The sequence below is a fragment of the Streptomyces sp. NPDC056347 genome, assembly GCF_042262625.1.
GTDB lineage: Bacteria > Actinomycetota > Actinomycetes > Streptomycetales > Streptomycetaceae > Streptomyces.
In genome coordinates, this window is sequence record NZ_JBHJQP010000041.1 from 1 (window position 1) to 48,772 (window position 48,772).

The following is a 48,772-nucleotide window of genomic DNA, read 5'->3' on the forward strand; positions in this document are numbered from 1 at the left end:
CCGCCGGTCCGGGCGCCCGTGGCCCGGCCGGTGCCCGGCGGCGCGTTTGCGGGCCCGGTGCTCGGTACGGCCGAGGCCGGGGTGGAGCAGCGCGCCGAGCACCGTGCCGCCCGCCCCGCCGATGATCTCCCGGATGCGCTCCAGGTCGCTGCGGTGCACCTCGCGCGGGTCGCAGACCACGACGACGCCCTCCACCCGGTCGAGCAGTGCGACGGCGTCGGCGTACGCCAGTACGGGCGGGGCCAGCACGATGACCGCGGCGCCGGGCCGGTCGCCCTCGGCGAGGATGCGGCCGACCAGTGCCGAGGTCAGGGCGCGCGGCACATTGTCGGTGCGGCGGCCCGCGATCAGGGTGAAGGCGCCCGAGCCCGGCACGTCCACGTTCATCCGGCTCTCGGCCGGCCAGGACCACTCGCCCCGGTTGATCCGGTGCGGCGGGAAGCCCTGGACCGCGGGGCCGAGGCCGGCGGCCAGGGCGGGGGTGCGCAGGTCGGCCTCGACCAGGATGACGTCGCGGCCCATCTCGGCGAAGGCGGCGGCGAGGTTGGCCGCGGCGGCGGACGCCGCGGCACCGTCCCCGCGCGGGGCGGTGACCAGGAGCCTGCGGCCGCGGTCGAAGGACGGATCGTAGGCGAGCCGGAAGGCCACCGCCCGGTACTCCTCGGCGAGCCGGCTGCCGACGCGGCCGATGGCCAGCGGCGATCCGGTCGTGGGACGCTCCCTGGGCAGGGTGCCGAGCAGGGGCGCGCCGAGCGAGCGGACCAGCTCCCGCGTCGAGCGCACGGCCGGGTCGAAGACCAGGCGTACCCAGGACAGCAGCAGTCCGGACGCGATGCCGACGAGGCCGCCGAGCCCGAGCAGCAGCGGCAGGGAGGCGCCGCTCGGTCCGGTCGGTGCGGCGGGCTTCTTCGTCAGGTAGCCCGGCGTGGTGTCCAGGGCGCGCAACTCGGAGATCTTCCTGGAGAGTTCGGAGATCGAGACCACCAGGTTGGCCCGTGCGCTGGTCACGTCGTCGCTTCCGGCCGCCTGTTGTGCCAGCTGGTCGCGCTGGGCGGTGAGCGGGGCGAGCTGGGCGCGGTAGCCCTGGACCATGTTGGCGATGCTGTTCTCGGTGCGCTGCTGCCGGATCTCCAGATAGGCGGCGGCCAGGGCCTGGGCGCGCTGCTGGGCGAGCGCGGGGGTACGGCCGGTGTAGGCGAAGCGCAGGGCCAGGGTGTTGGGCGGGTTGGTGACCTGGAGGCCGGACAGCAGCGGCCCCACTTCCACCTGGTCGCCCTGCCGGGCGAGGTTGGCGGCGGCCAGTGTGCCCACGGTGTCGCTGACGGCGGTCTGCCGTTCGGAGCCGATGTTGATGCCTTTGTCGGCGGAGGCACCGGCGGCGAACGGGTCCGAGGCGGCGGAGCGAACGACGACCTCGCCGGTCGAGGTGTAGGCGTCCTCCCCGCTGAGGGCGAGCCAGCCGCCGCCGAGGAGCCCGGCGACCACTCCGGAGACGAGCAGGGTCCGGTAGCGCAGCAGCTGACGGAACTGGTCCCGCAGCAGCGCCGGTTCGTCCTGGTCCTCCAGGGTGGCGTTCGGCTGGTTCATCGACGTGGTCTCCCTTGTGTGTCCGCGAGGACCTCGGTGAGCAGGGCGTCGAAGCGGGCCAGGCCCGCCTCCCGGCCCAGATGGCGTGCGACGTACTGCGGTCCGTTGGCGCCGAGGGCGTCCGCCCGGGCCGGGGCCTCGACGAGATGGCGTACCGCCGACAGCAGGGCCGCCGGATCCTCGGGGTCGACCAGGAGACCGGCTCCGGAGTTCTGGACCTCCTGGGCGGTGCCGCCACCCTGCGCGACCGAGGCCACCACGGGGCGGCCCGAGACGAAGTACGAGGTGAGTTTGGAGGGCACGCTCATGTCGAGGACGGAGGCCCGCTGGGTCACCACGAGTACGTCGGCGGCGGCGAGGACGTCGGTGAACTCGTCCTCGTCGGCCGGGGGCAGGAAGTCGAGGTTGCGCAGGCCCGCCGCGCGAGCGCGCAGCACCTCGCGCTGGTTGCCGTCGCCCATCAGCACCACGCGTATCCGGGGGGCGAGGCGGGCGGCGTCGACCAGCACCTCCAGCCCCTGTTTGAGTCCCATGTTGCCGGCGTGCAGGACCACCGGGGTGCCCTCGCTCCAGCCCAGGCGCGCCCTGGTTCCGGCCCGGCCTGCCGAAGGCGCCCGCACATGGGACCAGTTGGGCACGGTGCGGATGCGTCCCGGGTCCACGCCGTACGCGGCGACGCGGGGCACGAAGCTCTCGTGGATGACGCCGACCAGCGCGGCGGAGCGCAGCGCGCGGCGTTCGGCGGCCGAGGCGAGGGCCGCCGCCCTGCCCCCGCCCCGGATGCCGCTCTGCGCGGCGGCGGCGCCCATCAGGTCCTGCACCACGGGGATGTACGGGGCCCGGTGCCGGGCGGCCAGCCGGGCGCCGATCACCCCTCCGGCGAGGCTGGGGATCTGGGAGACCACCGCGTCCGGCCGGCGCGTGCGCGGCGGCGCCAGCAGCCCGTGGCCGAGCAGCGTCGCTTCGAACAGTGCCCTGCGCAGGGCGCTCTGGCGGGGCGGCACGTAGTGCCTGCGCCGGTGCACGGTGACCCCGGCCCGCTCCTCGGTGACCCGCCACGCCCCCCGGTAGCCGGGGTCGGTGCGCCAGGACGGGTAGTGCGGCATTCCGGCCAGTACGTGGGTGTCGGCCCCGGCGGCGGCCCAGTGCTCGGCGAGCTGGGTGGCGTACGGGCCGATTCCGGTCAGCTCCGGCGCGTAGTTCGTCGAGACGACCAGCAGGGTGCGGCCGTCGAACGGTCGGTGAAGCTCGGCATCGGTCATGGCGCTCGCCTTCCCCCCGGGACCTTCTGTGTTCCCCGCAGGCAGCGGCCCCAAAAGCGAGCTTATCCGTTCACGAGATGCGCAACTGGTCGTCACAGTAAGGTCGTTGGACCATCAGCACCGATGCCCAAATCGCACCGCACCGGACGGCATGTCCGGACAACGGCCGTGCGGGACGCGGGTATCGCACCCACCTCGGGGGGAGAGAACGGATGGCGCACAGGGTCGGCTACGCGCCGGGGGTCTACGACCTGTTCCATGTGGGGCACCTCAACATCCTGCGGCATGCCCGCAGCCAGTGCGACTACCTCGTGGCCGGAGTCGTCTCCGACGAGATGGCGGAGCGCGCGAAGGGGCACCGGCCGGTGGTCCCCCTGACCGAGCGCCTGGAGATCGTGCGCAGCGTGCGCTACGTGGACGCGGCGTTCGTGGAGACCGTGCCCGACAAGGTGGAGACCTGGCAGCAGGTGCGCTTCGACGTCCTCTTCAAGGGGGACGACTGGCGGGGCACCGAGCGCGGGAAACGGCTGGAACGCGACTTCGCCGCGGTCGGCGTGGAGGTCGTCTACTTCCCGTACACCGTGCACACCTCCAGCACCCAGCTGCGCCGGGCGCTGGAGCTGATCGTCAGCCGTCAGTCCGGAGCGCTCTGAGTTCCCGGAACCACTTGACGAGGAACAGCGCCAGGAACAACGCGTGCACGGCGGCGAGGGCCGCGTAGCCGACGCGGAACGCGTCGCGGTCCCCGAGCAGCAGGAACACCAGGCAGAACACCCCGTAGTCGGCGGGCAGCAGCGCGAGCGCCCGCAGCCGGGAAGCCGGGGCGGCGGCGCCGGGGCCCGCGCCGGGCCGTGCGGCCGCCCTGCCCAGCTGCTCGCGCAGCAGCCCGGCGCAGAAGGTCAGCACGGCGGTGAACAGGAAACCCAGCGGCAGCAGCAGCCAGCCACCGCCGGGCGGTCCGCCGTACCGCTGGAAGGCGATCAGTACGGCGGTGTGCACCAGGATCATCTTGGCGCAGTCCACCACGTGGTCCAGCCACTCGCCGTCCGGGCCGCCGCACCCGGTGAGCCGGGCCAGCTGCCCGTCCGCGGAATCGAGGGCGAAGCCGACGGCGAGACCGGCGTAGACAGCGAGCGCGAGCCCGGGCGAGGGCCGGAACAGGGCCACCGCCGCGATCGCGGAGAAGGTGAATGCCGCACTGACCAGGGTGACCTGATTGGGCGTCAGGCCGATGCGGTACGCGGCCGCGGCGAACAGCCGGCCGGCCGGGCGGTTCACGTACCGCGAGTAGAGCGACACCCCCCTGGCCGTCTTCTGGGCGCCGCGCAGCTCTCGCAGAACCGTGCCCGTGCTTCGCATCCGTCCCCCCGGCGTGCCGCTCACGAAGCCGCATCATGGCACGCGGGCCCGGTCCGGCGCCGCCCCGCCGGCCGGATCAGACGGAGGCGGTACGGCACTCCGGGTGGCCCCAGCCGTCGGGGTTCTTGGCGATCATTTCCTGGGCCGCGTAGGGGCGCCCGCACCGGCAGCGGCCCGCGAACTTGGCCCGGATGGTGCCGGTGCGGGCCGGACGGGAGGCGCCCGGCCGCTTCCCGCTCCCGGACGACGCGCCGCCGCGACGGCTCTCGGTGGCACGGGCGGGGGCGGGCACCGGGGGCGCGGTGTCACCGTGTGCGGTGCCGGCCGGGCGCTGTGCCACGGCGGCCTCGCTGGCCGCCTGGTCGGCGACGGCGTTCAGCGGGTCGCCGTCGACCTGGTGGGCGGGCACGTAGGTGAACCGTACGGTGCGGCCGGTCAGCCGCTCGTCGATGCCGGTCACGAGCTCCTGGTTGGCCACCGGCTTGCCCGCCGAGGTCTTCCAGCCGTTGCGCTTCCAGCCCGGCAGCCACTTGGTCACCGCGTTCATCGCGTACTGCGAGTCCATCCGTACCTCCAGCGGCACGGCGGGGTCCGTGGCGGCCAGCAGCTCGTACAGTGCGGTGAGCTCGGCGACGTTGTTGGTGGCGGTGCCCAGCGGTCCGGCTTCCCAGCGCTCGGGCCGGCCCTGCGCGTCGGCCACCACCCAGGCCCAGGCCGCGGGTCCCGGATTTCCCTTGGACGCGCCGTCGCACGCGGCGATGATGCTCTCGTTCATGCCCCCGATCATGCCAGCGCACGGGGTGGGTGCGTGTCGCCGCGGTCCCGCCCCTTACTCTCTTCCCATGACCGCTGGGGGGCCTGAGCGCCGTGTGATCGACGACCGGTTCGAGCTGGTGAACAGGCTCGGCAGTGGTGGCATGGGCATGGTGTGGCGGGCCCACGACCTGGCCCTGCACCGTGATGTGGCGCTCAAGGAGGTCCGGCCCCCGGACCCGGCGCTCATGGAGAACGACCCGGAGTCGGCGCGGCTGCTGCGCGAGCGGGTGCTGCGCGAGGCACGGGCACTGGCCCGGCTGGACCACCCCGGGGTGGTCACGGTCCACCACATCGTGGACGGCGGCCCCGGCACGTATCCGTGGATCGTGATGGAGCTGGTGCCCGGCGCCTCCCTGGCGGAGCGCCTGGCCGAGGGCACCCTCGCCCCGGCCGAGGCCGCCCGGCTCGGACGCGGCGTGCTGTCCGCGCTGCGGGCCGCCCACGCCGCCGGAATCCTGCACCGCGACGTGAAGCCCGCCAACGTGCTGCTGCGGGCCGACGGGAGCCCGGTCCTCACCGACTTCGGCATCGCGGCGATCCGCGAGTCCACGAGCCTGACGGCGACCGGCTCCATCATCGGCTCCCCCGACTACATGGCGCCCGAGCGCATCCGCGGCGACGAGGGCGACCCGTCCTCGGACCTGTGGTCGCTCGGCATGATGCTGTACGTCGCCGTCGAGGGCCGCCACCCGCTGCGCAAGGCCACCACGCTGGCGACGCTGGCGGCGGTGCTGGACGAGGCGGTGCCACCGCCCCGGCAGGCCGGTCCGCTGGCCCCGGTGCTGACCGCACTGCTGGTCCGGGACACGGCCGCCCGGCCCGGCCCCGCAGAGCTGGACCGGTTGCTGGCCGCGGTGGCCGACGGCTCCGGGCCCCGGACCGCTCCCCCGCAGGACGCCGTACCGCCCCGGCGGGCCACGCCCGCCCCGCAGGACGCGGTGCCGCCGGGCCCCGGCTTCGGCCCCGCCCCGACCACCGTCCTGCCCACCGCCCCCGCTCCCCGGCCGGCCGATCCGTTCGCCCCGCCCGCCTTCCCGAACGCCGCGCCCTCGACGCTGGGGACCCGGGAGATCAACCGGCGGGTCCGGCGGGGCCGGGTCGTGGCGGTGTCCACCGCGCTCGCCGGGACGGCCCTGACCGGCGTCCTGGTGTGGTCGCTGCTGCCCGAGACGGACACGGGATCGTCCGGCGCCGGCACCGCCTCCGCCGCGGACCGGCCGCAGTCGGAACGTACGGCCGCGGGCCGTTCCGCCGGCAAGGGCACCACCTCGGACGACACCGGCCCGGACAGCACGGAGAAGACCCCGGCGGCGCCCAGGAACCTGCTGACGCCCGCCGGCGCCCGGTCCGTCATCGCCTCGCTCGAGCCGGTGATGGGCGGCACCGAGATCACCTCGTTCACGCTGTACGACGTGCACGCGAGCGCCGAGGCCCCGCTCGCGAAGAACAAGGCCCTGTACGACGTCTTCTCCTACCGGGACGGCAAGGCCGTCCGGGACCGCGCGGGCGGCACGCTCATGTCGGGTGCCAAGTCGGTGGACCTGCTGAAGTTCAACTGGGACGCCCTGCCCGGACTGATCCGCCGGGCGGACAAGGAACTGGGGGTCGCGGAGCCCACCACGCACTACGTGGACATCGACCCGGCGTCCCCGTTCGACGACTACCGGCCGACGCTCAGCGTCTACGTCTCGGACGAGTACGGCGGCGCCTATCTGCGGGCCGACATCCACGGCAAGGTGCTCAAGAAGTACCCGCGCGACAGCTGAGCCGCCGAACGGCCCGGCAGGCCCCGGGCTCAGCCCAGAACCGCCACCGCCACCAGCAGCACGGCGGCGACCGCCGCGCCCGCCACCAGGGCCCGCAGACCGGCCGGGCCGCCGCGACCGGCCCGCTCCACCTCGCCCCGGGGCGGGGTGAGCATCTCCGCCCTGGCCAGCCAGGCGCGCGGCGGGTTCTGCGGGACGACGACCCGCCAGGGCTGCTCGGGGTCGTACTCGACGACCGCCCTGGAGCGGTGCAGCAGCCCTTGGAGGTCGAGCGGGTGGCGGACCTCGACGCGGTACGGGGGCAGTCCGTCGGCCACCACGGTCAGGTCGAAGGCGAAGGCGGAGTTCACCGACCGCCCGTCGGCGACGGTCCGGCCACTGGCCCTGTCCACCGCCCGCACCTTGTTGACGACGGCGGGCGCGAAGGCGCGCGGGCCGTCGGAGCGCAGTGGGGCGGCGGCCGCGTTCTCGCCCATGTCCTCGGCGATCCTGCCGTACGCGGCCAGGGTGAGGGCCGACAGGGGGAGCCCGAGGAACAGCAGCCAGCGTGGTCCGTGCACGGCGCCCTGGACCGTGACCGCCAGGACGAGTCCGGTACCGAGCGCGCAGAGGACGGCGAGCGACCGGAAGACGCCGCGCAGCCGGGCGACGGGGGAAGGGGTCGGGATGCTCATACGAGGCGCAGCGCCTTCCTGCGGGGGATGACGACCCGGGTGCGGTCCGGGTCGTCGGGGCGGTCGGGGTCGTACAGCGCGAGGACGTCGCGGCGCAGTGCGAGACGTTCCACGACGGCCGGGACCTCGTGGTGGACCCCGGCGGCGTCGTCGAAGACGACGGTGACCTCGCCGTACTTTCCGCCGCCCGCGGAGCGCCAGCCCGTGAGCCGCGCGTCGGCCGTGGTGTAGCGGCGTGAGAACCTCCGCAGTCCGCCGCCCCGGCGCAGGCTGACCGCCGCTCCCCACCAGGCGGCCAGGCAGCCCGCGCCCGCGACGGACCAGAGGAAGGTGAGCCAGCTGGAGACGGCGAACTCGCCGAACGGGAAGATGATGTGGAAGGAGGTGGTGGTCCCCCGCTCGACCAGTCCCTCGTCCAGCGCGTCGTACCAGCCGGCGAGCGCGGCCGCGGCGGACAGCGAGACCATCGCACCGGGCACGGCCCGGTGCAGGTACCGGGCCGTGAGCAGTCCGAGGAGGACGGCCATGCCGATGCCCAGGAACGGGGCCACCGAGGCGAACTGGTCGCTGCCGCAGCTGCCGGTGCCGTCGCAGGTCCACCGCACGCCGACGGCTTCGTGGGCGGCGGTGTACCACATCAGCCAGACCTGCCACACCATCAGCGCGCAGGCGATGATGCGCATCGTCTGCGCGTAGATTCTCTGCCGCACGGTCCGCCCTTGCTCTTGATCACCGGCACGGGGTATTGACGCGCCCCGAAGGACCCTATACGGGGCGTCCGCGCCTTGTCCGTGACCCCGACCACGCTTGGCCGGACCGTCGGCCCGGTCCGGATCAGCCCGCGTCGTTCAGCGCCTCGCGCACCCAGCGGAGCTGGACGGCCTCGTGGAACATGTCGCCGCCCTCGTGCCCGTTGAACGAGTAGACCTCCATGCCCTTGCGGCCCGCGTACGCGTTGTACGCGGCGAAGACCGTGGAGGGCGGGCAGACCTGGTCCATCAGTCCGGCGGAGAAGAGGGCGGGGGCACTGCCCCGGGCCGCGAAGGAGACTCCGTCGAAGTAGGACAGGGTGCGCCGGACGACGTGCTCCTTGCCCCGGTGCATCTTGAGGTAGCGGGCGATCTCGGCGTACGGGTTGGAGTCGGTGAGCGTGACGGCCCGCTCGAAGTGGCAGAGGAAGGGGACGTCGGGGGCTATGGCCACCAGGTCGGGGAGGAGCCCGCCGACCGCGAGGGTGATGCCGCCGCCCTGACTGCCGCCGAGCACGACGGTGCGGGAGGGGTCGGCGAGCGGGTGGGTCCGGGCGGCTTCGACGGCGCGCACGGCGTCGGCGTAGACCCGGCGGTAGTAGTAGCTCCGGGGGTCCTCGATGCCCCGGGTCATGAAGCCAGCGACGGAGGGGCCCGAACCGGCCGGGTCGGGGGTGTCACCGACGTTGCCGCCGCTGCCCTGGCCCCGTACGTCCATGATGAAGTGGGCGTATCCGGCCAGCGGCCACAGGCCCCGGGTGTGCGGCAGGCCGCGTCCACCGTTGTAGCCGTGGAACTGGACGATGAGCGGGAGCGGGCCCTCGGCGCCCGCCGGTGCGCTGAACCAGCCCTTGATCGGGTGGCCGCCGAATCCGGCGAAGGTGGCGTCCCAGGTGCGCATGCCGGTCAGCCCGGTCTCGACGGGCTCGAAGGAGGCCGCGAGGTCGTGGGAGCGGGTGTCGTCGAGGGTCTTCACCCAGAATGCGTCGAAGTCATCCGGTTCATCCAACTGCGGTCGGTAGGTGCGCAGTTCGGGCAGCGGCAGGTCGAACAGGGCCATGAATACGGTCTCCTCGCGGTGGAATTTCCGAACGGCGTGCCGCACTGCGATGCGTCGTCGGACAGGGGCCCGATGGAAGGCACGGCACCGGCCCGCGCGACACCCGGGAATGCCATTCATTATGCGCAAACACATTGCACAGAGCGGCGTTACATCTCAATTAATCGCGCATTGCCGAGGGATCGTCAACATCCGTTGCCAACAAGCCGCAAACTCCCCGCACTCAAGGGTTGACGTTTCCGTAATGAATGGACGACGATTCCGCATGTTGCACGCCGGGTTCGCCGGCATGTGTGCGGCATTCGATCGAGGGAACGACCAGAGCGTGGGGCGGGCCATGTCCGTGCTGAGCGGCTTACTCAGCAGCCGGCCCGAGCCACGGGCCATCGACCCGGCCGGGGCGCATCGGCCCGGCACGCCCGCCACCCCCCATCCGCCGGCAGCCGGGCATCCGCTCGGCCCGGTGGCACGCGGTCCCCTCGGCCGCCCCTTCCCCCCAGGTACCCCGCCCGGCGCACCGGGCATCCGCGCGATCGACCACCGCACCGCGGAGCCCTTCCGCCGCCTCCCCTCGCCGGGAGTACGGTCCGCCGCCTCCGGGCCGCGCCCCACGGGCGCCTTCGCGGCCCCGCCCGCCGGTCACGCCGCACACGGCGCCCCCGGCGTCCGCCGCTGACCGCCGCCCGCGGCGGCGACCGCGGCACCCTTCCCCACCTCCAACTCCAGACCTTCGTACGGAGAGACCCTCATGACCAGGTTCGACCTCAGCAGACGCAACGCGCTTCGGATGTTCTCCCTCGGCGCCCTCGGAGTCGCGGGCTCCGGAGCACTGAGCGCCTGCGCGCCGTCCGGCACCGGATCGAACTCCAACGGCGGCGACACCAAGGCCAAGGACTTCCGGTTCACTTCCTGGTCGATGAACGAGAAGGCCAACAGGCCCGCCGTCGAGAAGATCGTCGCCGACTGGGAAAAGCTCAAGTCCACCAGCATCAAGACGACTTCGTACCCCTTCAACGAGTACCTGAGCCAGCTCACCGTCAAGCTGGGCGGCGGCGAGATCACCGGCGCGGTCCAGCTCGACATCGCCTGGCTCGGCACCATCGCCCAGACCGGCAAGCTCGCCAACCTGGGCACGACGGCCCCGAACGGCGGCTACACGGACGTGGCGCTGGAGAGCGGCACGTACAACGGGAAGCAGCTCGGGCTGCCGTGGACCACGGGGTCGATCGGCCTCGTCGCCAACGGAAAGCTCCTGGACAAGGCGGGGATCACCGAACACCCCACCACGACCGAGGAGTTCGAGTCGGTCCTGCGTGAACTGAAGGCGCTGGGCGGCGGTGTGGTGCCGTACGCCGCGGCGACGAAGGCGGCGCAGCTCAAGGACATCTTCCCGTGGATGCAGACCTTCGGCTGCACGCTCCTCGAAGGCGACCGGGTGACGATCGGCGACGACGCCTCGGTCGACGCCGTCACCTGGTACAAGCGGCTCTACGACGAGCGGCTGATCGCCCCCGACGTGGACCGATTCGACGCACGGGCCCTGTTCGCCCAGGGCAGGGCGGTGTTCTACGACGACGCCGTGATAGGCAAGGGCGTGATCGCCTCGCAGACCAAGGACAAGAAGCTCGCCGGTGCGATGCAGCCCGTGCCGCGTCCGGTCCTGCAGAAGGGCGACATCCCGCGGGCACTGCTGTGGGGCCAGGTCCTGGTCATCGTGCGGGGCCACGGCCAGGACGCGGCCACCGAGTTCGCGCTGCACACCACCTCGGACAAGGAGACGGTCACCGAGTACTTCGAGCAGGTCGCGCTGCCGCCGACCACCACCGAGGGGCTGGAGGACCCGAAGGTCCAGGGCGACGCCTTCACCACGGACTGGACCGAGAAGATCACGGGGACGGCGACCGGCAGCCCGTTCTGGCGGTTCGCCAAGAGCGCCCAGATCGAGGAGGCGGTCGCCAAGCAGGTGCAGGCGGTGCTGGTCGGCTCGGCCACGGCCAAGGAGGCCATGCGGGAGGCCGGACAGACGGTCAAGGACCTGGTCCGGGGCTGATCCCGGGACCGGCCCCGCCCGGCCTCGGTGCGCGAGGCGGCCGGGCATCCGGCCCGGCCGCCCGCGGTGATCCGGGGTCAACCGCCCAGAACGCCGAGCACTCCGTCGGCCGAGGGGGTGTTCCGCACCTCCTCGGCCAGCTTCCCGGCCCGCTCCCGGAATGACGGCTCCGTGAGGATCCGCTCGACGGCCGCACCGATTCCCCGCACGTCGTCGGCGCTCAGCATCACCGACTCGCCGCCCCGCCCGCCGGTCGGGGTGACACTCGCCCCAGCCCCCGTCCCGGCCACCAGCCGCGCATTCTCCGGCTGGTCGGCGAAAAGGGGGACGCAGACCAGCGGGACACCGGCCGCGAGAGCCCCGTACACCGTTCCCGACCCGCCGTGGCACACCACGACGGACGCCTCGCGCAGTACGTCCTCCTGCGGCACCCACGACTCCACGCGGACGTGCGGGGGCTGCGGTCCGAAATCGGCGGGGTCGAGGTGGTGCCCGGTCGTGAGCAGTACGCGCACCGGCAGCGCACCCACCGCCTCCAGCAGGCCCCGGTACAGCCCGGCCGCGGTCGGCAGGGCGCCCGCCTCGGAGCCGAGCGTGAGATGTACCAGCGGCTCCTTCGCCCCGCCCCACCAGTCCGGCAGGGCTCCCGGCCGGGCCTCCTCGTGGTAGCGGTGGGTCACGTCGTAGGGGGACGGGTCCATGGAGGCGGGCAGACGGGTCAGGTACGGGGACGCCAGGAGCCGCCCGGCGATGCCGGAGCCGTAGGCGTCGAGCACCGGGCCCACCAGCGGGTCGGTGACGGCGGTGAACCTCCCGGCGGAGACCGCGACGCGGGCGTGCGGGATGCCGTGGCGCTCGGCCGCCACGACGGAGGAGAACTCGAAGGTCTCGTGCAGGACCAGATCGGGCCGCCAGTCCCGGCAGGCCTCCTCCGTGGCGGGGAGCATCGCGGCGGTGCCGAGCCGGCCGAACCCCTCGGAGACCATCAGGAAGACCCCGTCGTCCGGGCCGAGCCCCATCGCTCGCGCCCTGACATCGGCGATGGCTTCCGGTGGCGGCTCCCCGCCGATCCGGTACGGCTGCTTGCGGGCCGCGAGCACCGGTTCGAGCGCCGGAGGAGCGACGACGAGAACCTCGTCGCCGCGCGCCGCGCACGCGTCGATGAGAGGAACGAGCGGGTAGAAGTGGCCCGCGCCGCGGGTCGAGGCGAAAAGTACACGCATGGGACCGAGCGTAGGTTTCGCCGCCCTTCGCCCACAGGGTTACTTTCCGCCTGATTCCGGCGTGATACCGGCGTTTGGTCTGCCGCGCCCCGCCAAGTCCTCGCACTTCTCGTACTCCTGGCTCCTCCCGTCGGTTGTCGTACCCCTGTGCCAGGGTTTCTCATGAGCGCCGACCGGGGCGTTCGCGTACCGGGGCCGAGCACGGCCCGGTTTCCCAAGGAGAACGCCCATGTCCGGCACCGAAGTTGTCGCCACGTCCCTGGCCGCCGTGACGGCCCTGCTCGCCCCGGCACGTCCGGCCGTCGCCGAACGGGTGCTGCTCGCACACCGCGACCCCGAAGGCTATGTGCGTCTGTACGCGGACGAGTTGGAGGATCGGGGCGTCGACGAGCCCGTCCCGGAGCTCCTGCGGATAGCCCTCGTCGACGCCCTCCACGCGCACGGGCTGCTCGCCGAATTCGACTGGAAGGAGCATCCGGAGGAGATCCGGGCCCAGTTGCGCCTGCTGGACTCCGCACCCTCCGCCGATCCCTGGGCGCTGCTCGAGGACGGTGACACGCGGCTGCACACGTACGACTTCCTGGAGGTCTGCGGCCGCCGCTACCGCGACGTCGGCGCGGCGCTCGCGGTGATCGATCTGGAGTCGGACTGCTATCCGGTGGTGTGCCTGCGGGCGGCGCGGACCGGGGAGCTCATCGCGAGCGCCGCGGGCGCGGGGATCGCCGTGCATGTGCTCGGTTCCTGATCCGGGCCTTTCCCGGGCTTTCGGGCAGGGCATTTCCCGGGCCTCCCGGTGGTGTTGCGGTCAGGTGCCGCGGGCCCGGGTGGCGAGGACGGCGGCCAGGACGCCCGGCACCAGCAGCAGCGCGAACGCCGCGACGTACCCGGTGTGGTCGTCCGAACCGGCGCTCAGGAAGGCGTTGAAGACCGCGGAGGCGATGCCCAGGATCAGGATCTGCCCCAGGTTCTGGTTGGTCTGCATGGCACTGCTGGCGTAGCCCTGCCGGCCCTGGGGGGCGTGGGCGAGCGAGAGCACGGTGAGGGAGGGGGCGAGCAGGCCCATGCCGGTCGCGGCGACCACCATCGACGAGGCGGCGGTGACCGGCGGCACACCGGGCAGCGATCCGACGACGGCGAGCCCGACCGCCGCCACCTGTACCGACGCGCCCACCACGACCAGGCGGTGGCGCGGGGTCCCCTCCGGCAGGCGGCCCTGCACCCAGGAGGCGGCCGCCCAGGCCAGCGCGGCACCGGTGAACGCCAACCCCGTCACGACCGGGGCCACGTCGCGGCCGGTGACCAGCATCAGCGGCACCAGCGCCTCCAGGGTGAAGAACACTCCCGAGCTCAGCCCGCGCAGCAGCACCGTGGCGGGCAGTCCGCGCGCGGCGCGCCAGGTGCCCGTCGGCAGCAACTGGGAGGCGAACAGGACCAACAGGGCCAGTCCCGCGGCCGCGAACAGCAGATGGCGCGTGTCCCAGCCCGATGCGCCGTACTGGCCGAGCGCGGCTCCCACGCTCACCGCCAGCGCCACCAGCAGCGCGGGGCGCGGCGTGTCGTCCTCGGCGGACGCAGGCGCGGACGCGGAAGCGGGCTGCCAGGAGCGGCGGCGCAGCACGGCGACCACCGCCAGGGCCGGGAGCGCCGTGAGGGCGGCCAGACCGTAGAACACCGCACGCCAGGACCACCATTCGGCCACCAGCCCGGCCAGCGGCGGGCCGACCAGCGAGGGGACGATCCAGCAGGCGCTCATCAGCGCCAGGGCCCGCGGCTGGAGCCGGTCGGGGTACGCCTGGCCGATCGCCGCGTTGACGGACACCGCGATCATGCCGCCCGCGACACCGTCCACGAAGCGTCCTGCGGCCAGTTGCCAGACCGAGCCGCTGGCGGCCGAGACCAGCAGGGTGAGCACCGCCAGCACCATGCCGACCGCCAGCGGGCGATGCGCCCCGGCCCGGTCCGCCCAGTGTCCGCCCAGTACCCCGCCCAGCAGGCTCGCGGCCACGAAACAGCCCGCCACCAGCGGGAAGAGCGCCACCCCGTCCAGGTCCCGGACGGCCGTCGGCAGGGTGGGCACCACGGCGAGCGCGGCGAGCCCGGTCAGGAACATCACCGCGGCGAAGCCCGCGGTGGCCGCCCGGTGCGTCCGGGAGAACAGCCCTTCCGCGGCCTCGGATTCCACGGGAGCACCACCGGGCGCCCCGCGCCGGGCACGCCCGGCGAGCCGTTTCGTGACCGGCCGGGTGAAGGTCGTGGGCGCGGCGGGTGGTGTGCTCTCGGGGGCGTCAGTCACGGACCGAAAAGCTATGCGGCTCCGCGAGGTGTGTGCCACCGGTTTTCCGCTCGCCTCTCCCGCCCCTGGGGCCCGGTCAGTTCCCGGTCGGCTCGGACGCCGCGGCCTCGGTGGCGGGCCGGGCCGTGGCGGACCCGGCCGGGTCGCGTCCGGGCAGGAAGGACGCGACGAGGAAGGCCACCAGCGCGGCACCGGCGCCGATCGCCAGGACGGTGCGGAAGCCGTTCTCCGAGGGCACGTCGAGCGGTCCGAACCGGATGGTCATCTGGGCGAGTACGACGCCCGCCACAGCACTGGCGGCGGAGGTGCCGATGGCCCGGGTGAGGGTGTTGAAGCTGTTGGCGGCGGCGGTCCCGGAGACCGGCACCGCGGCCATGATCAGTGCGGGCATGGCTCCGTAGGCCAGGCCGATCCCGGCCCCGATCACGGCCGAGACCAGCAGTAGCTGCCAGATGGCGGACATCAGGACGATGCCCAGCAGATATCCGGCGGCGACCACGACGGCCCCGGTCATCAGCGTCGCTCTGGGGCCGCGGTCGCGGGAGATGCGCGCCGACAGCGGTGCGACCGCCATCATGACCAGCCCGGACGGGCCCATGACCAGACCGACGGTCAGCAGCGAGGCCCCCAGGCCGTATCCGGTGGCTCTCGGCAGCTGGATCACCTGGGGCAGTACGAGCGAGACCGCGAACATCGCGAAGCCGAACACCGTCGAGGCGATGTTCGTCAGCAGCACCTGCCGGCGGGCGGTGGTCCGCAGGTCGACCAGCGGCTGCCCGGTACACAGCTCCCAGCGGCCCCATACCGCCAGGACGACGAGCGAGACTCCCATCAGGCCGAGCGTCCATCCACTGGTCCAGCCCCAGGCCGCCCCCTTCGAGATCGCGAGGAGCAGGCAGAGCAGGGCCGCGGACAGCCCGACCGCGCCCACCAGGTCGAACCGTCCGCCGGTACGCACCTGCGACTCCGGCACCAGCGCCAGGACGAGCGCCGTGGCGACCGCGCCCATGCAGGCCGCCACCCAGAACAGCACGTGCCAGTCGACCCGTTCGGCGAGGAAGGCGGCCGCGGGCAGCCCGAGGGCGCCCCCGATCCCCAGGGAGGCCCCCATCAGCGCGATCGCCGAGCCGAGGCGTTCGGCGGGCAGTTCGTCACGCATGATGCTGATGCCCAGCGGAATGACCCCGGAGGCGAGGCCCTGGAGGGTCCGGCCGACGATCATCGGGCCGAGGCCCTCGCTGAGGGCGGCGACCACGGAACCGGCCACCAGGAGGAGCAGGCTGGCCAGCAGCATGCGGCGCTTGCCGTGCATGTCCCCGAGCCTGCCCATCACCGGGGTGGCGACCGCTCCGGCGAGCAGGGTGGCGGTGATCGCCCAGGTCGCGTCGGAGGCGGAGGCGTGCAGCAGGTCGGGAAGCTCGGGGACCAGCGGGATCACGATCGTCTGCATCAGTGAGACGACGATCCCGGAGAACGCGAGCACGGCGACCAGACGGTCCGCCGCTTCGGGCCGGGCCTCCGGGGGCCGGCTCCTGGCCGGGGGCGGGGCGCTGGACTTCACGGAGACCTCCGTTGCGGCGTGCGTTCGGGAGGACGGCGACGCGGAATCGGGTCCCGTCCCGTACGGCCCGGCCGGTGGGACGCGCCTCGTCGGTGCGAGGCGCGTCCCTCCGCGCGGTGCTGGTTACAGGGTGCGTTCGAGCCGGTCGGCCATCAGCCGGACGAAGCGGGAGGGGTCGGCGAGCTCGCCGCCCTCGGCCAGCAGGGCCAGGTCGTACAGGAGCTCGGCCGTCTCCTCCAGACCGGTCCCGGCGCTCTCGCCCCGGGCCGCGTACGCCTTGTTCAGGCCGCCGACCAGGGGGTGCTCCGCGTTGAGTTCCAGGATGCGCTTGACGTGCGGCACTTCCTGGCCCATCGCGCGGTACATGTTCTCCAGGGCGGGCGTCACGTCGTGCGTGTCGGAGACGATGCAGGCCGGCGAGACGGTGAGGCGGGAGGAGAGCCGTACCTCCTTGACGGTCCCACCCAGCCGCTCGGTCATCCAGCCGAGCAGATCCGCGTACTCCTGCTGGCGGCCCTCGCGCTCGGTGGCGGCTTCCTTCTTCTCCTCCTCGGTGCCGAGGTCCACCTCGCCCTTGGCCACGGACCGCAGCTTCCTGCCGTCGAACTCGGGGTCCGCCTCGACCCACACCTCGTCCACGGGGTCGGTCAGCAGCAGCACCTCGACGCCCTTGGCCCGGAAGGCCTCCATGTGCGGGGAGTTCTCGATGGCCTGCCGGGACTCGCCCGTCAGGTAGTAGATGTGCTCCTGGCCGTCCTTCATCCGGTCCACGTAGCCGCGCAGCGTGGTCGGCTCGTCCTCGTCGTGGGTGGTGGCGAAGGACGAGATGCCGAGGATCGTCTCCCGGTTCTCGAAGTCGCTCAGCAGCCCCTCCTTGACGACGCGGCCGAACTCCCGCCAGAACGTGGCGTACTGCTCCGGCTCGGCGGACATCATGTCCTTGACCGTGGACAGCACCTTCTTCGCCAGGCGCCGGTGCATCAGCTGGATCTGACGATCCTGCTGGAGGATCTCGCGCGACACGTTGAGCGACAGGTCCTGGGCGTCCACGACACCCTTGACGAAGCGCAGGTACGGCGGCATCAGCGCTTCGCAGTCGTCCATGATGAAGACGCGCTTCACGTACAGCTGGATGCCTCGCTTGTACCCCTGCATGAACAGGTCGTGGGGCGCGTGCGAGGGGATGAAGAGCAGCGCCTGGTACTCGAAGGTGCCCTCCGCCTGAAGCCGGACGGTGGTGAGCGGGTCGATCCAGTCGTGGCTGATGTGCTTGTACAGCTCGTGGTACTCGTCGTCGGAGACCTCGTCGCGCGAGCGCGCCCACAGGGCCTTCATCGAGTTCAGCGTCTCCGGCTCGCGCGGGGTGTCGTCGGCCTCCTCCCCTGCGGCCCCGGCGCCCTCGGGCGCGCTCTCCGCGGCCATCCTGACCGGCCAGGTGATGAAGTCGGAGTACCGCTTGACGATCTCCCTGATCTTCCACGGGGAGACGTAGTCGTGGAGCTGGTCGTCCGTGTCCTCCGGCTTGAGCCGCAGCGTGACCGCGGTCCCCTGCGGCGCGTCGTCGACGGTCTCGACGGTGTACGTGCCCTCGCCGGTCGACGTCCACCGGGTGCCCTGGCTCTCACCGGCCCGCCGGGTCAGCAGTGTGACCTCGTCGGCCACCATGAAGCTGGAATAGAAGCCGACGCCGAACTGACCGATCAGTCCTTCGGCCTCGGCGGCTCCCTCGGCCTCCTTGAGTTCGCGCAGGAACTTCGCGGTGCCCGAGTTCGCGATGGTCCCGATGAGCTGGACCACTTCGTCGTGGGACATCCCGATGCCGTTGTCCCGCACGGTCAGGGTGCGGGTCTGCCGGTCGGTCTCGATGGCGATGTGGAGATCGGACACGTCCGCGTCGAGCGAGTCGTCGCGCAGTGCTTCGAGCCGCAACTTGTCGAGCGCGTCGGAGGCGTTGGAGACGAGTTCGCGCAGGAACACGTCCTTGTTCGAGTAGATCGAGTGGATCATCATCTGCAGAAGCTGTCGCGCTTCCACCTGAAACTCGAACGTCTCAGTGGGCATAATTCCGTGATTCCTTCTCAGGTCCGCGGTTCGGGAACTGGCCTGAGCACTTTAGATCAGCTGGTCATGACATCGGACGGCTTCCGCCAACTGCTCCCCGCGTTGGATACGGTGTGTCCGATCGCCCGTGCCTCATGAATCCTCCCGAGGGATTGCACAGCAGCTCGAACCACGCTATAGGACCCATCAGCCACGAGCCGTGAGCCACGAGCACCCCGGAGTGGCCGTGCACTCCCGGAAGCGCTTCTGACCACGAGCTTTGCCCGCCCCGCTCCCGGACTTCCGCGGGCGCGGCCCGGCCGGGCGCGGATGAGCGGGTTACCAGGTCCGACCGTCCCCGGATGAGCCGGGTGCTGTGGATCAGGGCCTTCGTGCCCCGAAACGGATTGAGGCGAGAGGCTTCGTCTTGTTACGGTGAGGCCATGGCTTTCCTTTTCTTCGTCTGAGTCCGGGCACGGCCCCTGCCGCCGTTTCTGCTGCCCGTAGACCCTTCGTACCCAGGGAAAGTTCCATGCGCGACCGCGCCCGTATTGCCCTGCCCACCGCCGTTGCCGCAGTGGCGCAGCTGTCCGTCAGGTCCGTCGCCAAGTCGTACGGCACCCGGACCGTCCTCGACCAGGTGTCCTTCACCGTCCGGCCGGGCGAGAAGGTTGCTGTCATCGGTGAGAACGGCTCCGGCAAGTCCACCTTGCTGCGGCTGCTCGCCACGGCCGAGACGCCGGACGCCGGGGAGGTCACCGTCCGTTTTCCCGGCGGAACCGGCCACCTCGCCCAGACCCTCGGCCTCGGTGCGGACCGCACCGTGCAGGACGCCGTCGACCTTGCTCTGAGCGAACTGCGCGACATGGAGCGAGGGCTCCGTGCGGCAGAGGATTCCCTCGCCGGCGCGTCGGACGAGGAGCTTGCCGCGTACGGCGAGCTGTTGACCGCCTACCAGGACCGCGGCGGATACGAGGCGGACGCCCGTGTGGACGCCGCCATGCACGGGCTCGGGCTGGCCCGGATCACCCGGGAGCGCCTGCTCGGCTCGCTGTCCGGCGGCGAGCAGGCGCGCCTCGCGCTCGCCTGTGTCCTGGCCGCCGCCCCCGAACTGCTGCTTCTGGACGAACCGACGAACCACCTCGACGCGACCGCCGTGCGCTGGCTGGAGGAGCACCTGCGCGCGCACCGCGGCACCGTCGTCGCGGTCACGCACGACCGCGGCTTCCTGGAGCGCATCGCCACCACGGTCCTCGAGGTCGACCGGGACGAGTGCAGCGTGCGCCGGTACGGCGACGGCTGGGCCGGCTACCGCGCCGCGAAGGCCGCCGCCCGGCGCGGAGCGGAGCAGCGGTACGCGGACTGGGTCGAGGAGGTGGCCCGCGCGGAGGAGCTGCTGGAGGCCGCCGACAGGCGGCTGGCCACCACCGGCCGCGACCCGAAGCAGGGCTTCGGCAAGCACCGCCGCTCCAGCGAGGCGAAACTCGGCGGACAGGTGCGCTCGGTACGGGAACGGCTGGACCGGCTGCGGCGCAACCCGGTGGCGAAGCCGCCGGCACCGCTCCGGTTCACGACAGCGCTGCCGACGACGGCCGGCGCCCCGGCCCGGGGCACACTCGCCGAGCTCGGCGACGTACGGGTCGGGGAACGTCTGTGCCTGGAGGGGCTCCTGACCATCGAGCCCGGAGGACGCCTCCTGGTCACGGGCGAGAACGGCGCGGGCAAGTCGACGCTGCTGCGCGTTCTGGCGGGCGACCTGCAGCCGGACGCGGGCACGGCGCGCCGCCCCGCCCGGATCGGCTATCTCGCCCAGGAGCTGCCCGCGAAGGCCACGCGACTGCCGCTGCTCGCGGCGTTCGCCGCCGGGCGGCCCGGGCTGCCGGACGAGTACGCCGAACAGCTCCTGTCCCTGGGCCTGTTCCGCGAACAGGATCTGCACGTCCCGGTCGCCGCCCTGTCCGTGGGGCAGCAGCGGCGACTGCAGATCGCGACCCTGGTGACCCGGCCCGCGGACCTCCTCGTCCTCGACGAGCCGACCAACCACATCGCGCTCGACCTGGTCGAGGACCTTCGAGCGGCGCTCACGGCTTACCCGGGGGCGGTGGTCGCGGTCTCTCACGATCGCGACTTCCGTGCGCGCTTCGAAGCCGAGCAGCTGGAACTGCACGCCGGCCGCAGGCGTTGACCCGGCCCGCCCCGCCGCCGTCGCGGCGGCCGTCGCGGCCGGGCGCTCGTGGCCGGGTGCTCGTGGCCGGGTGCTCGTGGCCGGGACCGATGCTCCCGGCCCGTCGCTGAACGGCGAGGCTGCCAGGAGATCCACCAGGCCGTTTCGTGGGTGGACGCTCCGCGTGCACGACGGGCAGCGCGGTGGTCACCACCAAGTCCTGCGGGGCACCACGCTGCCCTTCGCCGACGATTCCAGGCGGGCATGGGCACCTGGTCCAGCGATCCGGCAGAGGCTGGCTTCCGATGGCAGGATGTCCGTCGGGGAGTCGGTTCACGAGCTGACGGGGGTCCGAATGGCAGGCATGGCGCTCGAGGCGCTGGACGATGTGCCGTGGGAGCGGCTGGAGTCGGCGCTCGAGCGCCACCCGGCCGAGGAAATGGGGCGAGTGCTGCGTCGCCTGGCGCTCCGGGGCGGCGCGGCGACCGACGAGGACTGCTCTCCCCTGTTCGACTGCTTCGCGGCGTACACCGGACGCGTAACGTCCGTCGCAACCGCCGCGCTGCCGTTCGTGGTTGCACTCGCCTGCGATCCGGACATGGGCGCCCGGGCCACGCTCGTCCTGCTACTGGCGGCTGTTTCCGAGGGGGCGGCCGGAGCCGACCCGGGCCTGGTCGACGCGGGGTGGCACGAGATGTGGCCGGCCCAGCGCCCCCGGATCCGGGCGCTGCTCGCGGACCCCATGCCCGAGGTGCGCAGGGAAGCCCTGCCCCTTGGAGGGACTGTCGGCGCGCTGCTCGAGCGGTGGCACACGGAAACGGACCCAACGGTGCGGCTGCCTCTGCTGCTCGCGCTGGGGACCGTCGCGGCCGGACCCGCCCCGACCGGGCAGGTGGACCGGGTGCGGGCGGTGGTGGCCGAGGTGCTGCGGACGGGCAGTCCCGTCATGCGGGTCGCGGCCGTTCACGCCTGGGCCGAGTTCGATCCCCGGGCGCCGGTCCGTGAGCTCGACCTGCTGGTGGAGGTCCTGTCCGACCCGGCCACGCGTCCGCGGTTCGAGGCGACCTGGTGCATGCCGGGCATCGATACCGCCTTCACCCGTGAGGATGTCGTCTCCCGGACGGCCCACCTGCTCGAGGGTGCGCCGCGGACGCTGCTCGCCTTCGTCGTCCGGCTCGTCGAAGCGGCGCGCCGGAACGGGGACACCCTGCTGTGCCGCGCCGCGCTGGACGAGGGATGGAAGCTGCTGGTGGTTCGGCCCTCCGCCGCATCATCGCTGTTGCCGCTCGCGGGCGCGCTGCTCGCCGAGCCGGACGACGGCGTGAGGTACCGGGCCGCCCACCTGCTGGCCGTGCTCGGTTCGCGGGCGGCTCCGTACGCCGATGAGTTGGCCGCGCTCCTCGACGACCCGGGCGAGGACGAGCTTCTTGAGGGTACCGTCGGCGACCACGCTCGCTGGGCGCTGACCCGCATCGGCGACGAGCGCGCCCTGCCTAGACTGGTCGAGCGGCTGTACGCGTTGTCCCAGGACCAGTACTCCTGCGGGTACGTCATGGGCGACCCGCACCTGCCGGAGACCGGGGACGTCCTGGCCCCTCTGCCGGCGCACGCGGAGGCCCTGCTGCCCGAGATACGCCGGCTGCTCCGGGGCGACGACATGGGCGGCTCGCTGACCCTCTGCTTCCTGCGCGTCCTCAAGGCATGGGGGCCGGCCGCGGCACCCGCGCTGCCGGAAGTGGTGGCTCTGCTGGACGACTCCCGGTGCTCGCCGCACGCAGTCGATGCGCTGGTGGCGATGGGACCGGCTGCGAAGGCGGCCGAGCCCGCCGTGCGCCGCTGCGCAGCCCTCGACTCTTCAGGCGACCATCGCAAGGCGGCCTGGGCGGCCTGGCGGCTGGGCGGCGACCGCGAAACGGCGCTGCGGATCATCGGCGAGGCGGTGCTGACCGCAGAGGGGCCGGGTTGCGCTCCCGTCGGTCTCCTCGGCGATTTCGGACCGGCGGCCGCACGCTACGCCGACCGTGTCCGGCATGTCATGGAGCACAGCGACAGCTGGATGCGGATCGACGCGGCGGTCGCACTGTGGTCGATCACCGGCGAGCCGGAGCCGACCCGATCCGTCGTGGAGGAGTACCTCTTCCCCGTCATCATCGGACATGACGTCTACGACCCCACCCTCGACGCGCTGCGCGCCCTCTCCAGGATCGGCACGGTCTCTCCGGCCGCGCGGGCAACCCTGCGTACGGTGCGGGAATCCGACCGGCGGCTGTCGGCGTACCGTGACTACCGGGCCTTCCTGGAACACGAGAAGGTCCTGTCCGCGATCGACGACGTCCTCGCTCTGCCCTGACGACCGGCCGGCGGGCGATACCGGAAGCAGGCCCGATGTCCCCGAACGCCGTGAACGGTGAGGACGGGCCGATCGAGTGCGGCTCCAGCGGTTCGGATCGGATCTCGGGCCGCTGCTCGATGCGTACGCCGAGCAGCTCCGCCGGATGTCCCGTCCCTTTCGAGCCGACAGCCGACCGGTCGCCGATCCGTGCGGTTGCCCCGGCTGACGGCTGGTCAGCATGCCGGGCCGCCGCTGACGGCTCCTGCGGACGGCGTGCTTCCTGTCGCCCGCATCCGGGCCGAGCGGGCGCCTGGCCGGACCGGACCTCGGAGGCGGCTAACGTGTCCGCCCATGGCTGACATCTTTGAGCTCGTGCTCACACTTGATCTGCGCGACGAGTTGTCCGAGGACGAGCTCGCCGAGCTCCGATGGCACCTCGGGCTCGGCCCCAGGCCGGAGGTCCTCCGCATCGTGACCGAGTTCCCGTTCGTGGACGAGGGCGAGGACGAGGACGGTGCACCCGTCATCGAGAACGACCCACAGCCTCTTCTCGGTGATCACGGCGAGGCGTTCAAGGTGGACGGTGCGCTCCTCTCGGTGCTTCTCCGCCGGGAGCACACCCGTTCCGGGGCGTGGGCCCTGACCAGTCGGCAGGAGATTCATCCTGACCAGTTCGACCTCACGGGCCAGCTGCTCGGCTGGCTCGCGAGCAAGGCCGGCGACTGTCACCGACGTTTCGACGGCGGTGTGGACCTGGGGTGGACCCGGTTCCACGAATCGCGCCGGACGGAGCCGCTGGTTGTGCGTGACGGCGTCGTCGCCTGGCCGTCGTAGTCGGTTCCGTCGGTCCGGCGCGGCGTGCCACGGGCAGTTCCTCGGGTTCCCCCGCTTCGATGGGTGCGGCACGTACCCATCGGGCCCGTCGAGGTGCGGCGCGCCTTGCACCCGCAGGTCCGCGACACCGCGGACCACTGCCGACCGCGCGGCTCGCGCCGCCGCTGCGCGGAGCGGTGGTCGGCGCCGTGGCCGGGGCGGCGGCCTCCGTCGCCGTCCGTCGGGCAGGGAATCGGGAGGTGCGGGGCAAGGGGATGCGGGTCCTTGCGGACCCTGGGCGCGGACGGAAACACGGAGCGGATCGCCGCGCGCCTTCCACCCGGAACACGCCGAAGCCGGCCGTTGCCCGTACATGGCCTCCCGGTGGGAGGGGCGGCGGGCCGGGGACCTCGGCGAAGGGGCCTATCTTGGCCGGTATGCAGTTCTACACGATCGGTCAGGCGGCCCGGCTCCTCGGCGTGAGCCCCGACACCGCGCGGCGCTGGGCCGATGCGGGCCGGGTGGCCACGCATCGCGACGAGAGCGGGCGGCGGCTCGTCGAGGGCAAGGACCTCGCCGCCTTCTCCGTCGAGCTGGCCAGGGGCGGGGGCGAGGAGGACGTCTCGTACACCTCGGTCCGCAACGCCTTCCCGGGGATCGTCACCGCGGTCAAGCTCGGTGATGTGGCCGCCCAGGTGGAGATCCAGGCCGGTCCGCACCGGCTGGTGTCGCTGCTGACGCGGGAGGCCGTGGAGGAACTCGGCCTGGAGGTCGGGATGGAGGCCACCGCCCGGGTCAAGTCGACGAATGTGCATATCGACCGTGCCTGAGCGGCGGACGGCGGCCTGACGGCGCGGGACGTCTCGGGCGGCCGCCATCCGACAGCTGTCCGTACAAACGCACATGCAAGCCCTGGAGATCAACATCCGGGCTCATGCAAAGCCACAGCAGACTTCACCCTCGCATCTGCGGCATTATCATCGGGTCGGCCCCGGTGGTGCCGAAGACCGCAGACGTGTCCGTGAGGACCAGAGGGAGTGGAACTCGTGACAACCCGTACCGCACGCCGGACCCGCCGGACCCTTCAGGTGGCCGGTGCGGGCGCCGCCGCGTTGCTGGTCCTGACCGCCTGTTCCTCGTCCGGGGAGGACGAGGCCGCGGGCTCCGCCGCCCCGTCCTCCCCCGGCAAGCCGTCCGGCACGGTGACCGTCTTCGCCGCGGCCTCGCTGAAGGAGAGCTTCACCGCCCTGGGCAAGACGTTCGAGAGCCGGTACCCGGGCACGAAGGTGACGTTCAGCTTCGGCGGCAGCGACTCGCTCGCCGCGAGCATCACCGGCGGCGCGCCGGCCGATGTGTTCGCGGCGGCCAGCGCCAAGACCATGAAGATCGTCACCGACGCGGGCGACGCCGCCGGCGCGCCGGCCACCTTCGTGCGCAACCAGCTGGAGATAGCCACCCTGCCCGGCAATCCCGACAAGGTCTCCTCGCTGAAGGACCTCACCGGCCCGGGGCTGAAGGTGGTGCTCTGCGCGAAGGAGGTGCCGTGCGGCGCCGCCGCGCAGAAGGCCCTCGGCGCGGGGAAGCTCGAGCTGACCCCCGTCTCCTACGAGCAGGACGTCAGGAGCGCCCTGACCAAGGTGGAGCTGAAGGAGGCCGACGCGGCGGTCGTGTACCGGACCGATGTGAAGGCGGCGGGTGACAAGGTGGAGGGCGTGGAGTTCCCCGAGTCGGCCGATGCCGTCAACGACTACCCCATCGCGCTGCTGAAGAACGCCCCCAACGCCACCGCGTCCAAGGCGTTCATCGCGCTGGTGCGGTCGGCCGAGGGCCAGAAGGTCCTGACCGGGGCCGGGTTCCTGAAGCCGTGACCCCGCCCGTCGAGCCCGACGCCGCGAGCCGCGACCGGTGGGGCGGTACGCGGCCCCGCCGGGTCCGGGCGGGCGGTGGCCGCGGCGTCCCGCTGCCGCTACTCGTGCCCGCGCTGCTCGGGCTGGCGTTCCTGGTGGTGCCGCTGGTCGCACTGCTGGTACGGGCCCCGTGGCGCGGCATGCCCGGGCAGCTGACGAGTCCCGAGGTGTGGCAGGCACTCCAGCTGTCGCTGCTCTGCGCGACCGCCGCCACCGCGGTGAGCCTGGTCGTCGGGGTGCCGCTGGCCTGGCTGCTGGCCCGGGTCGAGTTCCGCGGCTGCGGCCTCGTGCGCGCGCTCGTCACGCTCCCGCTGGTCCTGCCGCCGGTCGTGGGCGGTGTGGCGCTGCTGTCGGCGCTCGGCCGCAACGGCATCGTCGGTACGTGGCTGGACTCCTGGTTCGGCGTCACCCTGCCGTTCACGACGGCGGGGGTCGTGGTGGCGGAGGCCTTCGTGGCGATGCCGTTCCTCGTCATCAGTGTGGAGGGCACCCTGCGGGCCGCCGACCCGCGTTTCGAGGAGGCGGCGACGACGCTGGGCGCCTCCCGCTTCACCGCGTTCCGGCGGGTCACGCTGCCGCTGATCGCGCCGGGTGTCGCGGCGGGGGCGGTGCTGGCGTGGGCCCGCGCTCTCGGCGAGTTCGGCGCGACCATCACGTTCGCGGGCAACTTCCCCGGACGGACCCAGACCATGCCCCTCGCCGTCTACCTGGCGCTGCAGAGCGACCCGGAGGCGGCGATCGCCCTCAGCCTGGTGCTGCTGGCCGTGTCCATCGCGGTGCTGGCCGGGCTGCGCGACCGTTGGATGACCGCAGGATGACCAGGATTCACGACGAACCGGCCGGTGCCGCCGCGACGGGCCTCGACGCCCGCCTGGTGGTGGACCGGGGGGCCTTCCGGCTCGATGTGGCGCTCGGCGTCGCGCCCGGCGAGGTGGTGGCGCTGCTCGGCCCGAACGGCGCGGGCAAGACCACGGCCCTGCGGGCGCTGGCCGGGCTGACCCCGCTCAGCGGTGGCCATCTGCGGCTGGACGGCACGGCCCTGGAGCGTACGCCGCCGGAGTCGCGGCCGGTCGGCGTCGTCTTCCAGGACTACCTCCTCTTCCCCCATCTGACCGCCCTGGACAACGTGGCGTTCGGGCCCCGCTGCCAAGGGGTGCCCAAGGCACGGGCGCGTGCCGAGGCGGCCGAGTGGCTCGACCGCCTCGGGCTCGCCGACCACGCCGGGGTGCGGCCCCGACGGCTCTCGGGCGGCCAGGCGCAGCGCGTCGCACTCGCCCGTGCCCTCGCCACCCGTCCGCGGCTGCTCCTCCTCGACGAGCCGCTCGCCGCCCTCGACGCCCGTACCAGGCTGGAGGTGCGCGGTCAGCTCCGGCGCCATCTTGCCGAGTTCGAGGCGGTGGCGGTGCTCGTCACGCACGACCCGCTCGACGCCATGGTCCTCGCCGACCGGCTGGTCGTCGTGGAGCGGGGCGAGGTCGTGCAGCAGGGCAGCCCGGCGGACATCGCGCGTCGTCCCCGTACCGACTACATCGCGCAGCTCGTCGGCCTCAACCTCTACCGGGGCCGTGCGGACGGCCATGCGGTGCGGCTGGCGGGCGGCCCCGCCGTCACCACCACCGAGGCCCTGTCCGGAGAGGTCTTCGTGGCGTTCCCGCCGAGCGCCGTCACACTCCACGGCAGTCGGCCCACCGGCTCCAGCGCACGCAATGTGTGGCGCTGCGAGGTCACCGGGCTGGAGACGCACGGCGACCGGATCCGCGCCGCGCTCACCGGTGAACTCCCCCTCGCCGCCGACCTGACCACCGTGGCCGCCGCCGAACTCGAACTGCGTCCGGGGGCGGAGGTCTGGGCGACGGTGAAGGCGGCGCAGACCCACGCGTACCCCGTCTGAACGGGTCGGGGGTCAGAGGGCGGCGAACAGGCCGTCGAGCGGGGCGGGTACGCGGTCGGGACCGAGCGCCCCGACCAGCACCCGGCCATAGTGGATCTTGCGCCCCTTCTTCGTGCCGAGGAAGCGCCGTACCTGCTGCTCCGGAGCGCGGCCCCGCTGCGCGGGCTGGCCCAGGAAGGTCTCCAGGGGGCGCAGGTCGCCCTGCTCCTCGATCAGCTCCTTCACCCGGTCCACGCCGAGCGCACGGATCAGCTCGTCCTCCAGGTCGGCCACGCAGACGAAGAACTCCTGCGGAACCGCGCCGGCCCGCTCCAGACCACGGGCGTAATAGCCGAGCTCCCGTTCGTCGCAGAGCCCCGTGAGGCGCAGGCCCAGACCGGTCGGCCCGAGCAGCCGCGCGAACCGTCCCACGCTCATCGCCCCGCCCATCGGCAGGACGCAGACCCCTTCCGCCGCCAGGTCCCGGCCACGGGCGGCGGCCAGCGCGTCGACCGCCGCCGCGTCGCTCGGCCCCTCCAGCAGGACGACCGTCCGGACCGGCAGCCGTGCGGCCAGCTCACCCGCGGGGCCCTCGGGGCCGCCCGCCGCCCACGCCACGACCGTCTTCTCGAACAACCTCATGTCCGCCACGGGGCCGAGTCTTGCTCCCGTCCGCGCTCCCCGCCAGGGAATTTCGCCGTGCCGACCGGACGCCGTGCCCCGGTCACCGGCGAGTGGGCCGGTGGCCGGACGCCGTAGTGGCCCCACGTACACCTGGCGCGAGAGCCGTGGTGTCCCACCACTACGCCGCCGACGCGGCCCTTCCTACGGTGCGGCGGCACGGAACCGTCCCCGCCCAGCCGGGTGCGCGACCCACTCTGCCTCCGGCGGCCGGGAGCTCCCCCACCGCGCCCTTGCGATGCACACCCCGGCCCCGGCCACCCCCACGCCGGGCACCCACCGGGTGACGAACATGGCCAGGGGGCTGCCCGGGTCTTGCAGACCGGCGTACTGGCAGGGGTGGGTGCACGCGCGTCGGCCGTCGCCGCGCACGGCGCGACGGTCGGGTGCTGCCGCCGGTGGCACCCGTCGCGGACCTGCCGGAACCCGACCCGACGCGGCGGCCCCGGGGCGGGCGCCCCGCCCCTCGTGCCCGCGTCGCCCTGGCGGTCGGGTGAAAAGCGTCCCGCCCGGCTCCGTCGCGGGGCGCGCGGCCATGCCCGGTGAAACGGTCGGCGTTAGCGTCGAGACGTTCCCGAACCCCATCCGTCACGGTGGCGACACTCCAGGCCCCGGGCGGAGAACGGCGACGATCAGATGAATGTCCCTCCTGTCCCCGGCGCCCTTCCCGCCCCCTGCATCCCTCCCGTTCCGCGCGCACCCGGCCTCCTCCACGACGCCACGGCCTGCCGGTGACGACCCCACTGCCGCAACTGGCGGCCCAGCTCCGTGCGGGGCTCGACCCCCTCCTGCCCCTCCTCACGGGCCTGCCCGACGACGCCACCCGCAGGCAACGGCTGGCGCAGGCGCTCGGTCTGACCGGCGGCGCCCTGACCCCGGACGCGCTGCTGGCGCGGTTCGCCGTGCCGGACGCCGCGTCCCCGGGGGACGTCTGGCCGGTCCTCGTCGACCTGCTGCGGACAGCGGTCGGCCAGTCACCGCCGGCCTGGCAGCTGGTCATCCAGGACGTGCTCACGCTGGGCCCCGGCCCGGTGCCGGCGCCCACCGCCACGGCCCTGCCCCCGACGATCGGCCTGACCTTCGAGCTGACGGGCGCGCTGCCCCTCGTGCCCGGACTGGCGGTGAGCGACGGGATCAGCCTCGTGCTCTCCCTGCCTTCCGCCACGCCCGACGACTGCACTCTCGCCTTCCGGGCCGACGGCGTCGCGCTGGCGTTCACCGGTGACACACTGCTCGGTCTGCTCGTTCCCGGCGGCCTCGCCCTCTCGGGCAGCCTCACGGTCCGGCTCGACAAGAGCGGCCTGCGGCTCGAAGGCGGCGCCGCCGGCAAGGGCGTCGCGATTCCCCTGGACAAGGCGCCGTCCGCGGTCCGCGCCCCCTCGCTCTTCGTCTCCGCCCAAGGCGGCGGGCTCCGGCTCGACGCGGCGTTCGGAGCGTCGCTGCTCGGCCTCGGCGACGCTGCCGTCGACGGCGTCGGCCTCGTCATCAGTGCCGGCGGCGGGGGGTTCACGGCGACCTTCGTCCCGCCGACGGGCTTCGGGCTCACCCTCGCCGTCGGCGCCGCCAAGGGCGGCGGATTCCTCGCCGTGCACGACGGCCGGTACGAGGGCGCGCTCTCGCTCAGCCTCGGCATCGTCGAGGTGCGGGCCTACGGGATCCTCGACACCCAGCCGGTCTCGGCCCTCGTCGTCCTGAGCGCCCTGTTCACCCCGCCCATCGAGCTGGGCCTCGCCGTCACCCTCAACGCAGTCGGCGGGCTCCTCGGCATCAGCCGCGCGCTCGACCAGGCGGCCCTCGCCCAGGTCGTCCAGTCAGGCCACCTCGACGACCTGTTGTTCCCCGCGGACCCCGCCGCCGCGGCACCCCGGATCCTGGCCAACCTGGGTTCGGTCTTCCCCGTCCGCCCGGGCAGCACGGTCGTCGGCCCGATGTTCCGGATCGGCTGGGGCCGCCCCGTCTCCTTCGTCACCGCCGACATCGGCGTGGTGCTCCAACTGCCCAGCGGCGTGGTCGGCATCCTCGGCCGGCTCCGGGTCGCCCTGCCCGCCCCCCAGGTGCCGGTCCTCGACCTGCGGGCCTCCGTCGCGGGAGTCGTCGACACCGCGAACGGCCTGATCGAGATCATCGCCGACCTGGCCGGCTCCCGGCTCCTGGCCGCCTCCATCGAGGGCGGTCTCGCCCTGCGGGTGAAGAGCGGCCAGGACGCCACCTTCATCCTCAGCGCCGGCGGCTTCCACCCCCGCTTCACCCCGCCCGCCGGTTTTCCCACCCCGAAGCGCCTGACCATCACGCTCGCGGACAGCCCGCTGCTGCGCATCGTCTTCTCCGGCTACTTCGCCGTCACCCCCGGCACCGTCCAGGCGGGGGCGGAGCTGTCCGCCGTCATCGGCTCGCACAGCACCGGGGTCACCGGGCGGCTCGCCTTCGACGCGCTGGTGCGCTGGGAACCCAGTTTCGGTGTCCAGCTCGACCTGAGCGGCTCCTTCGAACTGCGCTTCGCCTCCCGGACCCTGTGCTCACTCGGACTGCGCGTCCACGTGGACGGCCCCACCCCCTGCTGGCACGTGGCCGGCCGGGCCAGCTTCTCCCTGCTGTTCTTCGACGTGAGCTTCCCCTTCGACGAACGCTGGGACTGCACCGGCGCGACCGCCCTGCCACCGCCCCCGGACGTCTGCGGGATCCTGGAACGGACCCTGGACGATCCGCACAGCTGGGAGCCGGTCCTGCCGGACGGGGTGCGCACGATGGTGTCGCTGCGTGCCGACGACACGGCCGACGGGCGGCTGCTGCATCCGCTGGGCCGGCCCCGGTTCAGCCAGCGCACGGTCCCGCTGGGCATCCAGGTGGTCCGGTACGGGCCGGGCCGGCTGCCCCAGCCGACCGCCTTCGCCGTGACGGTGACCTTCACCGGCGGGGCGGGCACCGCGCAGCCCGTCACGGAGAACTTCGCACGGGCCGACTTCTTCGACCTCACGGACGACGAGAAACTCACCCAGCCGGCCTTCGAACAGCTCTGCTCGGGCAGCGAACTGACCCCGCCGGCCCCCGCGGTGACCGCTCCCACGTACTCGGTGCCCGTGGAGTACGAGACCAAGTGGCTCGGCGGCCCGGTCAGCACACCGAAACCCCCGTGGCAGATCACCGACGCGGCCTTCATCGCGGCGCTCCCCTTCGGGGCCGTGGGCCGCAGCCTCGTGCACACGCTGAGCAGCCGCTACCTCTCGCCACCGATCACCACGCCGGACAAACCGGTTCTCAAGGATCACGCGTACGCAGTCGTCGTGACCGGCACCCTCAAGGACGCCGGGTTCGCGCACAAGTCCACCTTCACCGAAGCCACCGCCCTGCTGGCGACCGTGTCGGGCCGGTCCGCACTGCAACAGGTCGTGCCCGCATACGAGGTGAAGCCATGACCACGTACACCTTCGCGTCCTGGGGCCGGTCCGGTGCCGCCGCCTCCCTGACCGACCCCGACGACCTGGTCCGTACCACGCCGGTGCGGGGCTCGCTGGCGGCCACCGCCTCCGTGAACGGCCGCCCCGGCCGGCCGGTGCCGGTCCCCGCGCTCCAGCTGTACGGGCCGGGCGACGTCCGGGCCGTCGACCCCAAGGAGATCGTGCGGCTGTTCCCGCTGCCGGGCACACCGGACGCGGAGACCACCCGTTTCCCCCTGGTGGAGTTCGAACGCACCGAACTGCCCTGGCTGTTCACCCCGCTGATGCCGGGTGCCACCGGCGCCCTTCGTCCCTGGCTCGCCCTGGTCTGCGTACCGCTCGCGGCGGGCCGGCCCGAGCACGCCCCCGGCGTCCCGCTGCCCGTCCTGCGGGTGGCGGGCAGCGAACTGCCCGACCCGGCGACCCTCCACCTCTGGGCGCACACACAGACGCTCCCGGGGCACGAGACAGACCCCCGGCGGTCCGTGTCCCGGCTGCTCGCTCCGCGCCGCCTGCTGCCGTACACCGGCTACACCGCCTGTCTCGTCCCCGCCTTCGAGGCCGGGCGGCTGGCCGGCCTCGGGCAGCCCCTGGGCGGCGCCGGCCTGGCGCCGGCCTGGGGCACCGGAACGGAGACGCGCGACCTGCCGGTCTACTTCTCCTGGACGTTCGCCACCGCCGAGAGCGGGGACTTCGAGACCCTGGCCGACCGGCTGCGGGCCCGCCCCCTACCCGCGCATGCCGGCCGCAGGCCCCTCGACATCAGCCGCCCCGGACTGTTCGCGGACGGCCCGGGGCCGGTCGTCCAGCAGGTGGAGAGCGCGCTGCGGGCGCCCGACACCCCGGCCCCGGATCCCTGGCCCGTCGGCCCCACGAGCACGCAGTGGCGCCAGCGGCTCGCCGACGCGCTGGTGCCGATCGCGGACGGTGAGGGCGACGAGGACCCCGATGTCCTGCCCCCGCTGTACGGCGGCTTCCACGCGCTGCGCACGCGGCCGGACCCCACCTCGCAGGGCTGGCTCGACGTCCTCAACCTCGACCCGCGGTGGCGGGTCGCGGCCGGGCTCGGCGCCCGCGTCGTCCAGGCCGACCAGGAAGCCCTCATGGCCTCGGCCTGGCGGCAGCTCGCCGACGTCCGGGCGGCCAACCGGATGATCGACCTCGGCCGGTTCGCCCGCCTCGTCGCCGGCCGCCTGCACCTCAAGCACGTCGGGCCGCTCACCGCCGACGAGGTCCTGCGCCTGGTCACCCCGCTGCAGAGCCGTCTCACGCTGAGCGCGAACGACACCTTGTGGTCGGCGATCCGATCGAGCGTGCTCCCCACCGCCATGGCCACCACCTCCTTCTTCCGCGCGGTGCGCCCGATGGGGGTGCTCAGCCGGCGAGTGGCCCTCGTCGCGGGGGCCGCGGCCGGACGGGCGGTGGACGCGGCGCAGCCGCCGCCGTTCGCCACGGTGCTGACTTCGGTCGCCGCCTCCGCCACCGGACTCGCCGTCAGCCCCCGCGACCCGGACGGTGCGGTGGCCTTCGCCGTCGCGCCCGAGCAGGTCGTGGCCGCCGACCGGCTGGAGGCCGTACAGAAGGTCTTCGCGCCCGTCGACGGCGCGCCGGACGCCTGGAAACAGATCACGGCCGACGCGGTGGGACGCTCCCTGAAGCGGCAGGTGACCACCGAACAGCTCTCCGCCACACCGCCGGTGCCCGCCGTCGCGCTCAACCGCGCCTTCCGCATCACCGACCTCCCCGAGGCCGAGGCACCCGCCGATTTCCTGGCCCGGACCACGATGACCCCCGAGGGCGACCTCGTCTTCCCCAGCGGACGCACCGGCCCGGCCGGACTCGGCCTGTTCGGCGGGCAGGCGCCGGACCCCGCCACGGTCCACGGCAGCTTCAACGGCCAGTGGATCGGCCCCTGGGACTCGTCGGGCCAGGGCGATGTCGTCGGCTACTGGAAGGGCGCCTGCCACGGGAGCTGGGACTTGGGCGCCGGCCGGACGGGCAGCTGGAAGGGCGACTTCGTGGGCACCTGGAGCAGCAAGCCCGGTGCGGACGGCAGCGCCCCCACCTGGCTCGCCCTCTACACGGGCACCTGGGACGCCGAATCGGAGAACGGCACCTGGCGCGGAGTGTGCACCGGCACCTGGCGCGAGGAGAACAACAGTTCCGACGGCGTCTTCACCGGGACCTGGCGGTCCCCCCTCCGCCACGGCACGTTCCGGGGCGACTGCCCGGGGTCCTGGGACTGGAACCCGCCCGCCGAGCAGTCCGGCACGTGGTGGGCGGACTGCTTCGGCGACTTCCAGGTGACGGGGGACGGCCCGGGCGGGGAACAGGCTCCCTGGGACACCTCCGTCCTCAAGGGCCTCGTCGACCAGTGGGACGCCTCCCACCAGATCGGCCTCGGCGTCTTCACCGACCCGGCCGTCCTCACCGAGCAGCAGGACCGGCTTCCCGTCCCCGTCGTGATCGGAGCGCGGCCCGAGGACCTGAAGGACATGGTCGTCTCCGCCCACGACCAGTCGCTCAAGCCCTCCGACGCGCCGCCGGTCCCGTCCCGGAACACCTTCCCCGCCCAGTCGACCCGGCAGGCCCTCGTGGACCTGACGGACCCGAAGACCACCGTGCCCGCTGCTGTGGGCGCCCGGATCGACCGGCCGGACACCGGCGATCCGGAGACCCCCGTGCAGTGGGCACCGGTCTTTCCGGACGCCATGTGGCCACCGCTGTCCGCCCAGTCCACCGAGTGGATGTTCGGCGGCCTGGACCACATCCCGGCAGACACCGCCGCCCTGGCCCTCACCAACCCGCCCTTCGTCGCCGCGTACATGGTCGGCCTCAACCACGAGCTCGCGCGCGAGCTGCGCTGGCGGGAGTACCCGACCGACCAGCGCGGCACCTACTTCGCCTCGTTCTGGGGGTACGGCGCGGATCTGCCGCCGCTGCACACCTGGCGGCTCGACCTGCCGCTGGGGGCCCACCTGACCGCACCGCCCGACCGCGTCGTACTGCTCCTGCGCAGCGCACTGCTGCGCCGCTACCCCGGGGCGATCATCTACGCGGCGCCGCTGACCGGCACCGACCCCGACGAGGACCACGCCCGGCATCCGATCTTCCGCGGCGGCCTGGACCCCGACACGACCATGCTGGGCTTCGACCTCACCAAGACCGAACTCGAGGCGTCCCCGTGGTGCTTCGTGATCGCCGAGCACCCGACCGAGCCCCGGTTCGGCGTCGAGGAGCCGGAAGCCCCCTACGCCTGGGGAGCCGTCTACCAGCCGCCCGGCACCGGCGACAAGGCGGGCGACTGGAACAACCTCCGCTGGACCCACCTCTTCGACTCCGAGGCGGCCTATCTGGCCGCCGCCTACGCCCCGGGGACCGTGCGCCCCAACGTCGCCTGCGACGGGCTCGTATGGGGCACCAGCGCCGCGGGGACCGCCCGCCAGTGTTTCCGGCAGCCCGTCAGGATCGTGCTGCCCGCCGAGCGACTGCTGCATCCCGAGGAGACCTACCGATGACAGAACTCGGCGCCCTGCGCCGGGCCGTGGCCACGGCGGAGGAGCACCGCGCGCTGCTCGGCGCCGACGCCACCGCCGACGACCGGCGGGCCGCCTACGACCGGCTCGCGAAGGCCCGGCGAGCCGTGGACGCGAGAGTCCGCGCCTTCGTGGAGCGGGGCTTCGCGAAGCAGCTCGCCGCGCTCGATCCCCACGTGCCGCTCGTCCTCATGCCCGTACGTCTGGAGACGCGGCTGCGGCACGGCGGCGGGGGGACGGACACGCCGGGGGCGCACGGGGCGCACCGGCACCGGGCGGGCGCCGCGGCGGACGGGACGACGCCGGACACGCTGCTCGTCCGGATCTTCCCCGACGACATCCACGTCGACTCCCACGAGCCGCTGCCGACGGACGGCGAGGTCGAGGAGGGCCGCCGCTACTGGCGGACCGTGTGGCACGCCGGCCGCACGGAGAACGCGGCCGGCGACCGCGCCCGGCTGTTGCTCGCCGCCTGGGGGCAGCTGACCGGGACGCTCGGCGCCGAGCGGGCCCGGTGGCTCGTCCGGCAGCTCACCCCGCTGTCGGACACCCGGCCACAGGCACCCGTACCCGGCACCGACACGCTGCCGGACCCGGACTGGCCGACCGTGCCGGTGCGCGGGCGGGGCTGGAACCGGGCGGCGACCGCCTCCACCCTGCCGGACCAGTTCGTCGTACGCGCCTACCAGCAGGATGTGCTGGTAGGCGAGGCGACGGGCAAGCCGGTCCCGGACGTGGTGCAGACGGGCCCCGACCCGGACGCCGTGCCCCCGTCGAGCGGTCTGCCCCTCGACCCGGGGCTGCGCTGGCTGACCGAGTACGCCGTGGCGGAGGCCGAGGGCCTCGCCGTCAGCGTCCCGCTGCGCACCGAGCTGGGATACGACCCGAACAAGGTGCCGCTGCTCACCCGGGTGGTCGCGTTCGGCGTGTCCGCCAGCCTCACCCCCGAGGCGTCCGCCGACCGGCTCACCCAGCTGCTGTCCGGGCGGGACGGCGACGGCCAGGCCGCCTTCGTCCCACAGGGCACGCCCACCAACCTGCTCGCCGGAGACGAGAACCCGCCGCCCCCGCCGCCCGATGTCGACCGGCTGCTCGGAGCCACCCCCGCCGCCGCGCCCGACCCCTGGGCCAACAGCGCCCGCACCGCCGCCGCGCTCGGTCTGCCCGCCGGCTCCCTCGAGGCACTGCCCGGTGGAGACGAACCGGAACAGGCCGACGCGCGCGCCCTGCAGATCGCCCTGTGGAGCGCCACGGGCGACTTCTACCTCGACGAACTCCTGCAGAGCGACCAGGGAACCGCGGAACTCCCCGTCGACCGGAGCTGGCTGCGCCACCACCACATCGAGCACGTCCGGGCCCGCGGCCCGCTGCCGGTCCTGCGGGTCGGCCGGCAGCCGTACGGCCTGCTGCCGGTCACCGCCACCGCGCGGTGGCAGCCCGACGCGCTCGAACCGTCGGGCCTCACGGGACTCCACCGGGTGCTCGGCGTCCTGCGCCCGTTCTGGGAGGTGGGCGTCGGCACGCTGCCCCGGGTCGGCGGCCCCGACCAGCCGGAGGACCCCCTCCAGCTGCCCAAGCCCGAGCGCGACGTGCTGCGCGCCCTCGGCATGGCACCGGTCTCGCGGACCGTGTCGGTCCGGTCCGTTCAGGGAGGGATGCTCGCCTGCTTCAAGGACATCGGACTCGGCCTGGCCGGCCTCGACTTCACCACCACCGGCTTCTGCATGGGCGGCACCCCCGAGGACGTGCAGTCCCGGGCCCTCGACACCGCTCTGGGCATTGCCTACCGGCCGAAGATCAGCCACCACGTCAACGGCGCGGCCACCCGGCTCTGGCTGCCCACCGTCGAGCCGAACCTGCCCTCGGGCCAGGACCCGGTCGCCGCCCTGGCGGACTTCCTGAACCAGGCCGTCACCCGCTTCGACATGTCCAAACTGATCGTCGACCAGGAGGCCCGCACCCTCCTGGAGGCGCTGCTCAAGCACACCGCCAATCTGGAGTACGGGCGGGCCGCCTCCGGGGTCAAGGACCCGGAGGACGCGCTGGCCCGCTCGCCGTTCGCCCAGGTGCTGTTCAACCCCGCCAAGCTGCTGTCCACGGTCGCCGAGGCCGGTCTGAAGACGAAGCCCTTCACTCTTGGCACGATCATGCAGCTGCCCACGCCCTCGTCCAGGCCCGCTGCGCCGCCGGTCGCACCACCGGCGCCCACAGCCGCACACACCGTCCGGGCCGTGGCCGCCCCGGGCCGGGACGCCGACCTGGCCCCGACGATTCTCCAGACCATCCTCGACACCCGCGCCGCCATGGCCGACCAGGTGCTCACCGCGGTGACCAAGAACCGGGGCGTGCTCACCCTGCTCGGCACCGAGCGGCCCTGGAGCATCCGGCTCGCCGAGATCGACGCGGCCCTGCAGTACCTCGCCGGGCGCGTGACGAACGACTGGGCCCATCGCACCGACCCCTTCACCCCCCTGGAGCGGCTGCTCGGCGAATGCCTCGACCTGGTCTCCCACCGGCTCGACGCCTGGATCGGCTCCCTGGCCAACGCCCGGCTCGCCGCCCTGCGCGAACGGCGCCCGACCGGGGTGCAACTCGGCGCCTACGGCTGGGTGGAGAACCTCTCGGCACGCACCGGCCCGGTCAGCAAGGGCTGGGTGCTCGCGCCCTCGATCCCGCAGGCCACCACCGCCGCCATCCTGCGCAGCGGAGCGCTCTCCCACCCCACCGACCCCGGCGCCTTCGCGGTGGACCTCTCGTCACGGCGGATGCGGGTGGCCATGACCGTCCTCGACGGGGTCGCCCAGGGGCAGCCGTTCGGGGCGCTGCTCGGCTACCGGCTGGAGCGCCGGCTGCACGAGGCGGGCGAGGCACCCGGCTCGACACTGGTCCTCGACCGGTTCGTCGCCCCGCTGCGCGCCAAATGGTCGGTGCAGGGCGTCCAGCACCCGGGCACGGGAGCCCAGGAGTTCATCGGCGCCCACGACGTCACCGACGGCGCACGGCTCGCCGAGGTGGCCGACGGGGACGTCATCACGTATCTGCGGGCGAACTCGGGCGACCCGCAGATGACCGGCCCCGAGGAACAGGCCGTCGTGGACATCCTCGCCGCGCTGCGCGACGACCTCGACGCCGTCGGGGACCTGCTGCTCGCCGAGAGCGTGCACCAGCTGACCCAGGGCAACCCGGACCGGGCCGGAGCCACCCTGGAGTCGCTGGCGGCCGGCGGGCAGCCGCCACCGCGGCCCCAGGTCCTCGACACCCCGCGCCGCGGCATCGCGGTCGGCCACCGGGTCCTGGTCGTCGTGCCGGACGCGGCGCCCCGCGCGGCGGGCTGGGACAGCGCCCAGCAGGCCGCACGGCCCCGGGCGGCGGCCGAACCGCGGCTCGACACCTGGGCCGGACACCAGCTGGGAACGACCGACCGGATCCGCCTCCGGGCCGCCTGGCTGAGGCCCGGCCAGCAGTACGTGCCAGGCGCGACCACGGTCACCGAACACGCCTGGCCCCTCACCGGGCAGTGCGCCCTCGACGTGGTCGCGCTCGCCGCCGGCAGCCGGCTGCGGACCGCGCTCACCACCGCCCTCCTGCCCGAGCGGCCGTCGAACGTGCCCGCCGACGCCCTGCCCGTCCCGCGCACGGACCGGAACCCGAACTGGCCGGCCACCACCCTGGACATCCTCCAGGTCGAGGCGCTCGGCGCGGCCGTCGCCGGGGTGCTGACGACCGGCCGGCCCGGCACCGCGGCCGACCTCGCCCACGCGTACACCGCGCCGCCCCCGGCCGCGGACCCCGAGCTGCACGGCCGGGCGGTCAAGGCCCGCGCCGATCTCCAAGCCGCCGTCACCGGACGGGACCTGGACGCGCTCGCCGCGTTCGGGACGACCGGGCCGCCGGCCGGAACCGACGCGGAGCGGGCCGAGCAGCTAGCCGCCGCGCTGCGCGAGGCACAGGGGCGGATCGCGGCGGCCGACGCGGTGGCCTCACCGGCCGGGCCGCCGGCCGGACCGGTGGCCGACATCGCGGTCCTGGAAGCGGTCTTCGGCGCCGGGTTCCGGGCGGTGGGCCTGGTGACGCCGCCCGACCCGACGACGCTCGACGCCTCCTTCGGCACCGGACTCGACCGCGGCGGCGACGCGCTGCTCGTGCCGGGCGACTGGGTGGACCTGACGGGCACGGTCCGGCCGGGCACCGGCGCCCTCGCCGACCTGGTGCTGCACACCGGGGCGGCGGCCACCGGCATCGGCCACACCCTGCGGATCGGACAGATGCCGTTCGCGCCGAACGACCGCTGGGTGGGCGCGGCGCGCACGCCCGCCGACGAGGAGAAGCCGGCCACCGGCCTGGTGGTGCACGGTCCCGCGCAGTCCCTCGCCTCGGGCAGCTTCGCCGTTCTCGTCGTCGACGCCTGGTCGGACCTGATTCCCGCGCAAGCGCACACGGCGGGCGCCACCTTCCACTTCGACGCGCCCGGCACACGCGCCCCGCAGGCCGTGCTGCTCGCCGTACCGCCGACGGTCGGTCAGCCGTGGACCCCGGACGTGCTCGCCGACACCCTCGGCGAGGCCCTCGCCCTGGCCAAGCTGCGGCTGGTCGACCTGGACGCGCTGGGCTGGCTGGGCCGTTACCTTCCCGCCGCCTACCTGCCCGAATCGGCGATGGGGACGGCGCCCAGCGTGTTCGTGAAGGACCTGATGCTCCGGAGCGATCTGGGCACCATCATGACGAAGCTGATCCAGAAGGAGTCGTGATGACCTTCGACGTGATGGCCTTCGGCCAGTTCCACCGGGTGGAGCCGGTGGTCCGCCCGAGCGGCACCGGCGGTCAGCTCGACGAGGCCCTCGCGGCCCGGGTGGCCGACCCGCTGTTCCTGCTCGCCCGGCAGTGGCAGCTGGGGGAGTTCGCCGGTGAGGACGCCGGCTCGCCGGTCCGCTGCCGGATCGGCACCGAGAGCACCCCGCTCGGCGCGTTCCTCGCCGGCGGCGACACCACGGGCGTGAGTCTGCCGAAGGGCATGCCGCTGGAGTATCTGGCGGAGGCCGGGGCCGATCCGGACGAGGCGCTCCAGGAGCTGCCGCTGCGGGCCGTCGCCCGGGCCGGCCTGCGCTTCCTCGACACCCTGCGCGCCGAGGGCCTGTCGGACACCGACCTCGGCCCGATCGACGCGGCAGTGCTCGCCAAGGCACCCTTGCCCCGCCCGCCCGAGGACCCGGAGCAGGATCCGCTGCGGCGCGACCCCGGCGGGCAGGCCATGCGCGCCGTCCTCGTCGAACGGGCGCCCGACGGCGTCGCGCTCGCCGGGGACCTGGACAGCGGCTGGCGCCCGGCCGGACTCACCGCGGCCCAGCGGACCGCCTTCGACCGGGCGGCACAGAAGTGGCTCGCATGGTTCCACGACCGCTACCGGCCACCGGCCTCGTCGAGCTGGGTGCGGGAACGCCTGGAACACCGCTTCGCGGTCACCGCGGCGCCGGGCGGCCGGCCGGTGACGCTGACGGCGCCCGAGTACCCCGGCGGCACCGCCGACGCCTACCAGTTCGACCTCGACGCCGGTACGACACCCCTGCCCGCCCCGGTCGGCGGTACGCCCGCCGAGGTGCTGCCCACCCGCGTCACGTACCCGGGCATGCCGGCCGAACGCTGGTGGGAGTTCGAGGACACGGCCGTCAACCTGCCCGCGATCGGGGCGGGACCGCCCGACCTGGCCCGGCTGCTGGTCGTCGAGTTCGCGAACATCTACGGCAACGACCACTGGATGGTCCCGGTCGAACTGGCCACCGGCGCGCTGCACCGGATCGCCGGGCTCATGGTCGTCGACACCTTCGAGGACGAGACGGCCGTCGACCCGGTCCAGGACGCGGCCTGGTCGGTCTTCCGGCTGACGAACACGCAGGACGGAAAGCCCGGTCCGGCCCTGCTGCCGCTGCTGCCGAGCGCCTCGGCGCGCCTGGAGGGCACCCCGGTGGAGGAAGTGCTCCTCGCCCGCGACGAGATGGCCAACCTGGGGTTCGCGATCGAGCGCACGGTGCGGAGCGCCACCGGCGGGCCACGGGCCCGCGGTGACGAACCGCCCGACGACGATCCACCGGTGCCGCCGGTCGATCCGACGGCCCTCGCCTACCGGCTGGTCACAGCCGTCCCGGCGCACTGGATCCCGCTGGTGCCGGTGCCGCTGGCGGCGAACTCCGCCGCGGTGTGCCTGCGCCGCGGCCAGATTCCCCGGTTCGGCCCGGACGGCACCCGGCTGCCGCAGCTCAAGGCGGCCGGCCGGATCCTGGAACCGGAGGTGAAACGGGTGTTCTTCCGCGACGAGGAGGTGCCCCGCTCGGGGGTGACGGCCGGCCGGGTGCCGGTCGTCGCGCGCGGTGAGGACGGCCGGGTCTACCAGTGGGTGGGCCGCCGGGTCAGGGCCGGCCGGGGCGAGGCGTCCAGCGCGCTCGCCTTCGACCGCGCCGTACCGCCCGGGGGGACCGGATGAAGGCGTCCATGTACGCGTCGGGGGTGATCGTGACCCCCGACGCCGTGGAGATCGTCGCCACGGACACCTACGGGAGGCTGTTCCGCTGGGACCGGGTCCACGAGACCCCGGTCACCGCCCCGGTGACCCTGACGGAGCACGTGCACTGGGACTTGGTGATCACTCCCGACGGCCGGGAGATCGTCACCGCGTGCAGCGACGGGACGCTGGGGCGCTGGGACCGGCTGACCGGCCTGTCCCTGGGCGGACCGATCGCCGCCCACGAGGGCCCGGTCCTGTCCCTGGCCCGCACCCGCGACGGCGCCGAGATCGTCTCCGTCTCCCAGGACACCACGATCCGCCGCTGGGATCTGTCGACCGGAGCGGCACTCGGGGAGCCACTGCGTGGACACACCGGCACGGTGCTGACCGTCGCCGTCACCCCCGACGACGCGGAGATCGTCTCGGGCGGGGTGGACGGCACCGTACGCCGCTGGGACCGGGCGACCGGTACCCCGATCGGCGGGCCGCTGACCGGCCACAGCGGGCCGGTCCAGTCCGTTTCGGCGGGCTCCGCCGGGCGGCGGTTCGTCTCCGGTGGCATCGACGGTACGGTGCGCCGCTGGGACCGGGACTCCGGGCAGCAGGTCGGCGCCCCGCTGGTCACCGGATCGTCGGTCCGGGGGCTCGTGCTCACCGGGGACGGCGAGATCACCGCCGGCTGCTCCGACGGCACCCTGCACCGCTGGGCCCCGGACGGACAGCTCATCGGGGCGGTCCTGCCGGCCCACACCGACGTCGTCTGGACCATGACGACGACTCCGGACGAGACCGAACTGATCACGGCCGGCTGGGACACGGTCATCCTGCGGTGGGAGCGGATCACCGGGGTGCCGCTCCGGCCGGCGCGCACGGAGACCCGGATCGAGCCCGTGCCCCGCCTGGAGCTCCACGGCAGCACGCCCTTCTGACCCTTCTCCCCTTCTTTCCTCTCCTCTCACGTGGGAGCGCCGATGCCGGCCATCACTCTCGACACCTCGCAGCTGACGTTTTCCCGCGTCGCCGTGTGCGAAGCCCGCGACGGCACGGAGCACGGGGCCCGCCACGGCCCCCGGGGCGGTCTCGTCGACGGGGCGGCCGATCCGCCGCCCGTGGTGGAACTGCCCGCCGGCACCGGCTACCGGCTGCGGCTCGGCGACGGCATCACCGCCACCGTCGCCTTCGACGTCGGTGCAGACGGCACCCTGGACTTCGCCGCCCCGTACGACGCCTTCCTCAGCGGCCGCGGCAGCCGACGCCTGACCGTGCAGGGCCTGCCGGTCCTCGTCGACGCGCGGAGCCTGGACCATCCGCTCACCCCCGACCTGCCGGGCGCGGCTCCCCTGGCGCCGGACCGGACGCACGAACTGCGTCTACTGCCCGCCTCGGGGTACCGGCTGCGGGTCGCGACGGGCACCGCCGACGGCGGCCTCGACTTCACCGTCACCGCCGCCGGCACGGTCCGGCTACCGGCGGAGGCGGCCGGGATCGCCGAGGCCGCCGGGCACACCCTGACCGTGCGGGGCCGTACCGTCACCATCGACGGGCGCGGTCTCTCCCACGGTCTGCTGCCGGTCGGCGTGCCGGACGCCGCCGCGGGAACCTTCCTGTCCCCGGCCACCGTGCACCGGCTCACGCTGCTGCCCGCCGCCGGGTACGTCTTCCACGCGGGCCCCGGCGTGCCGGCCGACTTCTCGTACACGGTCCGACGGGACGGGACGGTCGACTACGACGCGTCCTGCGACACGTTCCTGACCGGGCGCGGCACGGACACCCTCCTCGTGGGCGGGTTCCCGGTGGTGCTGTCCGCGGCCGACGCCGACAGCGACCTGCTCGGTCTCGCGTCGCTCGACGGCGAGTCCGGTCCGACGCTCCGCGCGTGCCGTCCGCCCCGTGAACTCGCCGCCGTCCTCGTACCGGCGGCGGGCTACCAGCCGCGCACCGTGCACGGAGTGTGCACCGGCTTCCGCGTGGCCCGCGACGGCACCCTGAGCGCCGATCCGGCCGCCGCCGACTCCTACCGCGCCCGGTCCGAGGGTTCCACGACGCCGCCCCTGACGGTACGGATCGCCGGCACCGGGCGCGGCGGGCCGGCGCCCCGCGGCCGGGTGACCTTCACCGTGGACGGGCGGCACCTGGGCACGGTCCCGCTCGACGGGGTGGGCCTGGCGACCTTGCGAGCCGCGGCCGTGCCGGCCGATGCCCGGGAGGTCGTCGTCGTGTACGAGGGGGACGACGCGTACCACCCGTGCACCACGACGCTCCGCCTCCGGGACGGTCGCGCTCACGAGGTCTGACCGGTGGACGGCTCGTCCGGTCCGGGAGGCGGCCCGGGGGGCTCGGGGTTGGGGACCGGTGGGGTGCCGGTGACGATCCGTTTGCCGTCCAGGGTGTAGTGCCGGCGCCGAGGCCGGGGCGTGTAGCCCTCGGGGCAGAGCCGCCGGCCCCGTACGGCCGAGGACGCGCCGGACGGCGGCGGTCCGCTGCTGTCGGGGGGCGGAGCGCCGGCACCCGCTTCCGCGGGATCGGTCCGGACGCACTCGATGTCCGGATCGGCCTCGGAAGGGATCACCTCGGGCCGGCCGTCCCCGGCCGGGACGTCAGTCGACACCGCCGGGGCCTCCCCAGTAGAAGTTCGTTCCCCAGGACGTCGTCCCGGAGAAGTCGACCGAGATCTGGTAGGCGTTCGGATTGGTCTGCGAGGGATATCCCCCCAGCGGCTGCATCGTGCCGGCCGGGTCGGACTGGTAGGCCAGGTTGCGCATGAAGGCGGCGTGGCTCCAGCCGTCCGGCGGGAAGTGCCCACTGCCCATCCAGGTCCCGGTGGGATCCGGATGGTGGATCCGGTCGTCTACGATCTCGCCGCCCCAGTCGACCCGACCCGCCTGGTTGTACAGTCCGGAGGCGCTGAACAGGCTGCGGGGGAAGCCGCCCATCCATTCGCTCCCGATGCGGACCCACCACTTGTCCAGGTACAGCATGACCTTGATGGACAGTTCGTACTGGTTGCCGCCGTCGACGCTCTCCGCCATCCGGATGCCGGGGTAGACCGTGCTCGACAGCTGCTCCCAGCCCTTGACGTCAGGGACGTAGCCGCCGATGTTGTCGCCGCTCTGCGTGTAGTTGTTGGTGGTGTAGAAGAGGAACAGATGCGGAGCCCAGTCGCCGAAATGGTCGTAGTAGACCATCGTGCCCACCTCGACGGTCTGCAGATCGAACCCGGTACCCGATCCAGCCGAGACCCACAGCTGACCGAGCGAGAACTCGTTCGACCACTGGACGTAGGGCCGCCAGGTGTTGATGACGCCCTCGGTGCCGTAGTTGAGCAAACCCGGATCGATGACTTCCGCGTACTTGTGCGGAGGCTGGGCGGTGAGGGAGCGGAGGCCGGTGTCGTCGGGCGCCGTGACCTGCTTCGCGTAGGGCCCCTTCGCCAGGTAGTCCTGCAGGGTGCCGACCGGGGTGATGCGGTCCAGCGGCTTACGCAGGACCGGGACGGTGCCGGACGGCCCGGTCTCGGCGTCCGGATCGGGTGACTCGAAGGGCTGCGGGAGCCCACGGCGGTCGGAGTCGTACGACTCCGACGGCACGGCATCGGGTGGTTGGCCGGTGAACTCGCGCGGGACCCAGTCGAGTTCGTCGCCGTCGGCCGTCCTCGTCCGGGCGACGACATCGCGCCGGGCGTACCGGTCCTTGAAGTACTGCCGGATCTCCTCCAGCCGTTCGGCGTCCTGGCGGTCCAACTCCCGGCCGGCCAGGGGCCGGGGGAAGGTTCGGGGCGCGTCGGGATTGCGCAGAATCCTGCCCGCTTTCATCGTTCCCTCCTCAAGGGTGCGGCCCGGTCAGGGACCGACGGTGAACTCGACGTACTGGGGATCGACGAACTGGAACGTGCTGCCGCCCTGCAGCGTGTAGCCGGTGGCGACCCAGTTCGTGTCGTCGGGATGACCCAGCGTGCAGCTGAGGTAGTCGCCCCACAGGTCGCCGTACGGCCCGTCGGTGCTGTCCCGCGTGCCGGCCAGCACCCACGCCGGGTCTTCCCGGAACCCCACGACGTGCCGGGGGTTGAGCGTGCCGCCACCGCCGAAGAAGAGCGAGATCCCGACCACGCCGTCGTCGTTGGGGCAGGTGGCGGGATACGCGTACGCGTTGTCACCGTTCCACAGGTCCGGCTCCGAGACGACCGTCATGGTGGTGGTGTCGACCACAAGACCCTTGAGCCACGGCTGCGGGCGGTCGCTCGTCGCAAGGGCGTGCCAGAGAAAACCGACGTTGTTGCCGGTCACCCATCCCGCGGTGGCCCTGACCGTCAGTTTGCCCAGCCAGTTGGAGCCGTTCGGGCAACGGGACACATACGTTCCCGGCGTCGTGCTGCCCGTCCAGGCCCCGGATGTGTTGAAGTCGGTCCGGGTCCAGGAACTGCCGTCCGCGTCCGGCCACCGGAAGATCCGTACGGGGTTCTGCACGGTCTCGGACAGGAGATACATGTCGGTGGTCGCACCACGCGCGAGGCAGAAGGACGTGTCCGCCGTGGTGTTGTAGTAGACGTACGAGAGCTGGTGCAGCGCCAGCTGTCCCAGCGAGATCTTGAAGACCATCGTGGCGGTCCCGACCGTCCCGCGGAACACGTTGTACGAGATGTAGAGGTGCTCGTTCGCGGTGGCCATGTCGGGACGGTCGAACGTGACTCCCGTGGTCCAGGTGGGGTCGAAGAGGCCCGGGCCGAAGTCCCAGAAGAACCAGGAGGTGGGGGCGGGCGTTCCGTCGGTGGAGACGGCCAGTCGGAAGACGTTCGACCCGTTCGCGTCCGGTTTGTACTGGAGGAGCCAGATCCACAGGTTCCGGGTGCGCTCGTGCAGGGTCATCTGATCGCAGCACAGGCCGCCCGCGGTGAACGGGAACACGGCGAACGGATCGACCTGCGTCCAGGTCGATCCACCGTCCTGCGAACGGCTGGCGTAGGTGTTTCCCGTCAGGAACGCCTGACCGAGGAAGCGGGCGGCGGTCGGTTCGTCGTCCACTCCCGTGCCCAAGCCCGTCGCGGCGTTGTCCAGGCCGGTGTTGAGGACCAGATTCACGGAGGACATGGGGGCTCACCTTGTCTCGACCTGCCCGGCCGCACACGGATCCCGATCCGCCGCACACGTGTCCACGTGTCCAGCGGGGATTTCTTCCCCTACCCGGTGGCGGGCGGCGCGTCAGTGGGCGGCACATCGGCGTGCCCCGGACGCGCGGGTACGGACTGCCGCAGCCGTCGAACGAGCCTGGCGCGTTCGTTCCGCTCGACGTCCCCTTCCCGGAAGGGCCGCTCGCGTGGGAGCTCCGCGCTCTCCCGCGGGCTCACCGCCGCGATGACGGGACCGGGCCGAGGGGGTTCGTACGCGAAGGGGCCCCTCGCCGCAGGGTCGTACAGGTCACTGCTCATGGGTACCTCTCGGCGCGTCGGACGCGGCGAAGGGGGCGCGCACACGGCCGACCACCGCTCTCCATTCTCCTCCCGCCCGGAGACGAGCGCAGTTCGACGCTTGTGCTCTCGGCCGTCCCTGGAGGCCGCCGCCAGGGACGGCGTGGTGTTGCCGCGTACCTTCGTGCACCGAACTGTGGTGTCCCACCACATACGCGGCCGACCTGGGCGTTCCTACGGTGTGGCGACACGGAACCGTCCCCGCCCACCCTCCGGAAGTGGTACCCATGGCCGCCCCAGCAAGCTCCCCGCCGGCATCCTCGAACCTCAGGCGAATCGTCGCCGCCAGCCTGATCGGCACCACCATCGAGTGGTACGACTTCTTCCTGTACGGTTCGGCCGCCGCCCTGGTCTTCAACAAGCTGTTCTTCCCCGAGTCCGATCCGCTCGTCGGCACGCTCCTGTCCTTCCTCACCTACGCGGTCGGCTTCGCCGCCCGGCCGCTCGGTGCCCTGGTGTTCGGCCACTACGGCGACCGGCTCGGCCGCAAGAAGCTGCTGGTGATCAGCCTGCTGATGATGGGCGGGGCGACGTTCGCGATCGGGCTGCTGCCGACCCACGCCACCGTCGGGGCCGCCGCTCCGGTGCTGCTCACCGTGTTGCGGCTGGTGCAGGGCTTCGCGCTGGGGGGTGAGTGGGGCGGTGCGGTGCTGCTGGTGTCGGAGCACGGCGACGCCCGGCGGCGCGGCTTCTGGGCCTCCTGGCCGCAGACCGGCGCTCCCGCCGGTCAGCTGCTCGCCACCGGGGTGCTCTCCGCGCTCACCGCGCTGATGTCGGACTCCGCGTTCGGAGCGTGGGGCTGGCGGATTCCGTTCCTGCTCTCCGGTGTCCTGGTCCTCCTCGGCCTGTGGGTCCGTCTCTCCGTCGACGAGTCACCGGTCTTCAAGGCGGCGCTGGCCCAGGCCGAGGCGCGCAGGTCCGCCGCCGGGGCGACGGAGAAGATGCCGCTGGTCGCCGTGCTGCGCCACCACTGGCGCGATGTACTGATCGCCATGGGCGCCAGGATGGCCGAGAACATCAGCTACTACGTCATCACCGCGTTCGTGCTCGTCTACGCGACCACGGCGGCCGACCTGAGCAAGCAGACGGCGCTCAACGCGGTGCTCATAGCCTCGGCCGTGCACTTCGCGGTCATCCCGATGTGGGGGGCGCTGTCGGACCGGATCGGGCGCAGGCCGGTCTATCTGACCGGTGCGATCGGTGTGGCGGTGTGGGCGTTCCCGTTCTTCGCGCTGATCGACACCAGTGACTTCGGGAACGTGCTGCTCGCCGTCACCGTCGGCCTCGTCTTCCACGGCGCGATGTACGCCCCGCAGGCGGCGTTCTTCTCCGAGATGTTCGCGACCCGGATGCGGTACTCGGGCGCGTCGATCGGCGCGCAGTTCTCCTCGGTCGCGGCCGGTGCCCCGGCCCCGCTCATCGCCACCGCGCTGCTCGCGGACTACGACAGCTCGACGCCGATCTCGCTGTACGTCATCGCGGCGGCCCTGATCACCCTGCTCGCGATCGGCTGCGCCCGGGAGACCCGGCACCGGGACCTCGCGGACATCGGGGCGACGGCCCCCGACCCGGACGGTCCGAAGGCGCGGGCGGCAGACACCCGGACCGCCTGAAACGCCGTCCGCCGGGCGGGGCCGT

General features: G+C 73.2%; 33 protein-coding genes. 18 read left to right on the forward strand and 15 right to left on the reverse strand.

From position 1 onward, the window contains the following. The coding region (locus ACFCV8_RS12495; protein WP_376685275.1) for a lipopolysaccharide biosynthesis protein at positions 1-1,587 on the reverse strand (1,587 nt) is incomplete at its 3' end. Further along, positions 1,584-2,849 carry a glycosyltransferase gene (locus tag ACFCV8_RS12500; protein ID WP_376685276.1) on the reverse strand — a complete coding sequence of 422 codons (1,266 nt, stop codon included), beginning with the start codon at positions 2,847-2,849 and terminating at the stop codon, positions 1,584-1,586. The genes ACFCV8_RS12500 and ACFCV8_RS12495, both read right to left, overlap by 4 nt. A 212-nt stretch (positions 2,850-3,061) precedes the next feature. On the opposite strand from ACFCV8_RS12500, the gene ACFCV8_RS12505 reads away from it, so the two are divergent. Continuing rightward, complete coding sequence (locus ACFCV8_RS12505) at positions 3,062-3,502, forward strand: adenylyltransferase/cytidyltransferase family protein (RefSeq protein ID WP_376685277.1); 441 nt, start codon at positions 3,062-3,064, stop codon at positions 3,500-3,502. On the opposite strand, the gene ACFCV8_RS12510 is transcribed toward ACFCV8_RS12505, so the two are convergent. Then, positions 3,477-4,208: a CDP-alcohol phosphatidyltransferase family protein gene (locus ACFCV8_RS12510; protein WP_376685278.1), complete on the reverse strand. Its 732-nt coding sequence runs from the start codon at positions 4,206-4,208 to the stop codon at positions 3,477-3,479. The genes ACFCV8_RS12505 and ACFCV8_RS12510 overlap by 26 nt on opposite strands. A 76-nt stretch (positions 4,209-4,284) precedes the next feature. Next, complete coding sequence (locus ACFCV8_RS12515; RefSeq protein WP_376685279.1) at positions 4,285-4,983, reverse strand: ribonuclease H; 699 nt, start codon at positions 4,981-4,983, stop codon at positions 4,285-4,287. A gap of 67 nt (positions 4,984-5,050) precedes the next feature. Here ACFCV8_RS12515 and ACFCV8_RS12520 point away from each other — a divergent pair, with 67 nt between their 5' ends. Beyond that, a complete protein-coding gene (locus ACFCV8_RS12520; RefSeq protein ID WP_376685280.1) occupies positions 5,051-6,790 on the forward strand; it encodes a protein kinase in 1,740 nt (579 codons plus the stop codon). Between the two features lie 29 nt (positions 6,791-6,819). Here ACFCV8_RS12520 and ACFCV8_RS12525 read toward each other — a convergent pair whose 3' ends face one another. The 3 genes from ACFCV8_RS12525 to ACFCV8_RS12535 all read right to left on the reverse strand — a co-directional run bounded on the left by ACFCV8_RS12525 (position 6,820) and on the right by ACFCV8_RS12535 (position 9,273). Beyond that, positions 6,820-7,464 carry a hypothetical protein gene (locus tag ACFCV8_RS12525; protein ID WP_376685281.1) on the reverse strand — a complete coding sequence of 215 codons (645 nt, stop codon included), beginning with the start codon at positions 7,462-7,464 and terminating at the stop codon, positions 6,820-6,822. Further along, entirely contained in the window at positions 7,461-8,174 is a 714-nt protein-coding gene (locus tag ACFCV8_RS12530; protein WP_376685282.1) for a hypothetical protein, read from the reverse strand. The genes ACFCV8_RS12525 and ACFCV8_RS12530 overlap by 4 nt, the downstream gene beginning before the upstream one ends. 124 nt (positions 8,175-8,298) lie before the next feature. Continuing rightward, positions 8,299-9,273, reverse strand: coding sequence for an acetylxylan esterase (locus ACFCV8_RS12535; RefSeq protein ID WP_376685283.1), 975 nt, complete (start codon positions 9,271-9,273; stop codon positions 8,299-8,301). Positions 9,274-10,021: 748 nt separating this feature from the next. Between ACFCV8_RS12535 and ACFCV8_RS12540 the strand changes: the two genes are divergently transcribed. Next, on the forward strand, positions 10,022-11,323 hold the full coding sequence (locus ACFCV8_RS12540; RefSeq protein WP_376685284.1) for an ABC transporter substrate-binding protein: 1,302 nt from the start codon (positions 10,022-10,024) through the stop codon (positions 11,321-11,323). A gap of 77 nt (positions 11,324-11,400) precedes the next feature. On the opposite strand, the gene ACFCV8_RS12545 is transcribed toward ACFCV8_RS12540, so the two are convergent. Further along, positions 11,401-12,546: a glycosyltransferase gene (locus ACFCV8_RS12545; protein ID WP_376685285.1), complete on the reverse strand. Its 1,146-nt coding sequence runs from the start codon at positions 12,544-12,546 to the stop codon at positions 11,401-11,403. Between the two features lie 229 nt (positions 12,547-12,775). Here ACFCV8_RS12545 and ACFCV8_RS12550 point away from each other — a divergent pair, with 229 nt between their 5' ends. Further along, a complete protein-coding gene (locus tag ACFCV8_RS12550) occupies positions 12,776-13,291 on the forward strand; it encodes a DUF6630 family protein (RefSeq protein WP_376685286.1) in 516 nt (171 codons plus the stop codon). Between the two features lie 60 nt (positions 13,292-13,351). Here ACFCV8_RS12550 and ACFCV8_RS12555 read toward each other — a convergent pair whose 3' ends face one another. The 3 genes from ACFCV8_RS12555 to htpG all read right to left on the reverse strand — a co-directional run bounded on the left by ACFCV8_RS12555 (position 13,352) and on the right by htpG (position 18,461). Continuing rightward, positions 13,352-14,839, reverse strand: a complete 1,488-nt coding sequence (locus ACFCV8_RS12555; protein WP_376685287.1) for an MFS transporter — start codon at positions 14,837-14,839, stop codon at positions 13,352-13,354. A 76-nt stretch (positions 14,840-14,915) separates the two neighbouring features. After that, positions 14,916-16,400: an MFS transporter gene (locus ACFCV8_RS12560; RefSeq protein ID WP_376685288.1), complete on the reverse strand. Its 1,485-nt coding sequence runs from the start codon at positions 16,398-16,400 to the stop codon at positions 14,916-14,918. Between the two features lie 123 nt (positions 16,401-16,523). Continuing rightward, positions 16,524-18,461 (reverse strand): molecular chaperone HtpG, encoded by a 1,938-nt coding sequence (gene htpG, locus ACFCV8_RS12565; RefSeq protein WP_376685289.1) that lies wholly within the window; start codon positions 18,459-18,461, stop codon positions 16,524-16,526. A gap of 511 nt (positions 18,462-18,972) precedes the next feature. Between htpG and abc-f the strand changes: the two genes are divergently transcribed. The 7 genes from abc-f to ACFCV8_RS12600 all read left to right on the forward strand — a co-directional run bounded on the left by abc-f (position 18,973) and on the right by ACFCV8_RS12600 (position 27,547). Continuing rightward, complete coding sequence (gene abc-f, locus ACFCV8_RS12570; RefSeq protein ID WP_376685290.1) at positions 18,973-20,625, forward strand: ribosomal protection-like ABC-F family protein; 1,653 nt, start codon at positions 18,973-18,975, stop codon at positions 20,623-20,625. 343 nt (positions 20,626-20,968) lie between these two features. Then, positions 20,969-22,954, forward strand: a complete 1,986-nt coding sequence (locus ACFCV8_RS12575) for a hypothetical protein (protein WP_376685291.1) — start codon at positions 20,969-20,971, stop codon at positions 22,952-22,954. Positions 22,955-23,287: 333 nt separating this feature from the next. Beyond that, positions 23,288-23,770 (forward strand): hypothetical protein, encoded by a 483-nt coding sequence (locus tag ACFCV8_RS12580; RefSeq protein WP_376685292.1) that lies wholly within the window; start codon positions 23,288-23,290, stop codon positions 23,768-23,770. Positions 23,771-24,186: 416 nt separating this feature from the next. Then, positions 24,187-24,579 carry a molybdopterin-binding protein gene (locus ACFCV8_RS12585; protein WP_376685293.1) on the forward strand — a complete coding sequence of 131 codons (393 nt, stop codon included), beginning with the start codon at positions 24,187-24,189 and terminating at the stop codon, positions 24,577-24,579. A 216-nt stretch (positions 24,580-24,795) separates the two neighbouring features. Next, positions 24,796-25,617 carry a molybdate ABC transporter substrate-binding protein gene (modA, locus tag ACFCV8_RS12590; RefSeq protein WP_376685294.1) on the forward strand — a complete coding sequence of 274 codons (822 nt, stop codon included), beginning with the start codon at positions 24,796-24,798 and terminating at the stop codon, positions 25,615-25,617. Next, positions 25,614-26,474 carry a molybdate ABC transporter permease subunit gene (gene modB / locus ACFCV8_RS12595; RefSeq protein ID WP_376685295.1) on the forward strand — a complete coding sequence of 287 codons (861 nt, stop codon included), beginning with the start codon at positions 25,614-25,616 and terminating at the stop codon, positions 26,472-26,474. The genes modA and modB overlap by 4 nt, the downstream gene beginning before the upstream one ends. Further along, the gene (locus ACFCV8_RS12600; RefSeq protein WP_376685296.1) at positions 26,471-27,547 is read left to right on the forward strand and encodes an ABC transporter ATP-binding protein; all 1,077 of its coding nucleotides are present in this window, start codon (positions 26,471-26,473) and stop codon (positions 27,545-27,547) included. The genes modB and ACFCV8_RS12600 overlap by 4 nt, the downstream gene beginning before the upstream one ends. A gap of 12 nt (positions 27,548-27,559) precedes the next feature. On the opposite strand, the gene ACFCV8_RS12605 is transcribed toward ACFCV8_RS12600, so the two are convergent. Beyond that, positions 27,560-28,168: a TOPRIM nucleotidyl transferase/hydrolase domain-containing protein gene (locus ACFCV8_RS12605; RefSeq protein ID WP_376685297.1), complete on the reverse strand. Its 609-nt coding sequence runs from the start codon at positions 28,166-28,168 to the stop codon at positions 27,560-27,562. A gap of 770 nt (positions 28,169-28,938) precedes the next feature. Here ACFCV8_RS12605 and ACFCV8_RS12610 point away from each other — a divergent pair. The 6 genes from ACFCV8_RS12610 to ACFCV8_RS12635 are packed head-to-tail and all read left to right on the forward strand — an operon-like array spanning position 28,939 to position 43,967. Beyond that, on the forward strand, positions 28,939-31,620 hold the full coding sequence (locus ACFCV8_RS12610; RefSeq protein ID WP_376685298.1) for a DUF6603 domain-containing protein: 2,682 nt from the start codon (positions 28,939-28,941) through the stop codon (positions 31,618-31,620). Further along, positions 31,617-35,159, forward strand: coding sequence for a hypothetical protein (locus ACFCV8_RS12615; protein ID WP_376685299.1), 3,543 nt, complete (start codon positions 31,617-31,619; stop codon positions 35,157-35,159). Before ACFCV8_RS12610 ends, ACFCV8_RS12615 begins: the two co-directional genes overlap by 4 nt. Further along, positions 35,156-39,925, forward strand: a complete 4,770-nt coding sequence (locus ACFCV8_RS12620) for a hypothetical protein (protein WP_376685300.1) — start codon at positions 35,156-35,158, stop codon at positions 39,923-39,925. Before ACFCV8_RS12615 ends, ACFCV8_RS12620 begins: the two co-directional genes overlap by 4 nt. Further along, entirely contained in the window at positions 39,925-41,652 is a 1,728-nt protein-coding gene (locus tag ACFCV8_RS12625) for a hypothetical protein (RefSeq protein WP_376685301.1), read from the forward strand. The genes ACFCV8_RS12620 and ACFCV8_RS12625 overlap by 1 nt, the downstream gene beginning before the upstream one ends. Continuing rightward, entirely contained in the window at positions 41,649-42,602 is a 954-nt protein-coding gene (locus tag ACFCV8_RS12630) for a WD40 repeat domain-containing protein (protein ID WP_376685302.1), read from the forward strand. Before ACFCV8_RS12625 ends, ACFCV8_RS12630 begins: the two co-directional genes overlap by 4 nt. Positions 42,603-42,644: 42 nt before the next feature. Further along, on the forward strand, positions 42,645-43,967 hold the full coding sequence (locus tag ACFCV8_RS12635) for an Ig-like domain-containing protein (RefSeq protein WP_376685303.1): 1,323 nt from the start codon (positions 42,645-42,647) through the stop codon (positions 43,965-43,967). Here ACFCV8_RS12635 and ACFCV8_RS12640 read toward each other — a convergent pair. Genes ACFCV8_RS12640 through ACFCV8_RS12650 form a run of 3 tightly spaced genes read right to left on the reverse strand, consistent with a single transcriptional unit; the run spans position 43,955 to position 46,757 of the window. Beyond that, positions 43,955-44,281 carry a hypothetical protein gene (locus ACFCV8_RS12640; protein WP_376685304.1) on the reverse strand — a complete coding sequence of 109 codons (327 nt, stop codon included), beginning with the start codon at positions 44,279-44,281 and terminating at the stop codon, positions 43,955-43,957. The genes ACFCV8_RS12635 and ACFCV8_RS12640 overlap by 13 nt on opposite strands. Further along, positions 44,271-45,485 (reverse strand): neprosin family prolyl endopeptidase, encoded by a 1,215-nt coding sequence (locus tag ACFCV8_RS12645; protein WP_376685305.1) that lies wholly within the window; start codon positions 45,483-45,485, stop codon positions 44,271-44,273. The genes ACFCV8_RS12640 and ACFCV8_RS12645 overlap by 11 nt, the downstream gene beginning before the upstream one ends. 27 nt (positions 45,486-45,512) lie before the next feature. After that, entirely contained in the window at positions 45,513-46,757 is a 1,245-nt protein-coding gene (locus ACFCV8_RS12650) for a hypothetical protein (RefSeq protein WP_376685306.1), read from the reverse strand. Between the two features lie 604 nt (positions 46,758-47,361). On the opposite strand from ACFCV8_RS12650, the gene ACFCV8_RS12655 reads away from it, so the two are divergent. Then, a complete protein-coding gene (locus ACFCV8_RS12655; protein ID WP_376685307.1) occupies positions 47,362-48,747 on the forward strand; it encodes an MFS transporter in 1,386 nt (461 codons plus the stop codon). Positions 48,748-48,772 lie beyond the last annotated feature (25 nt).

Coding starts and splice junctions, on each gene's coding strand:
- ACFCV8_RS12515 (WP_376685279.1), bottom strand. CDS start 4,983: ATGAACGAGAGCATCATCGCCGCGTGCGACGGCGCGTCCAAGGGAAAT.
- ACFCV8_RS12620 (WP_376685300.1), top strand. CDS start 35,156: ATGACAGAACTCGGCGCCCTGCGCCGGGCCGTGGCCACGGCGGAGGAG.
- ACFCV8_RS12600 (WP_376685296.1), top strand. CDS start 26,471: ATGACCAGGATTCACGACGAACCGGCCGGTGCCGCCGCGACGGGCCTC.
- htpG (WP_376685289.1), bottom strand. CDS start 18,461: ATGCCCACTGAGACGTTCGAGTTTCAGGTGGAAGCGCGACAGCTTCTG.
- ACFCV8_RS12505 (WP_376685277.1), top strand. CDS start 3,062: ATGGCGCACAGGGTCGGCTACGCGCCGGGGGTCTACGACCTGTTCCAT.
- ACFCV8_RS12545 (WP_376685285.1), bottom strand. CDS start 12,546: ATGCGTGTACTTTTCGCCTCGACCCGCGGCGCGGGCCACTTCTACCCG.
- ACFCV8_RS12645 (WP_376685305.1), bottom strand. CDS start 45,485: ATGAAAGCGGGCAGGATTCTGCGCAATCCCGACGCGCCCCGAACCTTC.
- ACFCV8_RS12520 (WP_376685280.1), top strand. CDS start 5,051: ATGACCGCTGGGGGGCCTGAGCGCCGTGTGATCGACGACCGGTTCGAG.
- ACFCV8_RS12525 (WP_376685281.1), bottom strand. CDS start 7,464: ATGAGCATCCCGACCCCTTCCCCCGTCGCCCGGCTGCGCGGCGTCTTC.
- ACFCV8_RS12540 (WP_376685284.1), top strand. CDS start 10,022: ATGACCAGGTTCGACCTCAGCAGACGCAACGCGCTTCGGATGTTCTCC.
- ACFCV8_RS12625 (WP_376685301.1), top strand. CDS start 39,925: ATGACCTTCGACGTGATGGCCTTCGGCCAGTTCCACCGGGTGGAGCCG.
- ACFCV8_RS12500 (WP_376685276.1), bottom strand. CDS start 2,849: ATGACCGATGCCGAGCTTCACCGACCGTTCGACGGCCGCACCCTGCTG.
- ACFCV8_RS12615 (WP_376685299.1), top strand. CDS start 31,617: ATGACCACGTACACCTTCGCGTCCTGGGGCCGGTCCGGTGCCGCCGCC.
- ACFCV8_RS12510 (WP_376685278.1), bottom strand. CDS start 4,208: ATGCGAAGCACGGGCACGGTTCTGCGAGAGCTGCGCGGCGCCCAGAAG.
- ACFCV8_RS12650 (WP_376685306.1), bottom strand. CDS start 46,757: ATGTCCTCCGTGAATCTGGTCCTCAACACCGGCCTGGACAACGCCGCG.
- ACFCV8_RS12655 (WP_376685307.1), top strand. CDS start 47,362: ATGGCCGCCCCAGCAAGCTCCCCGCCGGCATCCTCGAACCTCAGGCGA.
- ACFCV8_RS12580 (WP_376685292.1), top strand. CDS start 23,288: ATGGCTGACATCTTTGAGCTCGTGCTCACACTTGATCTGCGCGACGAG.
- ACFCV8_RS12635 (WP_376685303.1), top strand. CDS start 42,645: ATGCCGGCCATCACTCTCGACACCTCGCAGCTGACGTTTTCCCGCGTC.
- ACFCV8_RS12575 (WP_376685291.1), top strand. CDS start 20,969: ATGGCGCTCGAGGCGCTGGACGATGTGCCGTGGGAGCGGCTGGAGTCG.
- abc-f (WP_376685290.1), top strand. CDS start 18,973: ATGCGCGACCGCGCCCGTATTGCCCTGCCCACCGCCGTTGCCGCAGTG.
- ACFCV8_RS12605 (WP_376685297.1), bottom strand. CDS start 28,168: ATGAGGTTGTTCGAGAAGACGGTCGTGGCGTGGGCGGCGGGCGGCCCC.
- ACFCV8_RS12630 (WP_376685302.1), top strand. CDS start 41,649: ATGAAGGCGTCCATGTACGCGTCGGGGGTGATCGTGACCCCCGACGCC.
- ACFCV8_RS12585 (WP_376685293.1), top strand. CDS start 24,187: ATGCAGTTCTACACGATCGGTCAGGCGGCCCGGCTCCTCGGCGTGAGC.
- ACFCV8_RS12535 (WP_376685283.1), bottom strand. CDS start 9,273: ATGGCCCTGTTCGACCTGCCGCTGCCCGAACTGCGCACCTACCGACCG.
- ACFCV8_RS12550 (WP_376685286.1), top strand. CDS start 12,776: ATGTCCGGCACCGAAGTTGTCGCCACGTCCCTGGCCGCCGTGACGGCC.